This window comes from Limnothrix sp. FACHB-881 (genome assembly GCF_014698135.1).
GTDB lineage: Bacteria > Cyanobacteriota > Cyanobacteriia > CACIAM-69d > CACIAM-69d > CACIAM-69d.
The window spans coordinates 57,672-115,342 of record NZ_JACJSN010000014.1; the positions used below are offsets into that span (position 1 = coordinate 57,672).

The 57,671-nt window shown below is 55.7% G+C and carries 46 protein-coding genes (1 of these 46 only partly in view); 27 read left to right on the plus strand and 19 right to left on the minus strand.

The features are described from left to right. Nucleotides 1–888, minus strand: partial view of a type I glyceraldehyde-3-phosphate dehydrogenase gene (locus H6G52_RS13180; protein WP_099534083.1) — the 5' portion only. The gene continues 126 nt to the left of window position 1, outside the view; only the first 888 of its 1,014 coding nucleotides appear in the window; the start codon lies at nucleotides 886–888; the stop codon falls past the left edge of the window. An 83-nt stretch (nucleotides 889–971) separates the two neighbouring features. Then, complete coding sequence (locus tag H6G52_RS13185) at nucleotides 972–1,127, minus strand: hypothetical protein (protein WP_190528908.1); 156 nt, start codon at nucleotides 1,125–1,127, stop codon at nucleotides 972–974. A gap of 572 nt (nucleotides 1,128–1,699) precedes the next feature. Between H6G52_RS13185 and murC the strand changes: the two genes are divergently transcribed. The 4 genes from murC (at nucleotide 1,700) to sir (ending at nucleotide 8,090) form a co-directional block, all read left to right on the plus strand. Then, nucleotides 1,700–3,241, plus strand: a complete 1,542-nt coding sequence (gene murC, locus H6G52_RS13190; RefSeq protein WP_099534085.1) for a UDP-N-acetylmuramate--L-alanine ligase — start codon at nucleotides 1,700–1,702, stop codon at nucleotides 3,239–3,241. A gap of 364 nt (nucleotides 3,242–3,605) precedes the next feature. Beyond that, nucleotides 3,606–4,529 (plus strand): UDP-N-acetylmuramate dehydrogenase, encoded by a 924-nt coding sequence (gene murB / locus H6G52_RS13195; protein ID WP_190528910.1) that lies wholly within the window; start codon nucleotides 3,606–3,608, stop codon nucleotides 4,527–4,529. A 259-nt stretch (nucleotides 4,530–4,788) separates the two neighbouring features. After that, entirely contained in the window at nucleotides 4,789–5,982 is a 1,194-nt protein-coding gene (locus H6G52_RS13200) for a glycosyltransferase (protein WP_190528912.1), read from the plus strand. Nucleotides 5,983–6,134: 152 nt separating this feature from the next. Next, nucleotides 6,135–8,090 carry a sulfite reductase, ferredoxin dependent gene (sir, locus tag H6G52_RS13205; protein ID WP_190528914.1) on the plus strand — a complete coding sequence of 652 codons (1,956 nt, stop codon included), beginning with the start codon at nucleotides 6,135–6,137 and terminating at the stop codon, nucleotides 8,088–8,090. Nucleotides 8,091–8,198: 108 nt separating this feature from the next. Here the strand turns inward: sir and H6G52_RS13210 are convergent, their stop codons facing one another. Beyond that, nucleotides 8,199–8,918: a YdcF family protein gene (locus H6G52_RS13210; protein WP_190528916.1), complete on the minus strand. Its 720-nt coding sequence runs from the start codon at nucleotides 8,916–8,918 to the stop codon at nucleotides 8,199–8,201. A 72-nt stretch (nucleotides 8,919–8,990) separates the two neighbouring features. Beyond that, complete coding sequence (locus tag H6G52_RS13215; RefSeq protein ID WP_190528918.1) at nucleotides 8,991–9,926, minus strand: hypothetical protein; 936 nt, start codon at nucleotides 9,924–9,926, stop codon at nucleotides 8,991–8,993. A 225-nt stretch (nucleotides 9,927–10,151) separates the two neighbouring features. Between H6G52_RS13215 and ctpB the strand changes: the two genes are divergently transcribed. Next, complete coding sequence (ctpB, locus tag H6G52_RS13220) at nucleotides 10,152–11,510, plus strand: carboxyl-terminal processing protease CtpB (RefSeq protein ID WP_099534147.1); 1,359 nt, start codon at nucleotides 10,152–10,154, stop codon at nucleotides 11,508–11,510. A 152-nt stretch (nucleotides 11,511–11,662) separates the two neighbouring features. On the opposite strand, the gene purH is transcribed toward ctpB, so the two are convergent. Continuing rightward, nucleotides 11,663–13,246 (minus strand): bifunctional phosphoribosylaminoimidazolecarboxamide formyltransferase/IMP cyclohydrolase, encoded by a 1,584-nt coding sequence (purH, locus tag H6G52_RS13225; RefSeq protein WP_190354782.1) that lies wholly within the window; start codon nucleotides 13,244–13,246, stop codon nucleotides 11,663–11,665. Nucleotides 13,247–13,302: 56 nt separating this feature from the next. Between purH and H6G52_RS13230 the strand changes: the two genes are divergently transcribed. Then, a complete protein-coding gene (locus H6G52_RS13230) occupies nucleotides 13,303–13,938 on the plus strand; it encodes an alpha/beta hydrolase (protein ID WP_234406991.1) in 636 nt (211 codons plus the stop codon). Between the two features lie 711 nt (nucleotides 13,939–14,649). Then, complete coding sequence (locus H6G52_RS13235; RefSeq protein WP_190528920.1) at nucleotides 14,650–15,291, plus strand: peroxiredoxin; 642 nt, start codon at nucleotides 14,650–14,652, stop codon at nucleotides 15,289–15,291. 208 nt (nucleotides 15,292–15,499) lie between these two features. Here H6G52_RS13235 and H6G52_RS13240 read toward each other — a convergent pair whose 3' ends face one another. Then, entirely contained in the window at nucleotides 15,500–16,465 is a 966-nt protein-coding gene (locus H6G52_RS13240; protein ID WP_190528922.1) for a LysR family transcriptional regulator, read from the minus strand. A gap of 336 nt (nucleotides 16,466–16,801) precedes the next feature. Between H6G52_RS13240 and H6G52_RS13245 the strand changes: the two genes are divergently transcribed. Next, complete coding sequence (locus tag H6G52_RS13245) at nucleotides 16,802–17,083, plus strand: hypothetical protein (protein WP_190354785.1); 282 nt, start codon at nucleotides 16,802–16,804, stop codon at nucleotides 17,081–17,083. Nucleotides 17,084–17,426: 343 nt separating this feature from the next. Next, on the plus strand, nucleotides 17,427–20,075 hold the full coding sequence (locus H6G52_RS13250) for a CHAT domain-containing protein (protein WP_190528924.1): 2,649 nt from the start codon (nucleotides 17,427–17,429) through the stop codon (nucleotides 20,073–20,075). Between the two features lie 294 nt (nucleotides 20,076–20,369). On the opposite strand, the gene H6G52_RS13255 is transcribed toward H6G52_RS13250, so the two are convergent. Both H6G52_RS13255 and gap read right to left on the minus strand, forming a co-directional pair. After that, nucleotides 20,370–20,978 (minus strand): hypothetical protein, encoded by a 609-nt coding sequence (locus H6G52_RS13255; RefSeq protein WP_099534148.1) that lies wholly within the window; start codon nucleotides 20,976–20,978, stop codon nucleotides 20,370–20,372. 170 nt (nucleotides 20,979–21,148) lie between these two features. Then, a complete protein-coding gene (gene gap, locus H6G52_RS13260) occupies nucleotides 21,149–22,168 on the minus strand; it encodes a type I glyceraldehyde-3-phosphate dehydrogenase (protein WP_190528926.1) in 1,020 nt (339 codons plus the stop codon). A 1,267-nt stretch (nucleotides 22,169–23,435) separates the two neighbouring features. Between gap and H6G52_RS13265 the strand changes: the two genes are divergently transcribed. The 5 genes from H6G52_RS13265 to H6G52_RS13285 all read left to right on the plus strand — a co-directional run bounded on the left by H6G52_RS13265 (nucleotide 23,436) and on the right by H6G52_RS13285 (nucleotide 30,438). Further along, complete coding sequence (locus H6G52_RS13265; protein WP_190528928.1) at nucleotides 23,436–24,737, plus strand: polysaccharide biosynthesis/export family protein; 1,302 nt, start codon at nucleotides 23,436–23,438, stop codon at nucleotides 24,735–24,737. A gap of 49 nt (nucleotides 24,738–24,786) precedes the next feature. Then, entirely contained in the window at nucleotides 24,787–26,196 is a 1,410-nt protein-coding gene (locus tag H6G52_RS13270) for a GNVR domain-containing protein (RefSeq protein WP_190528930.1), read from the plus strand. A 30-nt stretch (nucleotides 26,197–26,226) separates the two neighbouring features. Continuing rightward, nucleotides 26,227–28,002, plus strand: coding sequence for an ABC transporter ATP-binding protein (locus H6G52_RS13275; protein WP_190528932.1), 1,776 nt, complete (start codon nucleotides 26,227–26,229; stop codon nucleotides 28,000–28,002). A 225-nt stretch (nucleotides 28,003–28,227) separates the two neighbouring features. Then, nucleotides 28,228–29,055, plus strand: coding sequence for a M48 family metalloprotease (locus H6G52_RS13280; protein ID WP_099532704.1), 828 nt, complete (start codon nucleotides 28,228–28,230; stop codon nucleotides 29,053–29,055). 426 nt (nucleotides 29,056–29,481) lie between these two features. Then, nucleotides 29,482–30,438: an FTR1 family protein gene (locus H6G52_RS13285; RefSeq protein ID WP_190528934.1), complete on the plus strand. Its 957-nt coding sequence runs from the start codon at nucleotides 29,482–29,484 to the stop codon at nucleotides 30,436–30,438. Between the two features lie 168 nt (nucleotides 30,439–30,606). On the opposite strand, the gene H6G52_RS13290 is transcribed toward H6G52_RS13285, so the two are convergent. Next, entirely contained in the window at nucleotides 30,607–30,822 is a 216-nt protein-coding gene (locus H6G52_RS13290) for an RNA-binding protein hfq (protein ID WP_099532706.1), read from the minus strand. A gap of 12 nt (nucleotides 30,823–30,834) precedes the next feature. Here H6G52_RS13290 and dapF point away from each other — a divergent pair, with 12 nt between their 5' ends. From dapF to H6G52_RS13310, 4 genes are all read left to right on the plus strand, one after another. Then, nucleotides 30,835–31,683, plus strand: a complete 849-nt coding sequence (dapF, locus tag H6G52_RS13295; protein ID WP_190528936.1) for a diaminopimelate epimerase — start codon at nucleotides 30,835–30,837, stop codon at nucleotides 31,681–31,683. Nucleotides 31,684–31,806: 123 nt separating this feature from the next. Beyond that, the gene (locus H6G52_RS13300) at nucleotides 31,807–33,000 is read left to right on the plus strand and encodes a hypothetical protein (protein ID WP_099532708.1); all 1,194 of its coding nucleotides are present in this window, start codon (nucleotides 31,807–31,809) and stop codon (nucleotides 32,998–33,000) included. 211 nt (nucleotides 33,001–33,211) lie between these two features. After that, nucleotides 33,212–34,411, plus strand: a complete 1,200-nt coding sequence (locus H6G52_RS13305; protein ID WP_099532709.1) for an aminotransferase class V-fold PLP-dependent enzyme — start codon at nucleotides 33,212–33,214, stop codon at nucleotides 34,409–34,411. Between the two features lie 199 nt (nucleotides 34,412–34,610). Beyond that, nucleotides 34,611–36,260: a sodium:proton antiporter gene (locus H6G52_RS13310; protein ID WP_190528938.1), complete on the plus strand. Its 1,650-nt coding sequence runs from the start codon at nucleotides 34,611–34,613 to the stop codon at nucleotides 36,258–36,260. On the opposite strand, the gene H6G52_RS13315 is transcribed toward H6G52_RS13310, so the two are convergent. From H6G52_RS13315 to H6G52_RS13345, 7 genes are all read right to left on the minus strand, one after another. Continuing rightward, nucleotides 36,217–36,933, minus strand: a complete 717-nt coding sequence (locus tag H6G52_RS13315) for a TrkA family potassium uptake protein (RefSeq protein WP_190528940.1) — start codon at nucleotides 36,931–36,933, stop codon at nucleotides 36,217–36,219. The genes H6G52_RS13310 and H6G52_RS13315 overlap by 44 nt on opposite strands. A 292-nt stretch (nucleotides 36,934–37,225) precedes the next feature. After that, on the minus strand, nucleotides 37,226–38,410 hold the full coding sequence (locus tag H6G52_RS13320; RefSeq protein WP_242026376.1) for a metal ABC transporter substrate-binding protein: 1,185 nt from the start codon (nucleotides 38,408–38,410) through the stop codon (nucleotides 37,226–37,228). Nucleotides 38,411–38,670: 260 nt separating this feature from the next. Further along, nucleotides 38,671–39,405 (minus strand): SDR family oxidoreductase, encoded by a 735-nt coding sequence (locus H6G52_RS13325; RefSeq protein WP_099532713.1) that lies wholly within the window; start codon nucleotides 39,403–39,405, stop codon nucleotides 38,671–38,673. A gap of 111 nt (nucleotides 39,406–39,516) precedes the next feature. Continuing rightward, on the minus strand, nucleotides 39,517–40,101 hold the full coding sequence (locus H6G52_RS13330) for a TIGR04376 family protein (RefSeq protein ID WP_190528943.1): 585 nt from the start codon (nucleotides 40,099–40,101) through the stop codon (nucleotides 39,517–39,519). A 337-nt stretch (nucleotides 40,102–40,438) separates the two neighbouring features. Next, nucleotides 40,439–40,735 (minus strand): hypothetical protein, encoded by a 297-nt coding sequence (locus tag H6G52_RS13335; RefSeq protein ID WP_190354752.1) that lies wholly within the window; start codon nucleotides 40,733–40,735, stop codon nucleotides 40,439–40,441. A 205-nt stretch (nucleotides 40,736–40,940) separates the two neighbouring features. Beyond that, a complete protein-coding gene (gene hemC / locus H6G52_RS13340; protein WP_190528945.1) occupies nucleotides 40,941–41,903 on the minus strand; it encodes a hydroxymethylbilane synthase in 963 nt (320 codons plus the stop codon). Nucleotides 41,904–42,408: 505 nt separating this feature from the next. Next, nucleotides 42,409–43,329 (minus strand): response regulator, encoded by a 921-nt coding sequence (locus H6G52_RS13345; RefSeq protein ID WP_190528947.1) that lies wholly within the window; start codon nucleotides 43,327–43,329, stop codon nucleotides 42,409–42,411. Nucleotides 43,330–44,123: 794 nt separating this feature from the next. Between H6G52_RS13345 and H6G52_RS13350 the strand changes: the two genes are divergently transcribed. Together H6G52_RS13350 and H6G52_RS13355 are read left to right on the plus strand one after the other, a co-directional pair. Continuing rightward, complete coding sequence (locus H6G52_RS13350; protein ID WP_099532101.1) at nucleotides 44,124–45,194, plus strand: sodium-dependent bicarbonate transport family permease; 1,071 nt, start codon at nucleotides 44,124–44,126, stop codon at nucleotides 45,192–45,194. An 83-nt stretch (nucleotides 45,195–45,277) separates the two neighbouring features. Then, nucleotides 45,278–45,610, plus strand: coding sequence for a hypothetical protein (locus H6G52_RS13355; protein WP_099532102.1), 333 nt, complete (start codon nucleotides 45,278–45,280; stop codon nucleotides 45,608–45,610). A gap of 81 nt (nucleotides 45,611–45,691) precedes the next feature. Here H6G52_RS13355 and H6G52_RS13360 read toward each other — a convergent pair whose 3' ends face one another. After that, complete coding sequence (locus H6G52_RS13360) at nucleotides 45,692–46,084, minus strand: hypothetical protein (RefSeq protein WP_190528949.1); 393 nt, start codon at nucleotides 46,082–46,084, stop codon at nucleotides 45,692–45,694. Between the two features lie 241 nt (nucleotides 46,085–46,325). Here H6G52_RS13360 and H6G52_RS13365 point away from each other — a divergent pair, with 241 nt between their 5' ends. Further along, nucleotides 46,326–46,574: a hypothetical protein gene (locus tag H6G52_RS13365; protein WP_190528951.1), complete on the plus strand. Its 249-nt coding sequence runs from the start codon at nucleotides 46,326–46,328 to the stop codon at nucleotides 46,572–46,574. Then, complete coding sequence (locus H6G52_RS13370) at nucleotides 46,571–46,981, plus strand: PIN domain-containing protein (protein WP_190528953.1); 411 nt, start codon at nucleotides 46,571–46,573, stop codon at nucleotides 46,979–46,981. The genes H6G52_RS13365 and H6G52_RS13370 overlap by 4 nt, the downstream gene beginning before the upstream one ends. Before the next feature lie 193 nt (nucleotides 46,982–47,174). Here H6G52_RS13370 and H6G52_RS13375 read toward each other — a convergent pair whose 3' ends face one another. Beyond that, nucleotides 47,175–47,993 carry a hypothetical protein gene (locus tag H6G52_RS13375; protein WP_190528955.1) on the minus strand — a complete coding sequence of 273 codons (819 nt, stop codon included), beginning with the start codon at nucleotides 47,991–47,993 and terminating at the stop codon, nucleotides 47,175–47,177. A 266-nt stretch (nucleotides 47,994–48,259) separates the two neighbouring features. Between H6G52_RS13375 and smc the strand changes: the two genes are divergently transcribed. From smc to H6G52_RS13390, 3 genes are all read left to right on the plus strand, one after another. Further along, nucleotides 48,260–51,895, plus strand: coding sequence for a chromosome segregation protein SMC (gene smc, locus H6G52_RS13380; protein WP_190528957.1), 3,636 nt, complete (start codon nucleotides 48,260–48,262; stop codon nucleotides 51,893–51,895). Nucleotides 51,896–52,172: 277 nt separating this feature from the next. Further along, on the plus strand, nucleotides 52,173–52,751 hold the full coding sequence (locus tag H6G52_RS13385; RefSeq protein WP_190528959.1) for a Uma2 family endonuclease: 579 nt from the start codon (nucleotides 52,173–52,175) through the stop codon (nucleotides 52,749–52,751). Between the two features lie 3 nt (nucleotides 52,752–52,754). Next, on the plus strand, nucleotides 52,755–53,348 hold the full coding sequence (locus H6G52_RS13390) for a Uma2 family endonuclease (protein ID WP_242026377.1): 594 nt from the start codon (nucleotides 52,755–52,757) through the stop codon (nucleotides 53,346–53,348). Nucleotide 53,349: 1 nt separating this feature from the next. Here the strand turns inward: H6G52_RS13390 and H6G52_RS13395 are convergent, their stop codons facing one another. Beyond that, nucleotides 53,350–53,823 (minus strand): ATP-binding protein, encoded by a 474-nt coding sequence (locus H6G52_RS13395; RefSeq protein ID WP_190528962.1) that lies wholly within the window; start codon nucleotides 53,821–53,823, stop codon nucleotides 53,350–53,352. 718 nt (nucleotides 53,824–54,541) lie between these two features. Between H6G52_RS13395 and H6G52_RS13400 the strand changes: the two genes are divergently transcribed. After that, a complete protein-coding gene (locus H6G52_RS13400; protein WP_099532109.1) occupies nucleotides 54,542–55,684 on the plus strand; it encodes a PP2C family protein-serine/threonine phosphatase in 1,143 nt (380 codons plus the stop codon). A 363-nt stretch (nucleotides 55,685–56,047) separates the two neighbouring features. Next, the gene (locus H6G52_RS13405) at nucleotides 56,048–57,631 is read left to right on the plus strand and encodes an NAD(P)H-quinone oxidoreductase subunit N (protein WP_099532111.1); all 1,584 of its coding nucleotides are present in this window, start codon (nucleotides 56,048–56,050) and stop codon (nucleotides 57,629–57,631) included. Nucleotides 57,632–57,671 lie beyond the last annotated feature (40 nt).

The following is a 57,671-nucleotide window of genomic DNA, read 5'->3' on the forward strand; positions in this document are numbered from 1 at the left end:
CACGATCGAGGAAGCATCGGTTCCCTTGTAGTCCGAGGAAACCAACGGCAGATCGCTGTATTCCAAAATGCCCTTCAGGCCGTTTTCAGCAGCGGCCTTCAGCACTTCGTTCACCTGCTCGGCGATCGTGCTCTTTTCCACTTGGGCCACGAAGTCCACCACCGAAACGTTCGGGGTCGGCACGCGCATGGCGATCCCGTTCAGTTTGCCCTTCATTTCCGGCAACACCAGGGCCACAGCCTTGGCAGCACCCGTGGAGGTGGGCACAATGTTCATGGCCGCAGCACGGGCCCGACGCACATCCCGGTGGCTGGCATCCAGCAACCGTTGGTCGCCAGTGTAGCTGTGGGTAGTGGTCATGGTGCCTTTGATGATGCCAAAGTTCTCATGCAACACCTTCACCACGGGAGCCAAGCAGTTGGTGGTGCAGCTCGCGTTACTAACGATGTTGAATTTGTCGTGGTCGTAGTCGCTGTCGTTCACGCCCATCACGAACGTGCCAACACCGTCACCCTTGCCCGGAGCGGTGATCAGGACTTTCTTAGCACCGGCCTGGATGTGCTTAGAAGCGCCTTCTTCGCTAACAAATACGCCTGTCGATTCAATGATCAGGTCAATGCCCCACTCGGCCCAGGGCAACTTGAGCGGATCCCGATCGGACACGCATTTGATCGTTTTGCCGTTGACGGTAATGGAATTTTCGTCAGCCTGAATGTCGGCATTTAGCTTGCCGAGCATCGTGTCGTACTTGAGCAGATGAGCATTCGTCTTGGGGTCGGACGTATCGTTAATGCCCACCAGTTCGAGCTGGCTATCTTGGCGGGTCAACCAGCATCTTAAGAAGTTACGACCGATTCGGCCAAAACCGTTAATGGCGACTCTAATCACTATGCTATGCCCTCGCGTGCTTTAGGGTGTATTAAGGAAATAGTTGACGTTTTTCCCACATTTTCGGAGCGGGATTGCCAGCCCTAATTCAGCAACCACTGAAGTTGCTCAACTAGACCACGGGTTGACGCTTCGTCGGCGGCACGCTGGCGAACCAGGCTGGCGCTGACCTCTGCGTCTGTTTCGAGTCTCGGACTGCCCGCCCGCGACTTGAAGGCGTTGATTGTACCCAAAATCATATGTTACAGGCTAACTGCACGATCTGATTCTGGGAACTGAGGCGGGGTTGATCGGGTCGATCGATCCCCCCAAAACAGAGGGCGAGCACACGAAAAGCTGCCCCAAGCGATCGCCTGACAAGTGCCAAGCCATCATGCCAGCAATGTGCCCACATTTAACCATCGATCCCGGCCCAATCCCAAACTAATCGCAACGGATTTTGCAGAATTTTTGCGGGGATCATGATCGCTGGTTGCTGTTTGGCCTCGAAGTGAGTGATGGCCGCTGGGAATGAGACCCGGTGGGGCGATCGCCAAAAGCTGGGTTTGGGCTTGGTTAAGGTCTGATGGAGGTCTGCTGGAGGCTTGGCTAAGACCCTTCAAACACCCTTCTGGGTGGATCGGGCCAATTGGGCTGTTCCCCATCAAAATGGGTTAAATTCGCAAGAAATTCGTCAGATTTCAGGCCGCAATCGTTCGCCGAAACCCACAGCCCAGGCTGGTTTCAGGAGGATCAACGCTTCTCTGCGGCAATTTGACCGTTGCTGATATGATATGGCGTGATTGTTGGTGTGGTGTTTTGAGGAGCGGCAATGCCGAATCTTGTGGATTTTAGCGGAAGGCCTTTCCACTTTATTGGCATCGGTGGCATCGGCATGTCGGCTCTCGCGTATATTCTGGTCAAGCAGAAGATCCCCGTTTCTGGATCGGACGCGCGATCGAGCCATATTACCCAACGCCTGGAACAACTAGGTGCTCAGATTTTTTGGCAACAATCCGCAACGAACTTTGATGCCTTTCGTTCCGGTGTGCCTTTTGCAACTCCTCCCGCGCTAGCCTCTGATGTTCCCTTGGCGGCAACGGCTCTAGCCACGGTTCCCGAGACCGAAGCGCACTCCACCGCACCGCAAGCCCTGCCGCAGGTTGTCTGTTCAACGGCGATTCAGGCAGAAAACCCGGAATATCAAGCGGCTGTGGAGCTGGGTTGTCCAATTCTGCATCGTTCAGACCTGCTGGCGGCGTTGATCAGCCGATCGCGGGGGATCGCCGTTGCCGGAACCCACGGCAAAACCACCACCAGCAGCCTGATTGGTTACATGCTGCTCCAGGCAGGCATTGATCCCACCATCATTGTGGGCGGCGAGGTGGGCGCTTGGGAGGGCAATGCGCGCTTAGGTCAGGGTCCTTACCTGGTGGCGGAGGCGGATGAGTCCGATGGCTCACTGATTAAGCTTTCTGCGGAACTCGGCGTTATCACCAACATTGAACTCGACCACCCCGATCACTACCAGTCGCTTGATGGGGTGGTCGAAATCTTTGAGCAGTTTACCCACAATTGCCAACGCTGGGTGGGGTGTTTGGACTGTCCCACGCTGCGCGATCGCCTCAAACCCGATATTTCCTACAGCCTTGATCCCGATCGCGTGGCCGATTACACCGTGCTGAACCCCCAATATACGGCCCAGGGTGTGACAGCCACAGTGCTAGAACGTGGGGAGGTGCTCGGGGAAATCCAACTGCAACTGATGGGCCAACACAATCTCAGCAATGCCCTGGCTGCCGTGGCCGTGGGTCGGGACTTGGGGTTGGACTTTGCCCAAATTGCCGAAGGATTGGCGGGCTTTCAGGGGGCCCAGCGTCGCTTCGAGCATCGGGGCACCGAGGGGGGAATCGCCCTGTATGACGACTACGCACACCATCCGAGCGAAATTCGCGCCACCTTGGCCGCGGCTCGCCAACGGTTGAGCGCCCAAGCAGGGCAATCGCGAGTAGTGGCAATTTTTCAGCCCCACCGCTACAGTCGCACCCAAACCTTTCTTGAGGAGTTTGCCCAATCATTTCAGGATGCAGATTTAGTGGCCATTGCGGATATTTATGCCGCTGGTGAGAAACAGGTTCCAGGACTCAGCGGCCAAACCTTGGCCGATCGGGTGGCGGCCTACCATCCCGAAGTGTCCTATTGCGGCTCGCTCGACAACACACACCAATTTCTGTCTGCGGCTCTTCAACCGGGTGACCTGGCCCTCTTTTTGGGTGCGGGGAATCTCAATCAAATCGTGCCTTCGGTGCTGAAGGATTTGGCAGCCCGGGCCGATCGGGCCACAGATGATTGCAAAACCAGCAGCGCTCTCTAATCTGCGGGTGCATTGCCCGATCGGGTGCTGTTGCTACTTCGCTGACTGAACCGTTTTGAATCGACCTTTAGAGTTTGGATGCGCTCCATCGCATTCCAGTTCTCTATATCTAGGCTCATCTAGGCTCTGGAGCTTGATTTTGAATTTCGATTCTGGATCTTGATTTTGGATCTTGATTCTGGATTTCGATTTTGGATCTGGGTTGCGGGTCTTGGTTGCAGCTCCTAGTGCTCTGGTTCGGTTCCGCCTCTCGGCTTCCTTGCACCAGTTCACTGCATCCTCCCTAGTTGCAGTTTCTAATCGCAATTCGCAATTCGTTTGTTGCAATCCCTTGTCGCAATCTGTTTGTTGCAATTTTGAACCTATGGTGACTCAACTGCACTCACCCGCCACAAAGACGGGTAGCCTGATTCAGTCCAATGTCTCCCTAGCGCGGTTTACCTCTTTTCGGGTTGGGGGGCCAGCCGAATGGTATGCCGCTCCCAAAACCCTTGATGATTTATACGAGTGCTTTGAGTGGGCCGATCGCAATAGTGTTCCCGTGACCCTTTTGGGGGCGGGATCCAACCTTTTGATCAGCGATCGGGGCATTTCGGGTTTAACCATTGGCACACGCTATCTACGGCGGATTCAGATCGATCGAGAAAACGCCAGGATCACGGCCGGCGCTGGCGTATCCATGGCCGCCTTGGCCTGGAAAGCGGCCTATCTGGGCTGGGGCGGTCTGGAATGGTCAGTGGGCATTCCCGGCAGCATCGGCGGCAGCATCGTCATGAACGCTGGGGCCCATGGCAGCGAAATTCGTGACGTGTTGTTGCAAGCCACCGTTTTGGCTCCCCAAACGGGTCAAATCCAACACCGATCGGCAGCGGATTTGGGCTACAGCTATCGCACTTCCAGCCTGCAAGGAGACAGCCAACTGGTCACGGAAGCCACCTTCCAACTCCAGCCCGGCCAAGACTCCCTAGCCCTGCAAGCCCAAACTCGCGAGCACCTGGAGCGCCGCCACGCTACCCAGCCCTACCATCTGCCCAGTTGCGGCAGCGTGTTCCGCAATCCGGAACCCCGCAAGGCCGGCTGGCTGATTGAGCAGTCGGGCTTGAAGGGGCATCGCATTGGGGGCGCGGAAGTGGCCCAAATGCACGCGAACTTCATCTTGAACCGCGATAACGCCACAGCTGCGGACATTTTTAATCTGATTGATTGTGTCCGAAATGAGGTGTACAGCCGTTGGGATGTGCTTCTGGAGCCGGAGGTGCGGATGTTGGGGCCATTTTGCGCCGTTTAACGCTGTCTGGTACTGCTTTTCACTGGCCAGCACCGCCCCAGCGCCCTTGAGTGGGTGTTGACGCGATCGCCTGTTGCGGGGCTTCGCGTCACGGGGCCAAGGCTCGATCGATCAGTGTTGAATCGGCATTTGATCGGCTCTTGATCGGAACTCGATCGGTGTGATCAATTCAACCAAAGCCAGCGCCCCTAGGCAGCAACGGGCATGATTCCCGCCCCGTCAACCCATCAACTCAGATCCTGTCAGGATGCATCACCCCATGATTCCATGCGATCGCCGCTATGCCCTGGTGCATGAATGGTTAACTCCGCTGGCCACGGGGGGGTCTGAGTTGGTGGTGCGGGAAATGGTGACCCAGCTCGATCGCTGGTTGCCGGAACCGGTGGCTTTGCACGCGCTGATCGATTTCGAGTCTAGCAATTCTGAAAGTTACTTGTATGGCCGAGCGATCGGCCATACCTTTTTGCAGCGCTTTCCGGGAGCCATTCGTGGAGTGCAGCGCTATTTGCCCCTTTGGCCCTTGGCGATCGAGCAATTAGACCTGCGAGCCTATGACATCATTCTGTCCTCGTCCCATGCGGTGGCGAAGGGGGCGCTGGTGGCGGCCCATCAGTTGCATGTTTGCTATTGCCATGCGCCCATGCGCTATGCCTGGGACTTAACCCATGATTATTTGGCGGGCAGTCGATCGGGTCGTGGCCCGATCGGCTGGCTCACCCGCTATTTGCTGCATCGGTTGCGGTTGTGGGATGTGCTGGCGGCGAATCGGGTCGATTTCTTTGCGGCCAACTCCCGCACCACGGCCAATCGAATTTGGCGCTGCTATCGACGGCGGGCGGAGGTGATTTACCCGCCGGTACAGGTCGATCGATTCCCCCTGCAAACCACCAAGGATGACTATTACCTCTGCGTTACCAGGCTAGTGCCCTACAAGCGGGTGGACTTGATTGTGGAGGCGTTCAATCAACTGGGATTGCCCCTGATGGTGATTGGGGGCGGGCCAATGCTGGAATCCTTGCGCGAACAGGCTGGGGCCAACGTGCAACTGTTGGGCGAGCAGCCGGACGCAGTGGTGGCCCAAGCCATGGCCCAAGCGCGGGCCTTTGTCTATGCGGCGTTTGAAGATTTTGGGATTGCGCCCGTGGAAGCCCAGGCCTGCGGTACGCCCGTAATTGCCTTTGCCCAAGGGGGAACCGGCGAAACGGTGCGCGACTGTCGCCAGGATCCCAAAACGGGCACGGGGCTGCTGTTTGAGCAACAAACCAGCGAGGCGATCGCGGCGGCGGTGACGGTCTTTGAAGACTATCGATCGCGCCTGAGTGCTGAGGCGATTCACCGCCATGCCCAGTCCTTCAGTCCCAATGTGTTTCGCGATCGTTACTTTGGGTTTGTGAACTGGTGTTGGCAGGAGTTTCAGCGCGATCGACAGACCCCAACTGAGTTTTTCCGTTAACATCCGCGCAACTCAACCCGCCTAAGCCCTACAGTGAATAGTGATGGATCGTGGATCCTACCGAGCCAATGGTAGGATGGAGTATCAATTCTCCGATATCTCGATCGACTTACGGGGCATTCAATCCCCCCTTATTTGCCACTGCTGGACTCATGGCCAAATCTGCTAGCTCGCCGGTTGCTGCACCCACCGAAACTCGTCTCTCGAAAGTTGAAGGACTCAAAGAACGAAGCAACTTTCTCCGGGAACCCGTTGCGTCGGAACTGTTGCTGGACACCAATTATTTTTCCAATGATGCGATTCAAATCCTGAAATTCCACGGCTCCTATCAACAGGTCGATCGAGACCTGCAAAAGCCGGGCCAGGAAAAGCCCTATCAGATGATGTTGCGCACCCGCAGTCCGGGAGGGTTCATCCCGCCGCAACTATACCTGACGCTCGATCGCCTGGCCAGTGAATATGGCAACGAAACCCTGCGCGCCACAACCCGTCAGGGCTTTCAGTTGCACGGGATTCTGAAAAAGAACCTGAAAGCCACGATCGCCGCGATCGTCAACAGCATGGGGTCAACCCTCGGCGCTTGCGGCGACCTGAACCGCAACGTGATGGCCCCACCAGCGCCCTACAAAAACCGCCCCGAGTATCAACTGGCGCTGGCCTATGCCAACAACATTGCGGACTTGCTCACGCCGCAAACGGGGGCCTACTACGAAATTTGGCTGGATGGGGAAAAGGCCATTTCCGCCGAAGAAGACCCGGCCGTGAAGGCGGCCCGCCAAAGCAACGGCTCCACGCCCATGCGCCTGGACACGGAAGAGCCGGTCTATGGCGCAACCTACATGCCCCGCAAGTTCAAATGCGCGGTGACGGTTCCGGGAGACAACTCCGTGGATCTGTTTTCCCAGGACTTGAGCTTGGTGGTGATCACCGATGAGCAAGGGGAGTTGGAAGGGTTCAATGTCTATGCCGGTGGCGGTTTGGGCCGTACCCACAACAAGGAAGAAACCTTCGCCCGCATTGCCGACGAAATTGGCTTTGTGGCGGCGGCGGATGTCTATGGCCTGGTGAAGGCGATCGTGGCGGTGCAACGGGACTATGGCGATCGCTTCGATCGTCGTCACTCCCGGATGAAGTACCTGCTGCACGATTGGGGGGTGGCCAAGTTCCGCGACCATGTGGAAGATTACTTGGGCAAAAAGCTGGAACCGGCGCGCCCCCTACCCGCTTGGCGCTATGAGGACTTCTTGGGCTGGCACGAACAGGGCGATGGCCATTTGTTCTTGGGCCTGTCGATCCAAAATGGGCGGGTGCATGACCAGGGTGATTTCAAGCTGCGATCGGCCCTGCGGCAAATTGTGGAACGGTTCCAGTTGCCGATGCTGCTGACTCCCCATCAGAATGTGCTGTTCTATGACATCAAGCCGGGCGATCGAGCCGCCATTGAAAAAATCCTGACCGACTGCGGGGTTTGGGCGATCGAGCAAATTGATCCCCTAGAGCGGCTGGCGATGGCTTGCCCGGCCATGCCCACTTGCGGCTTGGCGATCACCGAATCGGAGCGGGCCCTGCCGGGCTTTGTGGAGCGCATTCGATCGTTGATGGAGCGCTTAGGCTTGGGTGATGAATCTTTCGTGATTCGGATGACCGGTTGCCCCAACGGTTGTGCTCGGCCTTACATGGCTGAGTTGGGTTTTGTGGGCAGCGCGCCCAATGCCTACCAAGTTTGGCTCGGGGGTTCTCCTAGCCAAACCCGCTTGGCCCAAACGTTTACGGAACGGATGAAGGATACGGATCTGGAATCGTTCCTGGAACCGATTTTGGTTTACTTCAAGCGATCGCGCGAACCGGGCGAAAGCTTTGGCGATTTCTGCCATCGGGTCGGGTTTGATACGCTGCGGCACTTTATGCAGGCCTATCGCCCGATCGATGCCAAGGCGGAGAAGGACGGCCAGCGAGCCAGCAACGGCAGCGCCGCTCCCCGCCATCGCATTGGCATTCGCGATGAGTTGTACAAGTCGGTGCAGGCCCTGGCTGCCGATCGGGGACAGTCGGCCACCGCGCTGATCAATGAGGCGATCGCCGCTTACCTGAATCAGCAGTCCAACTAGCTGTCGATTTCAAGCCAATCTCCAGCCGATCGAGATCGGATCGAGATCGGTTGGATTCAGCAAGCCTCAACAAGCCTCAATCGATCGGTTGTTGAGCCGTGCGGATCCCTAGCGGGTTAATGGTGATTGAGGAATCGCTGAAGGTGCGCGATCGGGCTGGGGAAATCCCTGGCTCGATCGCGCACAAATTTTAGATAGCCCCGCTTGATATTCACAGCGAAACGCTCGCTGACACCAAGCGGCCATATTCACCTGCTCTAAACGCCCCACCTGTTGGCATTGGGGACTATTCCACTGGCTGCCGATCGCCCAAGCGCCCGCACGCCCCACATCCAAAACGGTTTTCAGCGGGTTTTCTTGATTAGCAGGCACGCCCGTTTCCGGCACGGTTACTACATCGACCCAAATACCGTGACTGCCCAGAATGAGCCGAGCCATGGCCCCGGCTCGCCATTGGTGGGAACCGGAAGTCATCAAAATCACCCGTTTTGCACCCCAACGCTGCAAGATCGGCAGACTCCAATAGCAGTTCCCAAACGTGGACTGGGCGCATTGCTCCAGCCACACGCGATCGCCCTTCACACCAGCGCGATCGAACAACGCCTTGACACAGGGAGGCTTGGAACCCCCGGAAATCAGCACCCTCTGTTGGGGATGGGCCGCCGCCCACTGAACCGCCGCCATTTCGCGCCGAATGCTGCCCCCCAAGACCCACAGCACTTCCGGCGGGCCCGAAGCCGCCACCATCAACCGTCCGCCCCACCACAGGCCCCCCAAGGCCAACAGACCAGCGGTCATCAGCCCAATTTTTCGACGAAATGGCTGCATAGGGCGATTGAGGGGAATCTAATGACTGAGGCGACTGAGGCGACTGAAACGATGAACTGATTAACACTCGATTCAACGCGCAGCAACACCGGGCGGCGGCAAAAACTGCGATCGACCATTGGGCAGCCGTGGGCCCCGCTTGGCTCCCATGGCTAACAATTCCTGTTCAGCCCGCTGAATCACTAGGCGATCGACTGCCGCTTGATAAACCTCATTCCAGGAGTAAAACCGCACCGCTAACGTGTTGGGATCCCGGCGCAAAAAGTCCGCTGTTTCTTGGAAAAACGGAGCCACCCGCCGATATTTTGAAGTCATGGCTGCCCAGCGACCCGCCATTTCCAGGGAAGCCACGGTGGCCGGAATGTCATTCAGCAACAGGTATTGATCAAACGCCTTGAAGCGCCAAACCCAAAAGGCATCGGTTTGGTGCTTGGGATCCAGCACATCGGTCATGCGGGTCATGAGGGCCACGGATTTTTCCGGCTTGCCCGCATAGTACGCCACACCCGCCGAAATGAAAGGAGCCAGCGTGGTGAATCGGGGATCCCGCAGGGTCATCAGCTCAAAGTAATCTTCATTGGCCGTGTAGCCCGTGGCCTGGCGAACTTCCGTGTCTCCGAAATATTGCAAATAGCTTAAAAATGCCCAATTGGCCAGCAAATTATCAAACCCAAGGCTGGGCATTCGGGCCGCCAATTGCAATTGTGTACGGGTGCGATCCTGAGCCAAAACGGGATCTTCCAATCCCTGGGGAGCGCGTTTGATGGTGGCTTGTTGCAGGAGGACGATTCCCCCGATCGCGATCAGGGCGATCGCCCCATTGGTGAAGTGGCCTAACCATTGCAGCCGCCGTAGCGATCGGCTCAGGGCTGCGGTTGATGTTTCGGTTGATGTTGTTGATGTTGTGGTTGATGCGGGCGAACTGGATAGGGTCGATGAAGGGGATGGGGTCGATCGAGCAACCTGGGGGGATGGCGATTCAGGGGGCTGAGTACGTTTCCAAATCATGGTCAACTGCCCGTTAGAGATCCATTCGGGATTGAATGTGGCGATTCGATCGGTGTCTGGAGTCACCCACGGTTCCCGATCGGCGCTCTATGATGAATAGCAATCATCTATCAGCCATCCTGCCATAACTCCCAAAATTGCTGGGTGCTGGTTGGGCGCTAGTTTTGTATTCCCTTGATTTCATTCAAAAACGTTGGCCGTATGCCCCAGGTTGATCCCAAATCTATGCCCGCTGTCTCGTCGGTTTCGCGTCATTGGTTTGATTGGCGGCGATCGCCCAAGAGCCTGGGCGTAAAGGTGGCGATCGCGGCGGCCAGCGTTGCCCTGCTTCATCCAGCCCTGAGTTTGCCGGCCTTCAGCCAAGACCGAGAACCGCCCGCCCCGGAACCCGGCCAATTCCAAGACAGCCCCAAGCAAATCGTGGATGAAGCTTGGCAAATCATCAACCGTGAATATGTGGATGGGCAGTTTAACCAAAATGATTGGCAAGCCATCCGCCAAGACCTCCTGAGCCGCCAATATACGTCGCGGGATGAAGCCTACGAAGCCCTGCGCAAGGCGATTAAGCTGCTGAACGATCCCTACACACGCTTCATGACTCCTGAGCAGTTTGAGGAGCTGACCAACCAAACGGCCGGCGAGCTGTCTGGGATTGGGATTCGGATGGGGGTAGATGACAAGACGAAGCATTTGCAAGTGGTGGAGCCAATGCCCAACTCACCGGCCGCTCGGGCCGGTTTGAAGACGGGAGATCTGATCCTGTCGATCGATGGGCAAGCCACCAAGGACATGTCTCCCGACAAGGCTTCCAGCTTGATTCGGGGCCAGGCGGGCACGGCGGTGAAGCTGGAAATTCAGCGGGCGGGCGGTGCGCCGTTTTCGGTGTCTTTAACCCGCGCCCGAATTGAAGTGCCGATCGTTCGATCAAGCCTGCAAACGGAATCGGGCATTCGGGTAGGCTATATCCGCCTTAATGAGTTCAGCGCCCATGCGGCCGAACAGATGGAGCGGGCGATCGAGGATTTGAAAGGCAAGCAGGCCGAAGCGTTTGTCTTGGATCTGCGCGGCAATCCGGGCGGTCTCTTGAACGCCAGCATTGAGATTGCACGCATGTGGCTCGATGCCGGCAGCATTGTCAGCACGACCGATCGCGCAGGAAACAGCCAAGCCGCCCGGGCTAACCGCACATCCCTCACGAACTTGCCGCTGGCGGTGTTGGTGGACGGCAATTCCGCCAGTGCCAGCGAAATTTTGACCGGGGCGCTGAAGGATAACCGCCGGGCGCTCGTGGTGGGAAGCCAAACCTTTGGCAAGGCCCTGGTTCAATCGGTGCATAGCTTGGGTGATGGTTCGGGTTTAGCCGTCACGATCGCCCATTACTACACCCCCGCTGGCACGGACATTAACAAAACCGGCATCAGCCCCGATGTGGAAATCAAGCTATCGGATGAGCAGGAATATTATCTGTTCTCTAATGGCGGGCGGCTGTTGGCCACCGAGAGCGATCCCCAATACACACGGGCTGTGACCATGCTTCGGAATCGGATCGCGGCCAATAACAATGTGGCCCCGCTGCCCCAGTAGAGACAAACTCAGTAGGGACAAAATATCCCCAACTTGAACCCATCAATCAACGCTAACCATGGCTAGACAAGGGGCTTAAGCCCCTTGCCTCCGATGATGCAGTTAGCGATCGGCCGGACTGGGGAATGGCTTCAGAGCAAACTGCACAACCGTTAGTGCAGGAAGTGGCGGCGATCGGTCATCAGCATCACCAAACCCAGTTCATTGGCCGCTTTGATCGAGTCTTCATCGCGCACGCTGCCACCGGGCTGGACGATCGCCCCGATGCCCGCCGCCGCCGCCGTCCGCACCGAGTCATCAAAGGGAAAGAACCCATCGCTGGCCAAAACAGCGCCCGGGGCTTGGTCGCCCGCTTGGTTGAGGGCGATTGCCACGGAACCCACGCGATTCATTTGGCCCGCACCGATCCCCAGGGTCGATCGGTTGCTGGTCACCACGATCGCATTGGACTTCACATGCTTCACCACCCGCCAGGCAAAGGCCAACTCCGCGAGCTGATCCGCCGTTGGTTGCTTTTCCGTCACCACGCGCCAGGTGTTCGGGTCGCTGGGTTCGTCGTCGGCCGCCTGGAGCAAAAAGCCGCCCGCGATCGTCTTCACCGTGGCCGCCGGCCCCGCCAACAGATCCGGCAGCACCAAGACTCGCAGGTTTTGTTTTTTCTGCAACAAGGCGCGAGCTGCTTCATCACAGCCAGGAGCCACAATGCATTCCAGGAAGGTTTCCGTGAGCGCGGCGGCCGTTTCTGCGTCGATCGGGCGGTTCAGGGCCACGATGCCGCCAAATGCTGAGACCGAATCCGCTTCCAGGGCCTTGCGATAGGCCTCCAACAGGGGCGCATCAGCCGACGATCCCAGGGCCACACCACAGGGATTGTTGTGCTTCAGAATAGCCGCCGCCGGAGGAGCATCGGCGGCCACAAATTCCGCAATCAGGCTCCGGGCCGACTCCAGATCCACCAAGTTGTTGTAACTCAGTTCTTTGCCTTGGAGTTGTTCCGCAGCCGCCCAACCGCTGGGGGTGGAGCCGCTGCGATACCAAGCGGCGCTTTGGTGGGGATTTTCGCCATAGCGCAGGCTTTGCACCCGCTTACCCGCGATCGCCCATTCCACTGGCGTTGCCAAGGCCGGTCGATCCAAATCGGCGGGATTGTCGGCCTGTTGGCTCAGGTAAGTGGCGATCGCGCTGTCATAGGTGGAGGTGTGCCAAAAGGCTTCGCGGGCGCACTGCAACCGGAATTCCAAGGATGGTGTGCCATTGCTGCTCAGCTCATGTAAGTAGCGATCGTATTGAGCTGGGTTGCACAGCACCGTTACGCGGCTGTGGTTTTTGGCAGCGGCGCGGATCATGGCGGGGCCACCGATATCAATTTGTTCGATCGCCTCCGGCAGCGTCACCCCTTCCCGGGCGATCGTCTGCTCAAAGGGATAAAGATTCACCACCACCAAATCGATCGCGGGGATCTCATTAGCAGCCAAATCAGCGCGATCGCCCTCCAAATCGGTGCGGGCCAAAATTCCCCCATGCACACGCGGGTGGAGTGTCTTGACCCGGCCGCCCAAAATTTCCGGGAAGCCTGTATAGTCCGAAACCTTGGTCACGGGGAGTCCTGCGGCTTTGATGGCATTAGCCGTGCCACCGCTGCTGACCAGGGTAAAGCCGAACCGTTCCACCAGTTGGCGAGCCAGTTCGATTAGACCAGTTTTGTCAGAAACACTAAGCAGGGCTGTCCGCGTCATGGAAGAGTCCGTTAGGATTGAGGCTTAACGGGTTCATTCTACCGAGGAGTTGTCGCGTGGCTTTATTAGAGGCGATCGCGATTTCCCCCGAGGCGAACCGCACACCAGCGGCAATGCTGGTCGCGCTTCATGGTTGGGGGGCAAATGCAAATGATGTGGCCGCGTTGGCTCCGTTGCTGAACTTGCCAGATTGGCACATGGAATTTCCCCAAGCCCCCATGGCCTATCCCTACTCCAATGAAGGGCGCATGTGGTACGACTTGGAATCGTCCGATTATCCAGGCTTGCAGGCCAGCCGAGACCAGCTCCAAAACTGGCTGTTGGCCACCACGGAGCGATCGGGCATCCCGCTCGATCGAACCATTCTTTGTGGATTTTCCCAAGGCGGAGCCATGGCCCTAGACGTGGGGTTAGCGCTACCCCTGGCCGGCGTTGCTTCCCTCAGCGGCTATTTTCACACCCTGCCGCAAGTCAGCTCCCTCAAACAGGGGCCCCAAGTGCTGGTGACCCACGGCCGTCAAGATCTCGTCGTTCCAATCCAAGCCGCCTGGCAAGTGCGCGACGATCTCCAAGCCCGCGATGCCACCGTCACCTATTTGGAACTCGATGGGGGCCATGAAATCCAAATGAGCCAAATTTCCGCCCTGCGCACCTTCTCCCTCGCCTGCATTTCAGCATCCTGTCCGAAATGATGGTTTAAGCAAGCACGGCGGATTGTTCAATCCAGCATTGCTGACAATCCAGCATTGCTGACAATCCAAGACCGCATGACGAACCTTTCAGGATCATTGCGGAACTTTACGGTTTGTCCCCAGAAGGATTGCAGATTCACGAAGACTGATAATTTCGCTACAGAGTCCTGCTATTCTGAACATCCAGATCGCAAGATTCGCATCCCGGGCCGTGATTAGGATGACCTGAACGCCTGATCGTTACTCCGGGCCGTGATTAGGATGACCCGAACGCCTAATCGTTAAAGCGCTTCATTAATTTTTCCAGCAGTACAAGCCCCAGCTACAGCGGAACTGCCAAGCCGAATCAACCGCATTTGTCGCCTGGAATTCCGCTGGCGGGCCTGTTGGGTGAAAAAGATCGAAAATCCGGTCGGAAAACTGGGGTTTCGTGGCATCATGATCTGCGGGCGCTCTCCCCTCTAGCCCCCCAGACCCATCAGCCCGCAAATTCACTCCTGACTGGTTTGATGCATCGTCGCGGGCGGGCAGTCCGAGACTTTAAACGGACGTGGAGGCCAGCGTCAGACTGGTTCGCCAGTGGTGGCCTGTGAAGCGTCAACCCCATTCAGCGACCTCGGCCCGATTCGCTGGGTTCAGGCGCGGTGAGGAATCCTCACCCTTTGGGGCGAGGAGGATGTCAATCAATTAATCATTGACCAACGAAGAATCATGACTCTCAGACTTGGCGATACCGTCCCCGATTTCACGCAGGCTTCCACCCACGGATCGATCGACTTCTACACTTGGGCTGGTGATAGCTGGGTGGTGCTGTTTTCGCACCCGGCGGACTATACCCCCGTGTGCACCACCGAGCTGGGCCGCGTTGCCCAACTGAAGGATGAATTTGACAAGCGCAATGTGAAGGCGCTGGCCCTGAGCGTTGACAGCGTGGATTCGCACCATGGCTGGACGGCCGACATTGAAGAAACCCAAAGCACGACGCTGAATTACCCGATTCTGGCCGACGAAGATAAGAAAGTGTCGGAACTGTACGGGATGATTCACCCCAATTCCAGCACCGGTAACACCCTGACGGTGCGATCGGTCTTCATCATCGATCCCAACAAAAAGCTGCGTTTGACGATCACCTATCCCGCCAGCACCGGCCGCAACTTTGATGAGCTGTTGCGCGTGATTGACTCGCTGCAACTGACCGATAACTACAGTGTGGCTACGCCCGCTGACTGGACAGATGGCGGCGATTGCGTGGTGGTTCCCTCGATCCCCACCGAGGAAGCTCGCCAGAAATTCCCCAAGGGCGTGACGGAAATCAAGCCTTACCTGCGCCTGACTCCCCAGCCCAACAAGTAATTTCAATCAGTTTCTAATCTCCGGTGGTTTTTAATTTCAAGCTGAATCCTTGAGCTTGGGGTTAGGGCCACCTGGTGGTTAGCAACATCAACACATCAACAAATAGCCCCCCGATCGCCCTGGTGTGATCGGGGGGCTATTTTATTAGTCTGGTGTATTGGTTTGGTGTATTGGGCTGGTGTGTCGGGCCGTATCAATGGAACACCGATTAGGCAGGCCGTCCCGATCGCTTGAGATTGGGCCAGGGCTGTTCTGGTCGGGGTTGGCCCGGCAGCGTTAAATGGGCGATCGTTTCCTTCAGCGCATCACGCACCGCAAACACGGGCGGCAAATGCAGCGCATTGGCCAAGATGGCCAGACCGATGTGTCGGTGAAAGGGCACGGGCAGCCGATAGGCCCTCACCTGGGCTGGGATCGGTTCTGCGGCCAGCCGGGCCATGACCGTTGCGCCCAATCCTTGGGCCACCATGCTCAGGATGGTGGAATCTTCCCGGACTTCGTAGCTGGGTTCCACGTTCAAGCCCAGCTTGGCGAAGCGATCGAGCACAATTTGCGCACACAAAAATCGCCGGGGCGGCAAAATCAGCGGGCGAGAAAATAAATCTTCCCAGGCAATCACCTCCGTGGCGTACCGATCGCTGCTGGGGACGATCGCCCAATATTCATCCATCATCACGTTCCAGGTTTCAAACTCACTGCCTGCGGGCAACAGGACAAAACCAACATCTGCTCGGCCGGCGCGGAGTTCTTCCTCAATGTCCTGGCTGGTGTCGTATTCATCAATGGCGATCGCGATGCCGGGGTAGCGGTGGCGTAAATGCTCGATCGCCTTAGGCAACAAGTGGGTGGCCACGCTGCGAAAACAGGCCACGCGCACATGGCCCGAATCGAGGCCGCGGGTGCTTTTGGCCTGGCGCTCAATGTCGTTGAGCAGTTCCAAAATTTTGCGGGCACTGTCGGCAATTTCGCGCCCGGTGTCGGTGAGGGTTGCGCCGTGGCGGCCGCGATTCAGCAAAATGGCCCCCAGTTCGTCTTCGAGGGTGGCGATCGCGTGGCTAACGGCGGATTGGGAAATGTCGAGATCCAGGGCGGCTTGGCTGAAATTTCCCCGATCGGCGATCGCCACCAGGGTTCGTAGTTGAGACAACTTGAGTTTTGCAGCAATTTCGCCCATAGCTGAGTCGATGTTGAATCGACTGGAAAGCGATCTAAAGATTCAGCAAATGATTCGGCAAATTCAGCAGATTAAATTTGACAGGCCAAATCCGGCAAATTGAGAAAAGTGCCGTCAGAACCCGGAGCCGAATTGCGCTCGCCGAATTGCTCTCCATGCTATACCGGCACTTTGGAGGATCAACCAAGACATCCATCGATTTCATTCATACCTCCCATGCAAGCCATCGGTCGATCGAACCGCCGACCCTTGATAGGGTGAAGGCACAGCAAATCTCCTGGCTACCGCCTTCCACAACGATGGCCAGGAGATTTGTTTCTTCAGGAGAACCGAGTCATGCACTTTACCTCTGCAACCCGATCGCCCCTGCGGTGGTTGGCGGACTGCTGTGCTGAAAACACCATCCTAGGCAATTTTGGGCAACGGCTGGCCCATTGGGGTCATCAAGCAGTGATGCGGCTCAGCACGCCCGATCAAATCCGAATTTGGTCGCGGACGCTGCCAACCGGTGAGGAAATTTTTTACGGTTGGGATCCACGCACGGGCGATCGATTCTCTAGCCCGGCTGAGCGGGAACTCCGGAGCTGGCTAGAGGAGCGCCATCGCTATCGGTTTTGAATAGACCTCTTACGCGAATCGACCAGAAGCCCTCATCCCCCAACCCCTTCTCCCAAGGGGGGCGAAGGGGGGCCAGAACCATTGCGTTACAGCGATCTCGTAGCTGGTGATCAAGTCCCTCTCCCGACTTGGGAGAGGGATTTAGGGTGAGGGTCTTGATTGACGCAAGGGGTCTAATGACTGGCCATCAAACCAGTTAAAGACCAGTCAAAAACCGGTCAAAACAATCAAAATCACGCTCAAAGCACCGTTAAAAGACCCGGGAAGAGACCGGGAATTCTGGATTGGTCGGTGATAGTGGAGAAAGGAAATTGATCCACAACAGCGAGCGTGATTGATGGGCATGGGGCAAGGTAACGAGCGGGCGTGGGGGCAATGGGGCCGATTGCTCCGATGGTTGGGTTGGGTGGGTTGTGGGTTGGTGTTGGGAACGGTTTCCTTCGCTGCGTTCCCCGCGATCGCCCAAGGGCCAGCCCCAGCCCCCCTGGCCGCCCCGGCCGGCGCTCCGGAGTTTGAACAAGCACGCCAGGCCTACGAAGCGGGCCGGTTTACGGAGGCGATCGACCATTGGCAGCGGGCGGCCCAACAGGCGGCCCAACGGGATGATCGCGCGGCCCAAGGAGCCGCCTGGCATGGCATCAGCTTGGCTTGGGGGCAATTGGGCGATCGAGCAGCGGCCTTGAAGGCAGTGCAGCAGAGTTTGGGCCTGTTGGCGGCGTTGCGCGGCGAGGGAGTCGTGCGGTTGCGGGCGGCGGCCTTGAATCAGCAAGCCCGATTGGAGCTGACCGCAGGGCAGGCGGCCCGAGCGATTCAACTTTTGGAGCAGGCGGAATCCCTGTATCGATCGGCGGGCGATCGGGATGGGCAATTGGGAGCCAGCCTGAATCGGGCCCAGGCCCTGCAAGCCCTGGGACTCTACGGGCGTGCTCTGATGGTGATTGAAGGGCAAATTGGCACTGTCCCGGAGGCCCCCCGCGAACCCACGCGCCTGCAAGGGTTGGGCCTGCTGTCGGCTGGGGAGGCCTTGCGATCGCTGGGGCAATTGGCCCGAGCAGAAACTTGGTTGAGTCAAGCGGCAACGGTGTTGGAACAGTCGGGAACCCCGGCCGATCGCAGCACCGCCGCCCTGGCCCTGGCCCGCACCCGGGCCCTGTTGGCTCGCCAAGGGTTAGATCGCAATGATCCCCAATGGACGACTCTTCGACAACAGGCCATGGCATCGTTCGATCGAGCAAGGGTGGCGGCAGCGGCAGCCGGGAGCGATCGCGATCGGCTGTGGGGTCAGTTGGAGCGCTGGGAGATGGTGTTTCTGGGTTTGGAAATGGGCAGCTCACCCGGAGAAACCGTCAGCAAGGCTCAACTGCAAGCGTTGGCCACCCAGGTGGCACAGCTCCCGATCGGGCGCGATCGGATTGCGGCCCAAATGCGCCTGGCTCGCTGGTGGTCAACCGTGAATGAACCGGCCTTGGCCCTGGCAGGGTTGCAACAGGCGGCCCAAGCGGCCCAAGCCCTGGGCGATCACCGTTTGACGGCGGCGGTTTGGGGTCAGTTGGGCGAAACCTATCGGCAACGGGGGGAAACTGCCCTGGCGGCGCGTTGGCTGGAGCAATCCCTGGCGCTGGTGGAAGGGTTGGCGGCTCCGGAGGTGACCTATCGCACGGCCCGTTCTCTCGGGCAGTTGCGGGCCCAAGGGGGCGATCGCACCGGTTCCCTGGCGGCCTATCGCCTGGCCACCCAAGCGATCGGGCAATTGCGCAATGATCTGGCCGGGATGGATTCCGTGGTGCAGTTTTCCTTCCGCGATCGGGTGGAGCCGGTTTATCGGGAGTTCGTGGATCAGTTGTTGCGGGGCAACCCCAGCCAGGAAGACTTGCAAGCGGCCCGATCGGCGATCGAGGCTTTGCAGTTGGTGGAATTGGAAAACTTCTTTCGCCAAGCTTGTTTGGATGCCAAACCGGAACCGCTCGATCGGGCCATTGACGGGCGATCGGACACGGCCGCCGTGGAGGCCATTGTTTTAAGCGATCGCGTGGCCACCCTCACCAAATTGCCGGGCCAACCGTTGCGCTATGCCGTGGTTCCTGTGCCCCGAGCCACCGTTCTCCAAACCCTGCAACGGGTGCAACAGGCCGTCCAAGACCCAACCATTCCCAACCGGGAGCGCTTGCGCCTGTCCAAGCAGGTTTATGACTGGCTAGTGGCTCCAATTGCCCCAGAATTAGCCCAATCGGGAGTCAAAACCCTGGTGTTTGTGCTGGATGGGCCCTTGGCGAATATCCCGATCGCCGCCCTCCATGACGGAGAGCAATATCTCCTAGAGCGCTACAACACCACCAGAGCCTTGGGTTTGCAGCTTTTTGCCCCCAAAGCCCTGAACCCGCGATCGCTCAACGTCTTGGCGGCGGGTGTTTCGGAAGTGGCCCCCAGTTTCCAGGCGGAAAAATTGGGAGCCTTGCCCTTTGTGGCCGATGAGCTAGATATTTTGGCCCAGGAGTTACCGGCGGCCGTCTTGCGCGATCAGGCCCTGACGGAGCAGGCCCTGCGCCAAGCCTTGCAGCAAAACAACGCCCCGATCGTCCATGTGGCAACCCATGCCCAGTTCAGTTCCCGAGCCGATCGCACCTTTCTGTTGGCTTGGGATCGCCGCATTGAGTTGGCAGATTTTGACCAACTGTTGCGCCGACCGGCCAGCCGCCCCCCGATCGAACTCTTGGTGTTGAGTGCCTGCGAAACAGCCCGAGGGGACGATCGCGCCACCCTGGGTCTCACGGGCATTGCCATCCAGGCCGGCACTCGCAGCGTGTTGGGAACCCTGTGGCAGGTTAGCGACGAATCCACCGCTTTGCTGATGGGAGATTTTTACCAAAGCCTGCGCACCGGAGCCACCAAGGCCGAATCCCTGCGCCAGGCTCAGCTTGCCTTGCTCAAAAACCCCAACTTTCGCCATCCCTTCTTTTGGGCCCCCTATATCCTGGTGGGCAATTGGCTGTGAAACCTGAAGTCAAAGCTGATCTTCCGGGACGGGATCAAAAAGAGCCGCTACGATCGGGAGCAGGCCACGGTTTGGCCCCAAAAACTTCCAAAGCCCCAAAAACTTGCAAGCCATTCTGGAATGGTTCGGTTTTTGAAGGGTTGTTTTGAAGGGTTGTGTTGAAGGATCGTCGCGATCGAGGACTGAAACGAGGATTAAGACTATGAATTGGCATGATCTAGGCACGTTGGTATTGCTGCTGAGTCCCGGGCTGTTGCTGTCGGCCATTGTGATGGGCATTTTTGCGGCCGGCGGCTAGGGCATGGGGCAACCCCCGGGCGGCACAGCATGAACCAACTCGCTGCCCGATTGGGGCCAGTCGCGCCGGTAGCGTGCGCCAGCCGGATCGCCCCAACCCAACTGCAACACCACCTCGCAGGGCAATGCTTGGCCGCGCGGATCTAAACTGACCCACTCAGCGCGATCGATCAAGCGCTGCTCATCACTGGGGGTGAGGGTGCAAAAGTCTCGCCCCCCGGCCACGCTCAAGTGGCGATCGAACCCCACCGTGACCGATCGCCAAAATTCGATCGCATCATCCTTAAATCGCTGAAGGGTATGGATATCCTCCGGCAGCGCAACTAATTGATCATGTAATTCGGGATAGTTCAGCCGGTGGGGGCCCAGGGCGATCGATCGCCACACCAAGCCCGACACCCCCTGTTCACGCTGGTAGGCATGAATTTGGGCCCGGAAGTTTTGATAAGCCGTAAATTTTTGAATCCCTTTGGGGTCAATCAGGCGATCGAGCGGCGCAATTCCTGATACTTTCGCCGTCAAATGTAAGCGTTGACCTTGCATACAGGCCCGCTGTTCTTCCGCCAAAATTTGTAATAACTCATCGGTGCTGTAGGGTTTCTCCATTTTTTCCTCCACAGTGCCTTCAGAGTGTTTTGGGATGCCATTTCATAGCAGTATCACAGGCTAAAAGTGATGGGTCGAATCAAGCCTTCCACCATTACGAAAGTGCGAGAGCAAGGGGCTTAAGCCCCTTGTCTACTGCGTTAATCAATTAGCCAGTGACTAGCGAATGATTAGCCAATTTTGGCGGCCATCGCCACGATCGAATCAACCATCCGCATCGAGTAGCCCCACTCGTTGTCATACCAAGACACAATCTTGAAGAAATTCGAGTTCAGCTCAATGCCCGCCGTTGCGTCAAAGATGCTCGAATGGGCATCGCTCGTGAAGTCCGTGGAAACCACCGGATCTTCCGTGTAGCCCAAAACCCCCTTCAGCTCTCCTTCAGCGGCGGCCTTCATGGCGGCGCAAATGGCTTGGTAGCTGGTGGCTTGCTCAGTGCGGAAGGTCAAATCCACCACCGACACATCGGCCGTGGGCACGCGGAACGCCATGCCAGTCAAGCGCCCCTTCAGGGCCGGCAGAGCCAGGGTCACAGCCTTGGCGGCTCCGGTAGAGGCGGGGATGATGTTTTGCATGGCGCTGCGGCCGCCGCGCAAATCCTTGCGGCTGGGGCCGTCCACGGTGGGCTGGGTGGCGGTGGCGGCATGGACGGTGGTCATCAACCCTTCAGCAAGACCGAAGTTGTCATGAATCACCTTGGCGATCGGGGCCAAACAGTTGGTGGTGCAACTGGCGTTGGACACGATGAAATCTTTGGCCGGGTCAAAGCTGCTGTGGTTCACGCCCACCACCAGGGTCGGCACGCGATCGGGATCCTTCGTAGGTGCGGAGATGATCACCCGCTTTGCCCCAGCGGCCAGGTGCTTGCTGGCTCCCGCATGGTCAATGAAAATTCCGGTGGCTTCCACCACAAAGTCCACATTGTGGTCACCCCAGGGCAACTCCTCCGGGTTGCGACAAGCAAAACAGGGAATCAGTTTGCCGTTCACCACCAGGCCGCCTTCGGCCGCTTCCACCGTGCCCTTGAACCGGCCGTGGGTGGAGTCATATTTCAGCAAGTACGCGAGGCTCTCGGGGGGGAACAGGTCGTTAATTGCGCAAACTTCAATGTCGGGATTGGCGATCGCACCGCGAAACACCAATCGGCCAATGCGTCCGAAACCGTTAATGGCAACCTTAATCGGGGCCATGATCAAAACTCTCCTGCTTGCGAAGTCATGAATCAAACGGGCTTGAACCCACAGGGTCAGCCCCGGCAGTTATTTTGACCCAAGGGGTGAGGGAATCAATCCCAACGCGGATCAATCTCTCACGACCCTAAACCGGATTCAGGCAAGGGGTGACGGTTCTTGGCTTTTTTTCAAGACTCTTTTTCCGGTTTGCTCAACCCGATAGGGGGGTTGAAAGGCCAAAACGGATGCCTAATTCAGCGCACCAATCGACGAAAACAGGAAGCTGAAGCCGCTTGACCCGCAAATTGGGTGGTGATTGGTGAGTGTCTCAAGAGATCACCGAGCCATCTTCTAAAGCTGTGGTGGGGCTGTGGCGGATTGGGTTTGGTTGCGATCGGGGTGATCGGTTCTGGGATCGGTGTTAATCGATTTCCTCGATCGCCGTTCGGTCAGGGAAGCACCATGGGTACATTTTCCAGGAGGGTGTTCGGAAGGGGTTGACCGGTGATGTTTGCCCTATGGTGTTCGCCAGGTATTTGCCAAGTATTTGCCAAAGTATTTCTCGAAATCTTGGTCAAACATTCACCAAGTCACAACAAACCTGGCAACATTAAGAATTGATGGAAAAATAGGAAAAGGCCGAAAATTTAGCCAATTTCGGGCGAGAAGTTTTATGCAAGATGAATTTTGAGTCAACCCTGCAAGATTACGGGGAATCTCGTGAAAATTGCTACCAAATCTTGATCATCACTAGTGCAATCTAAAGGGGCATCTGACCCGCCATCGATCGAGCCGTTGCCGAGGGATCCCGATCGCACCCCCCCTCGGTTTCCCTTGCAGCAACCCTGAAACCCTTGAATTTTTGGGGATGGATTGCGATTGATCCCGATCGCCCCGTGAAGAATAATCGGATTCTGCGATGGGCAAGTTTCCTTGCAGCCGATCCCCAGGGGGAGTAATGGATGAGTTAACCTGAGCACCATCCTCGCTATCGGTCAGATTATGATGGTCGCGATGGTAGTTGATTCCCTGGAAACGATCACTTCTTGGGCAAATCTTGGGCAAATCTTGGGCAAATCTTGGGCAAATCTTGGGAAATTCCTCAAAATGCCCCAATTCCCGATCGTGACTGGGATTGGGGCGCAGGCCGCCCACCAAGACCCCTCAACCAGTGCGATCGCTCCATTGACGCAACTCATTCAAGAATCGGGTGCATTGCAGCGCAGTTACCGTTCTATGGTCACTTAAACCCTTGCCCGCGCATTTGCTCAATCCTCTGCTGTCTATGTCAGCCCTGCTTCAAAGCCCTCGGCCGTCGAGTCGAATAACTGCACTGCTTGTTAGCATTTTGGGTGGTTGCTGTTGGGGATCGATCGCCCAGCCCGTGGCGGCCCAGCCCCTTGGCCCTTTTGATGAACCGGCCCTCAGTGCGCCCGACGGCCCCTCCAGCGTTGCAGCACCCGATTCCACCCTTAATCCATCGGCTAACTCCACCTCCGGCAATTCCACGCCAAACTCCGCGCCAAACTCCACGCCGAATTCTGCAACCCTTCAGCCTTTGCCCCGGCTGCTGCTGGCTCCCACGTCCACCTCGGCGGGTTCCGTGCTTGATCCAACGCTTCAGCCCCCGATCGATGGGTATCAACTGGATACGGGCGATCGGCTACAGGTGGAAATTTTTGATGTGCCCGAATTCAGCAACCGTATCTACCTGGTGCTGGTTGATGGCACGATTTCCGTGCCCTGGATTGGTTCTGTGCGGGCCCGAGGCTTAACTCCTCAGCAATTGGCCAGTGCCCTCAGCCAGGCCTATCGCCCCTTCGTCAAGACCCCGATCATCACCGTCAATGTTTTAACGCCCCGCCCGGTTCGGATTGGCGTTTCTGGGGAAGTGAATCGGCCCGGCTCCTACGCGATCGAGGTCAGCAATCGGGACGTAGCGCCCAATCAGTTACCCCTTCAATGGCCAGACGTGACTCGGGCGATCGTGGCGGCCGGCGGCATCACCCCCCTCGCCGATATTCGTAACATCCGCCTCCGGCGCTCAGATCCCAGCGGCACTCCCCAAGACCAAACCCTCAACCTTTGGCAACTGCTGGAAAGTGGCGACCTCAGCCAAAATATCCTGCTGCGGGATGGAGACATGCTGATGATTCCAAAGGCCAGCACCTTTTCTTCCGAGGAAGTTTCGCGCGTGGCCCGGGCCAGCTTTGCCCCCGAAACGATCGGGGTGAACGTGGTTGGCGAAGTGAAAGCCCCCGGCCTCATCAAGCTGCCACCCAACGCCACCCTTAATCAGGCCGTCTTGGCGGCCGGCGGATTCCTGCGCCCCCGCGCCGTCTCCAGCCAAGTTGACCTGATTCGGATTAATCCTGATGGGTCAGCCACCGCCCGCCGCATCCCCATTGACCTGCAAGCCGGCCTGAATGAGGAAACCAATCCCCTGTTGCTGAACAACGACATCGTGGTGATTAACACCAATGGCGTGACCCGGATTACAGACTTCCTGCGGGTGTTGCTGTCGCCTGTGGATAATCTCTCGAACCTGCGTCGCCTGTTGGCCCCCAGCGTTCCCGATTTTCAGTAATTCAATAAACTGCCTAGCCCTCGGCCTTCGATTTCATTACCTGAACCCTATGCAGTCCCAGACATCCCGCGAGGCGATCGACTTCAATCCCCTAGGGCTTATCCTTAAGGCTTGTCAACGGGCCTGGCTACCGGCTGCTTGTGTTTTTATTTTGGGCATGGGTGGTTCTGTGTTGGCGGCTCGGCGCGTGAAGCCTGTGTATGAGGCTGGAGCCAAGATTCTCTTCAGAATTGACTCCACTCAAGAGCTGACGGGTCTTGCACGGGATGAGTCGGATAATCCGTTGCGATCGCTGTTGGTTGACCAGAGTCCCATCAGTAATCAGATGGAAATTTTGCTCTCGGAACCATTACTAGAGCGCACCATCAAAAAGCTGGACTTGCGAGATAAAAAAGGCGAACCCTTAGGGCCAGGGGAGCTGAAGACAGCGCTGGAAGTCAAGATCATTGGCGCAACGGATGTGGTCAGCATTACCTATGTCAATGAGTCTCCAGAGTTGGCGGCGGCGGTTGTGAATTCCGTGATTGAGGTCTATCGCAATAACAACGTGGCGATCGCCCGAGAAGACACCGTTCAGGCTCGCATTTTTCTGTCCCGCGAGTTGCCACAGGTGGAAAAGCAACTGCGAAATTTGGAACTGAGACTTCAGCGATTCAAAGAACAAAATCAGGTGATTAATTTAGAAGAGGAAGCGCGAACTTCGGTGCTGGCTCTGCGGCTGCTCGATGAGCAAATTACCAACACAGAAGCCGCAGCGATGGAAGCGGCGGCCAAAGCCACAGTCTTGCGCCGTCAACTCAATCTTTCTCCTCAGGAAGCTGTGGTGGTGGCAGCCGTCAGCCAGTCCCCCAGTGTTCAGAAAGTTTTGGTGGATTTGCAAGACACCCAAAAAGAACTCGCAGAGCAACGATCGCGCTTTACGGACAGCAGCCCCACGGTTTCCCGGTTGATGGAACGGGAGCGGCAGTTGCAAGACATTTTGCAAAAGCGAATTCAAGAAACCCTGGGCGATCGGCAAGTGGTTCCGCCCAGCTTCTTACAGGCTGGGGAATTGCGGGTGACTTTAATTCAGCAATACCTCAACTCCGAAACGGAGCGAGTGAGCGCAGTCAATAAACTCAAGTCCTTTGAAGACAGCCGATCGACATATCTCCGACGGAGCCGTAGCTTGCCCAAAATTGAACAAGAGCAGCGTTATTTGGAACGCAAGCTAAAGGCCGCCCAAGGAACCTATGAGACCCTACTTTCCAATTTGCAAACACTCCTGGTCAAGGAAGAACAGCGCAACAACAGCACCAGAATTTTAGAGCCAGCGACTGTGCCTCGTAAACCATCTTCTGGTGGCAAGGTCAAGGTTTTAGCCCTAGGGTTATTTGGCAGCACCTTAATGGCTTCTGCAATTATCATCATTGCGGAAGTTTGGAGTTCTCGATCGCGTTCTGAAAAAAAGATGAGTTAATTAATTACTGTTTTTACGTTGCCCCTTCCCATGACTCAGGCTTTGCATCCCCTTCGTCGTTTATTTCTTTACCTGCCGCAATATCGCCGTCAGCTTTGGCAAGCGACAGCCTATTCGGTTTTGAATAAAGTTTTTGACCTGGCTCCACCAGCTTTGCTGGGTTTAGCCGTTGATACATTGGTGCAGCGGCAGGATTCCTGGTTGGCTTCCTGGGGGCTTCAGGGAATCACCGAGCAATTTCTGGTGCTGGCGGTTTTAACCTGGCTGATTTGGATTTTGGAGTCTGTTTTTGAATATGCCTACAAGCGCGTTTGGCGCAATTTAGCCCAATCTATTCAGCATGATTTGCGATTGGAGGTCTATGACCATTTGCAATCCTTGGAGCTGGCTTATTTTGAAGAGCGCAGCACTGGAGAGTTGCTCTCAATTTTGAATGATGATGTCAATCAGTTGGAGCGTTTTTTAGACACGGGTGCAAATGATGTTTTGCAGGTGACCACGACCGTTTTGATCATTGGGGGTAGCTTTTTTGCGGTTGCGCCTCAGGTGGCCTGGCTATCCATGTTGCCCATGCCATTTATTTTGTGGGGATCGATCGCCTTTCAGAAAAATTTGGCCCCTCGCTATTCCGAAATGCGAGAAACCGTGGGCTTGCTCAGTGCCCGGTTGGCGAATAATTTGGGTGGCATTTTAACCATCAAAAGTTTCACGGCGGAGCGCTATGAACACGATCGGGTAATGATCGATAGCAATGCCTACCGTCGTTCCAACCGAAGGGCGATCGCCTATAGCGCTGCCTTTGTGCCATTGATTCGGATGGTGATCCTTTGTGGGTTCACGGCCACTTTGGTGGTGGGCGGTTTGGAAGCGGCCGCGGGGCGCATGTCGATCGGGGTTTATAGCACCTCAATTTTCATTATTCAGCGGCTTTTGTGGCCCCTCACTACTTTGGGTCAAACCCTGGATAACTATCAGCGAGCCATGGCTTCTATTCGGCGAATTTTTAATTTGTTGGATACGCCCATTGATGCCCATTCAGGGACCAAAACCTTTGCCCCTTCGGAGATTCGCGGCGAAATTGTGCTCGATCGCGTGGCCTTTGCCTATCGGGGTCGATCGCCCGTGGTGCAAAATCTCTCCCTCACGATCCCCGCTGGTCAAACGATTGCAATTGTGGGGGCCACTGGCTCCGGCAAAAGCACCTTGGTGAAGCTGCTGCTGCGTCTTTATGAAATTAACGATGGCGCTATTTTGCTTGATGGGATTGATACCCGTGAAATCGACCTGGAAAGCTTGCGTGGAGCCATTGGTTTGGTGAGTCAAGATGTTTTTCTGTTCCATGGAACGGTGGCTGAAAACATCGCCTATGGCACATTTCACGCCACCCCGGATGAAATTCTAGCGGCGGCCAAAATTGCGGAAGCTGATGATTTCATTCAGCAACTTCCCCAGGGCTACGAAACCATTGTCGGTGAGCGGGGTCAAAAGCTGTCGGGTGGGCAGCGACAACGGATCGCGATCGCCCGGGCGGTTCTGAAAAATCCCCCCATCCTCATTTTGGACGAGGCCACATCGGCGGTGGACAACGAAACCGAAGCGGCGATTCAACGATCGCTCGATAAAATCACCCAAAATCGCACCACGATCGCGATCGCCCATCGCCTCTCCACCATCCGCAATGCGGACTGTATCTATGTGATGGATCAGGGGCAATTGGTGGAATCGGGCCGCCATGAAAACCTGCTCGATCGCAACGGAATCTATGCCGAATTGTGGCGATTGCAAACCGGCGATCAGGCGGCTTAGGGGCTGTCGTCATTGCCATCTGGCGATAGGCAGTGGGATCAGAGTTCCTGGAATCTGATGTCAACCATTAAGGGCGATCGGGGAAATGGCGGAAAACCACCCTCCGGCGGGGCAATTCCCACCGCGTGCGCATCCCCGAATCCTTCCTAGAATTGAAGCAACGGCCGGTCTTCGGATTTCCAAACTCCAAACACCGATGCCGATTTCTTCTTTCGGTTTGGTGCTATGAATCAACTAAAAACCACGGTTTTGCTCGCCAGCATGAGCGGCCTGCTGATTTTTGCCAGCGGTCTTTTGTTTGGAGGTGCTCGTGGGGCCTTCCTGGGGCTGGTTTTGGCAGCGGTGATGAACCTGGGATCCTGGTTCTATTCGGACAAAATCGCTCTGGCGGCCTATGGGGCCCAGCCCGTGAATCGATCGCAAGCGCCCCACCTTTACGCCATGCTGGAGCAACTGTGCGATCGCGCGGGAATGCCCGTGCCCACCCTGCACATTATCCCCAGCCCGATGGCTAATGCCTTTGCCACCGGTCGTGACCCCAACCATGCGGCGGTGGCTGTGACGGAAGGGATTCTGGAAATTCTGCCGGAAGATGAGTTGGCGGCGGTGATTGCCCACGAACTCAGCCACATCCGCAACCGCGACACCCTGACTCAGGCGGTGGCGGCCACCATTGCGGGCGCGATTTCTTACCTGGCGCAGGCGGCCATGTGGTTTGGGGGCGATCGCGATCGGGGCAATCCGCTTGCAGGGTTGTTGGCCATGCTCTTGGCCCCGATCGCTGCCACGGTGATTCAACTGGGCATTTCCCGAACGCGGGAGTTTTCGGCCGATGCGGGAGCCGCAGAGTTAACGGGCGATCCGATGGCCTTGGCTCGGGCCCTGAAGCGCTTGGAAACGATGGCTGATGCCACCCGTTTGGAGGGTAATCCCGCCTTTTCGCCCTTGCTGATCATTAACCCCAGCGCCAAAGACTGGCTGCGCAACTTGTTTTCCACCCATCCTTCCACGGAGTCTCGAATTGCTGCGTTGGCCCGTTTGGCAGGACGCTAGGGAGTTGGTTTAGTCCATTGCGTTAGGGATTTTGCTCGTTGTCTTTGAGGGGCGATCGGGTCGTGAAAGCGGTTTGATCGCCCATTTTTTGTGCAATTCTGATGATGAAGACTTTTGAGCAAGTTGCTTGAGTATCTTTCTGGGAATGTTGCGGGAATATTTTTGGGGAATATTTTGCGAGAATATTTTTAAGAATGCTTTTCGAGATTATTGCTCAGTCAATCAAGCAAGCAATTAGCTAAGTAATCAACCCAGCAATCAACCCAGCAATTAACCCAGCAATCAACCAATTCATATCCGATTAATTAGCCGGCCGATCTTGTTCTTGTCTTGCCCAATTGCGCCATTCCTCGCTAGCTTGGAGAAGAGCGCCGAACGATTGCTGAACGATTGCTGAACGATTAATGCTATTGGGGTTTCCCCGCCATGAACCTTGTGGATGCGTTGCCAACCTTTTCGATCGCCCTGCGCGAGGGGTTTGAAGCGGTTTTGATCATTGGCTTGGTGTTGGCCTGTTTGCAACAAGCGGGCCAAACCCACCTCAACCGATCGGTGGCTTGGGGGATTGTGGCGGGGTTGTGCCTGAGTGCTTTGGTGGGCGTTGGGTTGGCTGGGGTCTTCGGGGCCTTGGATCGATCGGTTGCCCCTTGGGCCCCCTTTTGGACTCAAGGCTTAAAAGTAATTCTGGGGGCGATCGCCATTGGTCTGTTGAGTTGGATGTTGGTTTGGATGACTCAGCAGGCCAAACAACTGAAAGGAGAGGTGCAATCCTCTGTGCAGCGGGCGATCGGGGAGCAAGCGGGGGCCTCCTGGAAAATTTTTGGCTTGGTCACGGCCGCCGTGCTGCAAGAGGGACTGGAAACGGTCATTTTCATTGCCGCCCAGTTTCAGGAAAGCCTCGGGGCCGCCGTGGGGGCGATCGCGGGTGTAATCGGAGCCGCCATCATGGGGCTGCTGCTATTCCGCTTTGGCATCAAGATTGACGTGCGCCGATTTTTCCAAGTGGTGGGCACAATTCTGCTGCTGGTGGTGGGCGCGTTGGTGATTTCCGTGCTCAAGCACCTGGACGCGGCGACGGTGCTTTGGGGGCAACTGCATCCTGCCTGGGCTGGCCTTTGTGCTGTGGGGGGCGATTCCTGCTTGCTGGGGCCCCTGGTTTGGGATTGGTCAGCGACCTTGAGCGATCGGGTGTTGCCGGGTGTATTGCTCAAAACCCTCTTTGGCTACCGTGACCATCTCTACCTGGCTCAGGCGATCGGGTATGGCCTCTTTTTAGGCGGCGTGGGAACCCTTTACTTCCGCAGTTTGCGGGGCCAGCGCTCTCCTGCGGCCCCGGCCGGAGCTTCGCCGGCCCAGTCTTCTGCCCAATCGGGTCAAGGCTAGGGCCTGTCGCCAAATCGCCTGAACCAAATCGCCTGAAACCCTGATTCCACCTTTGGCAGATCGTGGGGGACAAGGGGCTTAAGCCCCTTGTTATGACGACTGGGACATGGAAAATCAATCGTTCGCTGATCAGCCAGTTCAGTCGCTGAATGAGCCGTTGAGTTGCCCCTAGGCCTTGGGCTTGAGATAGGCGATCGCGTGTCGCCAAACGATTGTAGGCTGGTCGTAATGGTCAACAATGCAGATGCAATCACTGTCCTGCCACCTCACCTTGCCTGCAATCAGGTCATTGGTTAGCAGCTTTAGTTCCACTTCTTGCTTATTCTTAATGGCTGTCTGCACTTGACGGGTGCTGGGCAGCCCAGTATTAAATTCTTCAGCCATAGGGAGTGCTCAATGGGACTTGCGTTTGCAAAGTATCACGGATTAGGGAATGACTTTATTCTGCTGGATAACCGCGATCGAGCAGAGCCAATTCTCTCGCCTGAGCAGGCCGTGCAACTGTGCGATCGCCATTTTGGCATTGGGGCCGACGGTGTGATCTTCGTGCTGCCCGGCGAGCAGGGAGCCGATTACACCATGCGAATTTTTAACTCCGATGGTTCCGAACCGGAAATGTGCGGCAATGGCATTCGCTGTTTTGCCAAATATTTAGCGGCCCTGGAAGGCCTGGACAATACCGAAAAAACCTACAAAGTTCACACGCTGGCGGGTTCCATTATTCCCACCATTCAGGCCGATGGCCAGGTGACCGTGGACATGGGCCAGCCGATTTTGGCGGCCGAGCGGATTCCCACCACCTTGGGCACAGCGGGCGAAACGGCCCTGGCCCGATCGCTCACGGCCGCTGGCCAGGATTGGACAGTAACCACCGTCAGCATGGGAAATCCCCACTGTGTCACCTTTGTGGAGGATGTGAGCGCGATCGACCTGCCCGCCATTGGCCCGCAAATCGAATGCCATCCGGCCTTCCCCCAAAAAACCAATGTGGAATTTGTGGAAGTGGTGCGGCGCGACTATCTACGAATGCGGGTTTGGGAGCGCGGCGCGGGCATTACGTTGGCCTGTGGAACGGGGGCCTGTGCAACACTGGTAGCAGCCGTGTTAAATGGCCACAGTGATCGAGTGGCTACGGTGGAGCTTCCCGGCGGCCCATTGCAGATCACCTGGGATGCTGTGAGCGATCGGATCCTCATGACGGGGCCGGCAGAAGCGGTTTTTAACGGGGTGTGGAGGGGCTGGTGATCCGGCCCCGGGTCAAGTTAATCCGTCGCCAATGAGTCCGTCGCCCAAGCGGTGCTAAGGATTGGGGGCCGCCATGGCCCCCGGCGATCACCAGTTCACGGCAGCAACTGAAGAGCAATAGGCATGAGCAGCGGAATTTACTTCGTACGCAATGATGGGCGACTCGTGGAGATGATGGAGCAGCCCTATGGGTCGGTGACGCTTCTTCAGGAACTCTTGGAAACTTACCCCAACCTATTGGCTGGCGATCGCAGCCTCATTAACCGTGATCAGGACTGGTTGGCCATCACTCGCCAGAACACGGTGATTTTTGATGACGAACGGGCCGATCGCTGGTCTCTGGATCGGATTTTTCTCGATCGCAGCGGTGTGCCTACGGTGGTGGAGGTGTTTTGCAGCCACGGACGCGGCGGCGGTCAACAGGCCCAAGAGCTGATTGGCCAGGCGATCGAATATGCTGCGAACCTGTCGCAATATTGGCCGATCGAAACCATGCTGGCCCAATTTGAAGCCAACTGCCGCGCCAACGATCGGGATCCCGATCAAGTGGTGGAAGACTTCCTGGGCCATGACGAGGAAGAAGAGCGCTTTTGGCAACAGGTGAAAACTAACCTGCAAGCGGGCCGGATCCGAATTGTGGTGGTTTCCGATGCCCTCTCGCCGGAACTGGTGCGGACGGTGGAGTTTTTGAACGCCCAGATGGATCCGGCAGAAGTTCAGGCGATCGAGCTGCGCCAATACGTGAGCGATGAAGGATTTCGCACCCTCGTGCCCCGATTAATTGGGCGCATGACCGACTCCAAGAGCGCTTCCCCCGCCCTCGATCGGCGGCGTTGGGACGAAGACAGCTTCTTCCAAGAATTCAGCACCCGCCAGGGGGAAGACGAAGCCGCCATTGCACACCACATTTACGAGTGGTGTAGCGATCATCCCAATGTGGAGGTTTACTGGCGCACGGGCGACACCTACGGCGGGTTTGTGGCCATGTGTGATTTTGGGCGGGGCGAGTCCCATGAGCTGTTCAAAGTGGGGATTGATGGGGGCTTGGAAATCAATTCCAGCACCTACGCTTCTTGGTATCCCTTCACGCGCCATGACGAATGGATGGAATTGCGCAGCCACTTCAGCTCGATCGGCCTGGCCCTCCCGCCGGACTCACGAGAACGCCGGGCCCCCAACTTCAGCCTTTCAACCCTGCGGGATGAACAATCGCTCCGGCAGGTTTTTGAAACCTTCAGTTGGGTTTTGGAGCGGGTCAAACAGTCTTTGAATGACACCAAACGACGGGCAACCGATCGCGACTGGGCTGCTGGTTAAGATTCACGCAACCTGGCTCATACCCGCCACCTCGAAACATCAGGATAGCGGCTGCGAGACAGACACTGCGGAATAGAAACTGCGGAATAGAAACCGCAAAAAACAGCAAAGTAAAAACCTTGGGACTGACTGCATAAGGGTTTAGTTGAAACCCACTAGCAGCCTATTGGCAGGAGCGTTTGGAAACATGGTGGTTGCGGGCAACAGGAATATGGCACAAACGAACCAAGAACCTAGGAACGGAGAACCCTGGAGCATTGATCAGGTGCGTTCCCAATTCCCCGCCCTAGACAACAAAACCTATTTCAACTACGGCGGCCAAGGGCCACTACCCCAAGGATCCCTGGAAGCCATGGTGCAAGCCTGGCAAACGATGCAGCAATTGGGCCCCTTCAGCAGCGCCGTGGGCGATTGGGTTGATGCGCAACTGGCCGCCACCCGCCAAACCATTGCTCAGGAATTGCAGGTGAGTCCGGAGACGATCGCCCTGACTGAGAATGTGACGGCTGGTTGCAACATTGCCCTTTGGGGATTGCCTTGGCGATCGGGCGATCGGCTATTGATTAGCGATTCCGAGCATCCGGGGGTGGTGGCCGCCGCCCAAGCGATCGCCAAGCGTTGGGGAGTGACGATCGATCAGTTTCCCCTGCGCGATCGAGTCCCTGAGCAACCGATCGTGGAAGCCATTTTGGCCCATCTGCATCCCCAAACCCGCTTGGTGCTGGTGAGCCATGCCCTTTGGAATACGGGCGAAATTCTCGATGTGCAAGCCATTGCCCGCGCTTGCCGCCACCAACAGCCCTCTGTGCAAATCCTGGTTGATGCGGCCCAATCGGTGGGCCTGTTGCCCTTGAATCTGTCGGAATTAGAGATTGATTTCTATGCCTTCACAGGCCACAAGTGGTGCTGTGGGCCCGATGGGTTGGGGGGATTGTATGTTAATCCCCGATCGAGCCTGGAGCCGACCTTCGTGGGCTGGCGTGGCATCACGGCCGATCGCCAGGGTAACCCCACGGGCCACAAAACTACCGGCCAACGCTTTGAAGTGGCCACCTCCGCCTATGCGCTTGGGCTAGGTCTCCAATCGGCTCTGGACTTGCACCGCCGTTGGGGCACACCCCAGCAACGGTACGATCGAATCGTGCAGCTTGCCGGCCGCCTTTGGCAACATCTGCAAACCATTCCCCAGGTGGAATGTTGGCTGCCATACCCGCCGCCAACCGGCCTCATTTCCTTCAAGGTCAGCGGCTCCCACAACGCTCGATCGCTCGTGGCCACCCTGGAAAAACAAAAATATTTGCTCCGAACCCTGCCCAATCCCGATTGTGCGCGGGCCTGTGTTCATTACTTCACCCAAGAAGCGGAAGTCGATCAACTGGCGGAACTGATTCGATCGCTCGTAGCAGCCTAACTTTGACTTAACTTTGACCTATTTAACCTAACTGTTCGGCCTGGGATTGTAATCGGGCGATCGGCTTAATTATGCGATCGACCGGGCGATCGACCGTAACAGCTCGCCAGAAATCTGGCCATACCTACCCCCCTCCAAACCAGATCAGAGCGGGGTAAATTTGCCATTAACCTTCCTCATTTATCTAGGAGAAAACCGCATGAAGCATGATTGGTTGCTGACTCTTTCCTCCTGGCCACAATTCCTAGCAAACAGCAATTCAGTTCACAATTCCAACGCAGCGGTCAGCAGTCTAGCGATCGGCAGCATTCCCGAACTGATTAATATCCTCACTATCCTGCTCTTGCTGGCAACCACCGTTGCCCTGGTGACGCAGCGGCTGAGAATTCCCTATGTCACCGGCTTGGTGCTGGCGGGGCTACCCATCACCGACTTGCTATCCCAGCGCCTTGGCCTGGATCCATCGCTGGTGCTCAATCTTTTCCTGCCAATTCTGATCTTTGAAGCGGCAATCAACACGGATATTAGTCGTCTTCGCAGCACCTTCAAACCGATCGCCCTGCTCGCAATTCCTGGCTCCTTGCTCTCCTCAGGGATCATTGCTGTTTTGGTGAAACTGAGCCTAGGGCTGGATTGGATTAATGCGCTGTTGGTCGGTGTAATTTTGGCTAACACCGACACCGTTTCCATGATCGCGGTTTTTAAGGAATTGCGAGTGCCTTCACGGCTTTCAACGATCGTTGAAGGCGAAACATTATTTAACGATGCCGCTGCCTTAGTTTCCTTCAATCTGCTGTTGGTCATTTACTCCACCGGTAGCATTACCGTCAGTCAAGGCATCAAAGAGATGCTGTTGGTTTCCCTGGGCGGTGCATTCCTAGGCGCAGTTTTAGGCTATCTTTGCTTGCCGATTTTTAATCGCCTGCAAGATCCCTTAAGCAGTTTGTTGCTAACTGTGGCATTGGCTTTAGGCACGTTTCAACTGGGCCAGTTTTTGGGTGTTTCCGGTGCGGTAGCCGTCGTGATTGCTGGTTTGGTTTTTGGTAATTTGGGTTTGCCCCAAGCCACATCAGCCTCCTATCGGATCACGCTGCTCAGCTTTTGGGAATATGCAGGTTTTAGTGTTAATACATTCATTTTTCTGTTGATTGGCATTGAAATTAATCCCCTCACCCTTTGGAAAATTCTCCCGGCCGTTATTTTGGTGATCATTGCCTATCAATTGGGACGCATCATCTCTGTTTATTCATTGCTGGCCGGCTTGCGCTGGTTCGATCGCCCGATTCCCCTCCGTTGGCAACATGTCCTAGTGCTCGGCAATATTAAGGGATCGCTGTCCATGGCATTGGCGATCGCTATTCCTGTGGGTTTTGTTGGCCGGGAATTCATTATTGAACTGGTTTTTGGGGCAGTCCTGTTTTCGTTGGTGATTCAGGGACTGGCATTGCCTTGGCTGATCAAGCAGCTCAACATCGGCCAAGGCAATGGCATATCCGAGGAAATTGGCCAATTACAGATTCAACTGATTGGGGCCAAGGCGGCGCAGGATGAACTTGCCCAGCTACTCAAGGCTGGCGTTTTACCAAAAGCAACTTATGAGGAGCTTTGGGCTGCTTATCAAGCCAAAGTCGCTGGATCAGAACGGGTTTTGAGGGAGGTCTATAACCAACACCAAGCCCATTTGGGTCTGCATTATCCCAACCAATTGGATGTGGTGCGAAGACAGTTAATTATTGCGGAAAAGGGTGCAATTAACGATGCCCTGCGCAAGCGAATTGTTCCGGAAGATGTGGTGCAACGCTACATCAAAGCTTTGGATCAGAAGCTTCAGTCTCTGAGCGATGACTAGCAGTGAGTCCAAGATATTTGATCATCGGCCGGACGAGTTCCGGCCGGGTCACAACCAAAATGGTGGAGCCAGCTTTCAAGACTGTTTGACCATTGGGAATTTCTAAGTTGCTACAGGCATGACTTTGATAACCAATGATCAGAGATCCCGTTGGAAAATCGGGATCTTGGGCAATCTGGGCCACCGTGCGATCGACCACATAACAATCATTGGGAACGGGTAATTTGAGCACTTCAACCTGACCCTGTTCAAAGTGCATCATGGATTCCACTTCTGGGTATTCGATCGCGTTGGCCATCGTGGCCACTGCCAAATCAATGGTGCTGATGATGTGGCTAGCGCCGGCCAAACGATAAGCATCCAGAAACTCGCGATCGAGCATCCGAACAACAGTGTGGGCAATGCCGTAGCTTTTGGATAAGGTGATGAGCGCCAAATTCAAAGCATCATCCCTTAGGGCTGCTACCACCGCATTGGCCTGCCGGATCCCAGCTTCTAGGAGCACTGCGGTGCTGACTGCGCTACCCTCGAAGGCCATCACCCCGATTTGTTCGCGAGCAAATCGACAGGCTAAGGGATCTTTGTCAATCACAGCAACAGTATGCCCCAGCTCTAGGAGTTGTTGGGCTAACCGCAATCCCATCATTCCTGCGCCGCCGATGAGAACGTACATGGTTGTTGTACTCGCCTCGCAAATCTTGGATATCTCAGGTTAGCGCAGAGATGAAATTGCTTCCTTAAGCTGATGAATTGAATGTATTCATCAATGTATTCATCAAGGAAGTGTAATCCAAGATTAGAGCAAAGTTAAATCTCAAAAAGTGGTGAAAAATATGGCTCCAAAATTTCAATTTTGATTGCCAAAAATCGAGAACTTAACTTCAAGAACTAAATTCTAGAAACTCAACTTCAAGACCCAAACCTTGAGACCCAGATTTTGAGATTTGAATTTTAAGAACGGGGTTTCAAGAACGAGATTTTCCCAGGGGAGCCGTCTGGGGTTCACATTGGCCTCCCAAGGCATTCACCACCGTGCAAGTATTGCTAATCAGCATGGTTTGATAGGTGGATCCGGCCGTGCCGGGTGCGCCGGGCCCGTCAATATAAAGCGGGTTGGGGGCCACCTGCACGCCGGCCTCGCGAGCGACGGTGGCGATCGTCTTGGGGTTGGTGGAAGCTTCTGCAAAAATGGCTGGCACATTGGCCGCCTTAACCAGTTTCACCAGTTCCGCCAACTTGCTGGGGGTGGGTCGCTCTTCGGTGCTCAGACCGCTGAGGGCCCCTTTCACCTCAAATCCATAGGTTTGGGCATAGTAGCGCAGGGCATCGTGGGTGGTGATGAGTCGCCGTCGATCGGGCGGGACGGTGGCCACTTGGGTTTGAATCCAGCGATCGAGCGCTTGCAGTTCGCCGGTCAGGGCCTGGGCAGCCTGTTGATAGCGATCGGCTTGGGCGGGAATCAGTTGGCTCAGTTGGGCCGCCACGATCGCCGTTAGTTTTTGCCCATTTTGGGGGCTGTGCCACACGTGGGGATCCGCCACCAGTTCCGCCGCTGCCCCAGTGGCAGTTTTTGGATCTGCATCATGGTCGTGATCATGTTCCTCGGGCTTGGCGGCCGCTTCGGTTTTGTGGTCGTGTTTGTGGTCGTGGTCATCTTCATGGCCGTGGTCGTGGCCATGGTCATGATCATGGGCGGCCATCTTCAGCGGACTGGGAACAGCTTTTTCAAAAATTGCCACTTTGGGGCCCTGGGTGGGGGCGCTGGTGAGGGTTTTGGTTAATCCCCCTTCAAAGTCATAGCCGCCATAGAGCACGAGACTGGCAGACTCGATCGCGGCGCGATCGCTGGGGGTGGGTTCGTAGGTGTGGGGGTCGCGGCCGGGTTGCACCAAACAGGTGAGGTCGATCGTCTCGCCCGCAATTTGCTGGGCCAAGTCGCAAACCACGCCGCCACTGGCCACCACCTTGGGGCGATCGGGGTTGGTGGTGCTGGTTGCTGGGGTGCTGCTGCCGTTGGGGGTTGTTGCCCCGGAGTTGGCTCCAGTGCCGCAACCCGTTCCCAGCAGGGCCAGGCCAAGGGCGATCGCTGGCCATTGCATCCGCCCGATTCTCCGGTTGCGCGATCGCCGTTCCGCCATGGTTCGAGTCATCCCACCCATCAATCACACCTAAGCTTGCGGTTATGCCTCTGGTTGGCCCACGCCCAGATTCAGAGGATTATCCAGAATGAGAATCATTCTCAATCGCAAGCATAGAGCAATCGGCCAAAGCGAGTCAATGGCGGAGCGGGGCGATCGATCAGCAGGTTTTTTCCCTGAGCAACTGCCTTGAATGGGGGCGCTAAATTGCTATTCTCAATGGCTGATGAATATTCATTCGTGAATATTCATTCGTGAATATTCACAGATGCCTAGAAAAAGAGATGGCTTTCCGGCTGAATATTGATTTCCATGGGAATGGCCTGCGGTTCTGCACTGAGAGCAAATAAAATGGCATCGGCCGCCGTTTCCGTGGACAACATTTTGGTGCGATCGACCTTGAGGCTCACGTTGTCCCAAAAGGGTGAATCAATGCCACCAAAATAGAACAGTGTGACTTTGATCCCGTAGCGCCGGGCTTCATCGGCCATGCATTTGCTGAGGCCCGTGAGCGCAAACTTGGAAGCACAATAGGCCGCACCCATGGCCATAGAGTGCTTGCCCAAAATGCCGATCACGTTGCAAATATGCCCCATCTTGCGATCTTTCATCACCTCAATGGCGGCTTGGCAAGTATGAAAACTGCCCTTTAAATTCACCGCCAACATTTGATCCAGATCGGCTTCCGTGAGCTTATTAAACTGTTTGAGAATTCCCGCGCCCGCCGCATTGACCAGCGCATCAATCTGACCAAATTGGGCGATCGCCTGGGTGAATAGATTCGCCACCTGAGCCGCATCGGTAATATCCGTGGGAACCGCCAACACCGTAGCTCCCGTTCCCCGCAGTTCCGCTGCGAGGGCCGCCAATTGTTCCGTTCCCCGAGCCGCCAACACCAACGAGGTTCCAGCCGCTGCTAGTTTGCGAGCCAGGGTTGCGCCAATGCCCCCTGTGCCGCCAACAATGACGATTACTTTGCCTTTGAGCTTGCTTTGCCAGTCTTGCACGATCGGGTTGTTACTTTTCTTTACAAACCGTTACATCCTTAAGCTAGCACGGCCGTTGGAGGCCGAAGCAGTTGAATCGGCTAAAAAAGCCGCTATCCCTTGCTCAAACCCTTAAGGGCGGCCCATTTGGCGCTTCAGTTGCTCTAGTTCTTCGTCCATTTCCCAGCGTTGGAACTGCTCCTCTAGGGGATCGGCTCCCATTCCTCTGCTGTAGCTGGCCCGATCGCTGCTGTCCCAGGGCGATCGGCTGGTGCGGGTCTTGGCTTGGGTCTGGGTTTGCGCATCGGCCTGGGCAGCCCGCGCGGCCACCTCTTGCCGTTTGCTGGCCAGTTGCGAGACCAGGGTTTCTAACTGTTCAATGCGGGTTTTAATGCCCTGCATTTGTCCCCAAAGTTGATTGCCTTTGCGCAAGAGGGCGGCTTCTCGTTCGCGGGCGGCTGCGGCGAGTTGGTGTTCTCCGGCGGCTTCCACTTTTTCGATGCGAATGTGCCAGCGCTGCACGTCCTGGGCTGTTTCCCAAATGTCGGCTTTCAGTTGCTGTTCTTGGGTGTGTAATTCCCCGATCGATCGCTTGGCATCGGCTTCCTGTTCCCGCAGTTGCTCTTCTAGGGCCCGCAACTCTAGCTCGGGATGTTCGCGCAGAAAGGCTTCTAGCCGAGCTTCTAAAAACTGACTGAGATCATCGAGCAAACTCACGCGATCGCTCCTTTTGTTTCAATCCTCGCCCAGCCTGGGGGCCGGGCGCTGCACTTCAATAACATTCATTTAGATGGGGTAGATGGGGAAAACTGGATAGTTTCAATCCTCGCCCAGCCCGGGGGCTGCTTTGAGGCGATCGTCCGGGTTAACGTGAATTCGGGATAAAGGGAGCGAAGGAAAGACGGGGCTGGTTGGGGAGACCCGCCCCTACGACTAATTGGTTTGAAGAGCGAGGTTATCAGGGGTTTAGGCAATTTGACGACACCCCCTAAGCCCCTTGCCCCGACGGTGATGCTGGCTTGATCTGTGCCCAAAAATCTTGCTCAGACCTCCCCTAAGCCAGGGGAGTGGTTTTGGGCTGGAAATCTGGACAGTTGATCGCCGCTTCTGACAGGGCTTCACTGGGACGGACGGGACATTTGAGGTGGTAGTCGCCCGTGAAAAAGGCACAGTCTGCACAGGGAATTTGGTGCAAAGTGCGCACCCGCGAAACGCCCTCTTGGGTGAAGCTGGCGATCGATCGCACCAGAACGGCCACCAAATACCAAGCCAACCCAAAGCACAGGGGAATCATCACCGTTTGGGGAATGTGAGCAACGGCCGCACGCAGCAAAAGACTGGCAATATCCATGAGCCAAAGGGGCGATCGAGCAAGACAGTTCCATCTTGCCCGATCGCCCCCAGGATCCTCAAGCGAAATTCAATATGAACCGGGTTAACCCAGCGAACCGAATTAACCGACATCCAAAACCCACAGACTCAGGTGATGGACTCAGGTTGTGGGCCCAAGATCGCCTCATCAGGATCCACATCAGGAGCCGTCCGCAGGCAACCCCTTAGCCCCGATTGACCTGAGCCAGGATCTCATTCAAAATTTCCTGGGCCCCTTGGGCGCGCAGTTTTTGGGCTAACTCCGTGCCCAGATCTTCAGCACTGGTGTGGGGGCCGCTCACGGTGTCTTGGATCAGTTGCTTGCCATCCACACTGGCCACCAGGCCCGCCAGGGTCAGGGTATCACCCTCCAAGCTGGTATTCACCCCGATCGGGACTTGGCAACCCCCTTCCAAATCGCGCAGGAAAGCCCGTTCCGCCAAGCAGCGCCACTTGCTGGGTTCATGCTCCAGCACCTTCAGCACGCGCAAAATGTCCTCATCGCCCTCGCGGCACTCAATGCCCAAGGCCCCCTGGCCCACCGCATGGAGCGACACATCCGACGGCAACAACTGATCGATGCGATCGGCTAAATCCATCCGCTGCAAACCGGCCGCCGCCAAAATCGTCGCATCATACTCGCCGCTGTCGAGCTTCTTCAGCCGAGTATTCACATTGCCGCGAATGTCCTTGAAGCTCAGATGGGGGTAGTGATAGCGCAACTGAGCCAACCGCCGCAGGGACGACGTACCAATCACAGCGCCTGCGGGCAATTGGTCGAGCGTTTTGCCCTTGTGTTGGGCATGGAGCACCACCGCATCAGCCGGGTTCACCCGTTCTGTCACACAACCCAAGGTCAGCCCTTCCGGCAGGCGGGTTGGCAAATCCTTCAGGGAATGCACCGCCAGATCATAGATCCCGTCGCGCATTCCATCTTCCAACTCGCGGGTAAATAAACCCTTGTCCCCAATTTTGGACAGGGCCACGTTCAGCACCTTATCCCCTTGGGTTTCGATCGCACAGACCTCAAACGTAATGTCCGGAAAATGCCGCTGCAATTCTCCTTGTACCCAGTGCGTTTGCACAAGAGCCAATTGGCTTTTACGAGAGCCGATGCGGATGGTACGGGTGGGACTAGCGACGGACATACGGTTGGAGGTCGGTTAACGAACGTTAGTTGCAATCCTCAGATTGTCTAGATCGGCAGTTGGCGGACGATCGAGCCAATCTGGCCACCCCTCAGCGCCATCGGGCGCATCCGGTTGGAATTTTTGTGGGACTTTGCTCGCTAACTGGGAGAAGCAAACCCGAGCATCCGGTGGGATCAGGCGCGGTCTAGCGTACCGTTCGGGCGCGATCGCGATCGAGCGATCGACATGTTCGTTAACAATCACCCCAAAGGGGATCAAGCCTCCAAAAATCTATCTCCCCAAAAATTCACAACCCAACCGAGTAGCGCGGCTACCTTAATTCATGGGGTCAACGTTGCGGAGTCAGTCGTTATAACAAGATGCGCCAGCCCCTTGTTGCCGAGCGATCTGGTGAGCGATCTGGCAACAGCAGTAGTTATTTGAATTGACCTGAGTTGATCTGAGTTGGTCTGAGTTGATCTGAGTTGACCGATCGAAATCAGCTCAAAATCCGCTTGCCGTGCTAGGGCAGCGTGGTCAGCACAAAGGCCGCCTGTTGCACTGCCAAATACATTTGGGTTGCTTCACTTTCTTCCAGGGTGATGGGATTGGCAAACTGCAACGACACCAAAGCCCCAACCGAATCGCGATAGATGGCTGGAATCACCACATGGGTTGCTACCCCGCCTTCTTGATAGAATGCTGTTCCGGCCAAATCCGCATTCGCCGTCGCATTCAAACACACTTGCAGCTTTTTCTCCACCATGGCCTGCTGGCTGAGCGGATCGCCCACCAGAGAAGCAGCTCCCGCTTGGCCGCCGTGGTTGCCCAGTTGCCCTTCTTGCACGAGCTGAATGGTGCAGCGATCGGCCTCGAACCGTTCCACAAACGCCGTCGCCAGCCGCTCCGCACAAATCTCAAACGTGCCGCTGTCGGCCGCGGCCAAAATTGCCGCCAACAGTTGCATCTGCGCCTGGGCCCGTTCCAGCTCGATCGAACGATTCTTCAAAGAATCGTAACTATCGGCTGCCCGTTGCACCACGGTTTTCAACTCATCAGGATCCCAAGGCTTGGTGATGTACTTATACACCTGTCCTGAGTTAATCGCCTCCACCAGATCTTCCACATCCGTGAAGCCCGTCAAAATAATCCGCACGGTGTCTGGAAACTGGGGCACGGTTTTACTCAAAAACTCCGTTCCCTTCATCTCTGGCATCCGTTGATCGGAAATGATGACAGCCACTTCCCCTTCCTCGGCCAACAGTTCCAAGGCTCGGGCCCCGCTTTCGGCCTTGAGCACGTTGAAATCTCGGCGGAAGGTGCGATAGAGCAAGTCGAGATTATCTGGCTCGTCATCGACGACGAGCATCTTGGGTTTGGGGGGACGGCGAGCGCTTTTCAACTGTTCGCGGAGGCCTTCGAGGTCAACGATGAGTTTGTTCATAGCAAGTGGGGTGCATCAGGGGCAATAGGGTGCGATCGCGATCGAAACAGGATGCATCACACCTCCCCTAGGGGCCTGATTAATGGCGGGCAACCAACCATCAACCGGCTTGCAAAATACGGCGCAAAACGGGTTGCGGCAATCCAGAGAGCATTTTGACATACTCCTCAACCGCCGCGGCCGTTCCGGGAAACACCGGGCAGCCATTGCCCCAAAATCATACCCCCTCAGTCCTAGCATGAATTCCGGGGAACCACACCCGTGAGGCATTGCCCCCAACCCGCCCCAATGCCACAGTTTCGCCCTCCATAGGCGGAAAATCGTCGCCGGAAACTAGCCGGTTCAGCAAAATCCGGTATCAAAGTCAAGAACCTACAGGCCAAATGAGACAAAAAATTACCTGACAATTACCTGATGCATCCCGAGCTAACGAAAAATATATTTGCCTTGATTGATCCAACAATTAGCTGCTCTAATTATCCCAATCATCAATTATTCAAAGCCATTAAAAGTCAAGCATCACGATATTTGTTCTGATTTACCCCATAATCAGTTTTTCAAGATAATCCAGCGCCCATAAGGATTTACATCACGTACCCATCTATAGAAAACTGATGGACGAGTCTATAGAAATTAGTTCAACACAACTATTTCGAGACCCGCCTGGAGATCGGCCCCTTCTCAACACCCTAGATACAGGTTTTTTGGGCAACACCTGCACTATGGGCATGAAGTGCCTCCCTCTGACTTTCTTTAACGCTTTTAAAGTTCATGCAGTGGACTAGGAGGTATCCGTGGATTTCTTGTCCCTTTTCGTCAAGGACTTCATTATTCAGTTGCAGTCCCCCACACTGGGTTTTTTGATTGGGGGGATGGTGATTGCAGCACTCGGAAGCCAATTGGTAATTCCAGAGTCGATTTGTACAATCATCGTCTTCATGTTGCTCACCAAAATCGGTTTAACCGGTGGAATTGCAATCCGGAATTCCAACCTGACCGAAATGGTTTTACCGGTTATATTTGCAGCAACTGTAGGGATTCTAGTTGTCTTCATCGCCCGCTACACCTTGGCCAAACTACCAAAGGTCAAGACCGTTGATGCGATCGCGACGGGTGGCTTGTTTGGGGCGGTCAGTGGTTCCACCATGGCGGCAGCCCTGACCCTGCTCGAAGAACAAAAGATTGGGTATGAAGCATGGGCGGGCGCACTTTATCCCTTCATGGATATTCCGGCGCTGGTCACGGCAATTGTTGTAGCCAACATTTATCTCAACCAGAAAAAGCGCAGCAAAGCCGCCGCTGCGGATTTTCAGGAGCAGCCCAGCACCCGTCAGGAATATCGCGACCAGCAGCAGGGTGATAGTAAGGTCAAAATCTGGCCGATTATCGAAGAAAGCCTGCAAGGGCCCGCTTTGTCTGCCATGTTGCTCGGTTTGGCCTTGGGGATTCTCACCAAGCCGGAAAGCGTTTACGAAAGCTTCTACGATCCGGCTTTCCGGGGTTTGCTTTCAATCCTGATGCTGGTGATGGGGATGGAAGCTTGGTCGCGGATTGGCGAACTGCGCAAAGTGGCTCAGTGGTACGTTGTTTACAGTGTGGTGGCTCCCTTTCTCCATGGGCTGATTGCCTTTGGTTTGGGCATGATTGCTCACTACACGATGAACTTCAGCCTGGGTGGTGTGGTTGTGCTGGCGGTCATTGCATCCTCTAGCTCAGACATTTCGGGCCCGCCCACCTTGCGCGCCGGGATCCCGTCGGCGAACCCTTCCGCCTACATTGGTGCTTCCACGGCCGTTGGTACGCCGATCGCGATCGGTCTGTGCATTCCATTCTTTATCGGGCTGGCTCAAGCACTCGGGGGTTAGTCGCCCCAAGCATGTGGGGTCTGTCGGTGCTTTCTCACGGCCCGACAGACTCGTTAGAGTAGTAGACAAAAGAGGTAACCAACATGGCTAAACCAGCCAAAAAGCTTGTCATCATCACCGAAAAGGTGCTGCTGAAGAAGGTGGCCAAGATCATTGAAGAGTGCGGGGCCAAAGGGTATACGGTGTTGGAAACGGGCGGCAAGGGCAGCCGCAACGTGCGATCGTCCGGGCAGCCCAATGTTTCCGACACCCAAGCGAATATCAAGTTTGAGGTGTTGACCGACACTCGCACCCTGGCTGAGGCGATCGCCGATCGCGTGGCGGTGGAGTTCTTCCTGAATTACGCAGGCATCATCTATATCTGTGATGCGGAGGTGCTGTATGCGCACAGCTTCTGCGGGCCCGAGGGCTGCTAGTCCATCAGTTTTGAAACGCAACCAGTTTTGAAACACAACTTTGATCACGAGAGCCGGGGGATGACCCCGGTTTTTTAATATTTAATCTTGCCTGGGCGAATGTCGAGAACGGGGAGGGTGCTTCACCCAAAACACCACGATCGGACTCAGGACACTCACGCTGGGCCCGAGGGAATTAATCAGGCTCATGCTGACAAACAAGACTGGGGGTGGGGTGATTAATGGTCGTTGCTCGCCATCGCGGACGAGGTTATCGCGACCAAGCCCGATTAACCAGCTATAGACGAAGACGTTGATGATGAAGATCAATAAGGCGGCGATCGCCCATGCCTTGATCACGCCGGGAGATTTGTCGCGGCGCACAAAAATTGAGATTAACAGGAAGCTAATGGCCAGCAACCCACCAACGGTCAACCCTGCGATCTCCAGACCCAATAGCGTTAGGGCTTCAAGTTCTCCAGGATAGCTATCCATCATGGCAATGATCAAAGCTTGACTTGGAAGAGGATGCCTGCAAGATACCTTGCGCCACTTCCTCAGCGCCAACCCATGTGGAGGAACAGAAAGCGATCGCTCCGTCCACTATTTTTTGATTGGGCGATCACGTTGCCTGAGCGTTTGCAATCAGAGTTTTGATTCAACGGGGCGATCGAGTCTTGAAAAACAAATTGATTCATCCTCATAAAATGGTCATAGTCTCACCAGTAATCGCCCCATGACTCCCAGCCCGATCGAGCAAACCCTCCTAAACCAGTTTCGCCAGCTTCCCCAGGCGCTCCAACAACTGGTGATTCAATTCATCAACTTGCTATTGGCCGAGCGATCGCAAGTCACCCCGCTCCTCAGCCGTTCAGAGCCTTCTCCTTCAGTGTTTGATCTCGCGGGTTCTCTAATTGGCAGTGCTGAAGGGCCAAGTGATCTCTCGACAAATCCCGACTATCTAGAAGGCATGGGGCGCGAGTGAAAGAGGTTTTAATTGACACCGGCCCCTTGGTTGCCGTCATTAACCGGCGTGACCATCACCATGACTGGGCGACAAAACAGCTTAGGCAACTGCCATCTCCCCTGATTACCTGTGAACCCGTTCTTACGGAATCTTGGTTTCTGCTCGGGCGTACCAATTGTGGTCGAGAGATGATGCTTCAGTGGATTGAGCGGGGATTACTAAGGGTTGATTTCTCGCTTCAAAACAGTCAGGCTAGGGTTATCGAGTTGATGCGTCAATACCATTCTGTGCCTATGTCTCTAGCGGATGCTTGCTTAGTTTGTTTATCAGAGCAACGTCCGAACAGTACAGTTATGACCCTGGATAGTGATTTTCAAATCTATCGACGCTTCAACCGTCTAGAAATTCCAGTTATTTTGCCTTAGTTTGTAGTAGTAGCTGTAGGGTGGGCAATGCCCACCAACGACCACTAAAGCAACGCGATCGCACCCAAGGTAATAAGCCCTGATCCTGAAGTTGATTCCGTTTGTGGGAGAGTGGTGGGCACTGCCCACCCTACAGTCTTTTTATTACTTTCAATTCTCGTTTTGCATGTTTGAATGCCGCAATATTTTCCGATCATCTAAATTGATCGAATAGATAAAAATTTTCATTGTCTTTGATTTTTATAAATAGTGGAAGCATGTCTATAGTAAAGCCTACAAAGCCAATAAATTCATTCTCCACTGGAATAATGCGAATATCTGTGCTGTCCTTGTAGAAGCCTAAAATATCCTCTCTTTCTAAGACATAAAAAATATGATCACATTGCCTGACATCATCAACTCTCAAATAGAAAGTTTCTTTGGCACTTATTTTAATTGCTTCAATTAAACTTATTTTCTCAAAAACAGACGAGCAAATCGTCTTGTTATTAGTTTTTTGGACAAAAGATGACAATATTCTGATGTCAAGAAGTCTGTCTTCCAAGTCTTTGAACAAGGAATTTATTTTTGCTATTTCAGAGGTTCCCAAGTTTCTCAAATTTTGCCCATCCTTAATAGACAAAAAATCATCAATTAGATCTCGAATTGAATTTTGACAAGACTCAATTTCTTCTTCTGTTATGCCCCCTGACATTGTTAAATTCAATTCTCGACCATTACTTGTGTTGATCTTGATTCTTCGTTGAGAATCAAGATCAACATCAGGTAATTTCTTTTTTTTCTCTTGGATAGTGATGAAGAGATTTACAACCATAACAATTGTTGATACGCTACTGCAAAAGACTTGAAGCGTCGCCGGAGACAGTCCCCAATTAGTAGCTTCTTGAGAATCTTGAACAACATGATAAATCTTGATTCTTGCCTGGTTTTTGGCATCTCTAAAAGCTTGTTCACTTAACAAGCGCAACTCTTCTAAATCTTCCTTTGGAGCAGTGATTTCAATACAAGTCATATTTGTGTTTTTCCGCTTTACGGGCTATGCAGTATTGTTTTTGAGGAATCCAGCAGACTCTAAGAAAATTGCTGTTGAGCCATGGGCATGGCCTAACTCTACTTTACCTCAGGGTTATTCAGTATCCCTATACGATGGTAGTAGCTAAGGCTCTTGATCGTGAGCCGATCGCCGTTTCGCGAGAGTTTTGGGTAAGATAGCGCGGTGGAACGCTGTTTCCGTCTTCCTCGTCCCTGTAACCCGCCCCGTGAGCGGTCGCCGGCCCGTTGTATATCAAGCAAGTTGAAATCACGAACTTCAAATCCTTTGGCGGCACGACGCGAGTTCCCTTGCTGCCCGGATTCACCGTGGTTTCGGGCCCCAACGGTTCCGGTAAATCCAACATTCTCGATGCGCTGCTGTTTGCCCTCGGCCTCTCCTCCTCCAAAGGAATGCGCGCCGATCGCCTGCCCGACTTGGTGAACCAGGGACAAATGGGCAAGGGCCAAGGCAAAGGCAAGCGATCGACCGTGGAAGCTGCCGTTACTGTCACCTTTGATCTGAGCGAAGAAGCCGCCCTGCTGGCCACCGTTTCCGCCGAAGCCGCCGAAGACTTGCCCGGTTTGCGCGATGCCGACGGCCAGCCCCTCAGTGAATGGACTGTCACCCGCAAACTGCGCGTCACCCAACAGGGAACCTACACCTCCAACTACTACATTGGCGGCGAACCCTGTACCCTCAGCGAGTTGCACCAATCCCTCTCGAAGCTGCGGATCTATCCCGAAGGCTACAACGTGGTGCTGCAAGGGGACGTGACCAGCATCATTTCCATGAACCCCCGGGAGCGGCGGCAGATTGTTGATGAGCTGGCGGGGGTGGCCAACTTCGATCGCAAAATTATCCAAACCAAGCAAACCCTCGAAGAGGTGAAGGAGCGCGAAGATCGCTGCCGCATTTTGGAGCAGGAGTTGCAAATTCAGTGCGATCGCCTGGCCAAAGACCGCACCAAGGCTCTGAAATATCAACAAATTCGCCAGGAAATGCAGGGCCAGCAAGGGCGCTTGGCGGTGGTGGATTGGCTGCTGGAACAGTCGAAGGTGGAGCAACTGCGCCAATCGATCGCCCAGCGGGAACAGGATTTGGCGCAGTTAGCCGATCGCCTGGTGGTGGAACGGGCGACAGTCGAAACCCAGGCGGCGGAACTGGAGCGGCTGAACCAAATGGTGAAATCCCTGGGGGAGTCGGAACAAATTGCCCTGCAAACGGAGCTAGCCACCCACCGGGCCCAACGGGATCAGGTGCAACGCCAACAAACGGAGCTGACCCACCAGCAGCAAACCCAACAACAGACGATCGCCCGGTTAACGGCGGAGGTGGCGGAGGTCGATTGCACCGAGGCCGCCTTGGCCGCCACCGGGCCGGAATTGCAAGAGCGCCTGGAGGAATTGCAACAGGCCCACGATCGGGCGGCGGCCAACCTGAACCGGGCCCGGGCTGAGGCGGCGGAGTTGGCGGAAGCGTCCCAGGCTTGGGTGCAACAGCAAACGGACTTGCGCCACCAGTTGGAGACGATCCAAGCGTCGATCGATCCCCAGCGCACGGAGCGGGCCACCTTGCAGGAGCGGCTGAAGCAAATCGAAACCCAGTTGGCGGAAATCGCCACGGAATGGGAGCGGGCGGGCGATCGCCTCAATGAGCACGATCGAGAATTCCAAACGGTCGATCGGCAAACCCGCAGCTTGGAACCCCAAATCCAAACGGCTGCCGAACAGTTGGCCGCCGCCGAGCAGGAATTGCAGCTCCAACAGAAAACCCGCAGCCGCTTGCAGGACGAGCAGCGACAAGTGCAACGGCAACTGGACAAACTGGAAGCCCAAACCCAGGCCCAACGGGAAGCCCAAGGCACGTTTGGGGTGCAATTGCTGCTGCAAAGTGACTTACCGGGCATTTGCGGCCTGGTGGCCAATTTGGGGCAGGTGGAACCGCCCTATCAGGTGGCCTTGGAGATTGCGGCCGGGGCGCGGCTGGGCCATTTGGTGGTGGAAGATGATGCGGTGGCGGCGGCGGCGATCGAAATCCTGAAACGGGAGCGGGCCGGGCGTGTCACCTTCTTGCCCCTGAACAAAATTCGCGGCGGTGGCGGCGGCGAGTCGGCAGCCATGGCTCGGGGTCGGGCGGCGGTGGCGGGTTGGCTGGATTATGCGGTCAACCTGGTGGATTTTGACGATCGCTACCGGAACATTTTTGAGTATGTGTTTGGCGGGACGGTGGTGTTTGAGCGGTTGGATCAGGCTCGATCGCTCCTGGGTCGCCATCGGATCGTGACGCTGGATGGGGAGTTGCTGGAGACCAGCGGGGCGATGACCGGCGGCAGTATGCAAAAGTCCCGGGGCGGCCTTCGGTTTGGCGGCGGCGAACTGACGGAGGAGGCGAAGGCGGCGGCGGAACTGCGCGATCGGCTGCGGGATATTGATCGGGTGTTGGGCCGTTGTGATGGGGCGATCGCCCAGGCTCAACTGGACAGCCAGCGCCACACCCAAACCCTGAACGATTTGCGCCAGGCCCGCCGCGATGCCCAACGGCAACTGGAGCAACTGCAAGCGGCCCTGACGGCCACCACGGGCCAGCGAGATCGCCTGGCCCAACAGCGCGATCGCCTAACCCAGGAACTGACCACCAGCCGGGAACGCTTGGCCCAGCTCGATCGGGCCTTGCCGGCCGCCGAGCGCCAGTTGGCCAACCTGCGCCAGGCGATCGCCCAACTGGAGGACTCGCCCGCCCACAGCCAATGGAGCGAGGCCCAAACGGAAATTCGCGATCGGGAATCGGTGCTCTCACAATTGGCGGACAATTTGCGATCGGCCCAAGCCCAGCATGCCGACCAAGCCCGCGAAGTCGATCGCCTCAGCCAACAGCGCCAACAACTGGCGCAACAAATCGCCCAAGCCACAGATCAGCTCACCACAGCGGGCGATCGGCTCCAACAGCTTCAGCAAACCCAAACGGAATTGGATCAAGCGATCGCCAATCTACAAGGGCAAATTGCGGCTTTGGAAACCACCCTTGGCGAAACCAAACAACAGCGCGATCGCCAAGAAACAGTGCTGAATCGTCAACGCCAAGCGCTCCAAACCCTGGAATTTCAGCGCGATCGGCTCCAAGAAACCCAACAACAACAGCAAGCGGAATTGCAAGAGTTGGAAAACCGAGCTGAGGGCGATCGGCCCGATCTACCGCCCGACTCGGAACCCCTGCCCAGTGATCCCGCTGAATTGGCCGCCCACCGCGAGCAACTGGATCAAACGATTCGCACTTTGCAGCGCCGATTGGAAAGTCTGGAGCCGGTGAATATGCTGGCCCTGGAAGAATACGATCAAGTGCAAGGCCGGCTGAATCAACTGAGTGAAAAGCTGGCGACGATCGAGCAGGAGCGCACGGAATTGTTGTTGCGGGTGGAAAATTTCACCACTCTGCGCCAACAGGCATTTTATGAGGCCTTTGATGCGGTCGATCGCAACTTTCAAATCATCTTTGCCGAGCTATCCCAAGGCGACGGCCGCTTGCAACTGGATGATCCCGAAAACCCCCTAGAAAGCGGCCTCAACCTGGTGGCCCACCCCAAAGGCAAACCGGTGCAGCGGCTGGCTTCGATGTCCGGCGGCGAAAAATCCTTGACGGCCCTCAGTTTCATTTTTGCCCTTCAGCGCTACCGCCCCTCGCCGTTCTATGCCTTTGACGAGGTGGATATGTTCCTGGATGGGTCGAACGTGGAGCGCCTGGCCAAAATGGTAAAACAACAGGCCGCCGAAGCGCAGTTCATTGTGGTTAGTTTGCGCCGTCCCACCATTGAAGCGTCCGATCGGGTGATTGGTGTGACCCAAGCCCGAGGCGCGCAAACCCAAGTCCTGGGCGTGGTGTTGTAACAAAACTCTCATCCTGACGGGCGATCACCTAAAAATCGCACAAATTACGTAACGATAGGCAATAAGTCACTTAAATGATCGAAATGTGATCGCGCCGGTTGCAGTCGCCAGAATCATGCGCGATCGACTCCTGAAGACTCAGCGCGATCGCTTGCCCAAATTTGCACCATAAAATAAATGAAGAGGGGGATCTGCTCTCCCTCTTTTGGGTTTGGAGCAAACAACTCGATTGAGGTCATTGGGTCAATACCCCCAGCAATCTTCTAGGAGGTTTGCCATGTCGATCGCCCTATTACCGGAACCTGCAATCATTACCGCTGATGATTATTTAGCCCAAGAAGTTTTGGCTGAAACTCGCAATGAATATCGCAATGGGGTAGTTGTTCCAATGACAGGGGGTACACCGGAGCATAACGAAATTGCGAGTGTCTTGAATGCTCTGCTCAGAATCGCTTTAAAAGGCCAGGGATACAGCATTTTTGTGGCGGATCAGCGGCTGTGGATTCCGGAGCCAAATTTATATACCTATCCTGATGTGATGGTGGCAAAGCGACCCATCGAGCGGAAGCCCGATCGCACCGATACGGTAATGAATCCGATCCTGATTGCTGAGGTACTTTCCAAATCAACAGCGGCTTACGATCGCACTGAAAAATTCGCCGCCTACCGCACGATCGCGAGTCTGCAAAACTATCTGTTAATTGATCAATATCAGCCCCATGTGGAACTCTATGCCCGAACGGGGGATCAGCAGTGGCTGTTCAGTGAATATGGGCAATTGAGCGATCGGGTGTTGCTCGATCCACTTACGGTAACAGTAAATCTCTCTGACCTCTATGAAGCGCTGGAGTTTTAGTGAATGATGCCAATCGCCCTATTACCGGAACCTGCAATCATTACCGCTGATGATTATTTAGCCCAAGAAGTTTTGGCTGAAACTCGCAATGAATATCGCAATGGGGTAGTTGTTCCAATGACAGGGGGTACACCGGAGCATAACGAAATTGCGAGTGTCTTGAATGCTCTGCTCAGAATCGCTTTAAAAGGCCAGGGATACAGCATTTTTGTGGCGGATCAGCGGCTGTGGATTCCGGAGCCAAATTTATATACCTATCCTGATGTGATGGTGGCAAAGCGACCCATCGAGCGGAAGCCCGATCGCACCGATACGGTAATGAATCCGATCCTGATTGCTGAGGTACTTTCCAAATCAACAGCGGCTTACGATCGCACTGAAAAATTTGCCGCCTATCGGACGATTGCGAGCTTGCAAAACTATTTGTTAATTGATCAATATCAGCCCCATGTGGAACTCTATGCCCGAACGGGGGATCAGCAGTGGCTGTTCAGTGAATATGGGCAATTGAGCAATCGGGTGCTGTTGGATGCGGTGTCGGTGGAATTGCCGCTTGCGGATTTGTACGAAGCAATTGAGTTTGGCGGCGAGGCTTGATTCAATCCGCGATCGGGAGCACCGGTTCAAAATATTTCACAAATTCCAACAAGTTGCGACCATCCGGCTGGGGATCATAGCTCAGGCGATCGGCCACCCGATTCAGAATGGTCAAGCCCCGTCCGCCACCGCTGAGCTTCTCAATATCAAGAGTTTCTGGGGGTTCGGGAGTTTGCCCCCGTTCCAACACCGCCTGCCGCAAGTCAAACGGTTCCCCATGATCCCAAAGGCGCAACGTCAAGGCTGTGGCCGTGAGTTCTGCCTCCAGGTCGATCGGCGTGTCGCAAGGGTGTTGGCGATGGGCATGGCGCACCGCATTCGTGAAAACCTCCGCCAGCACCGAGAGGCATTGGAGCCACACAGTACGAGGCACGTGGGGGCGATCGAGCGTGTCAAACCAGTTCAAAACGCGATCGAGCACCGCCAAATCGCTAGCAATGCGAAGTCGAATCGTTTGGTTTACGCTGGGAGTCAAAGCATCCAACCTCTGCGGCGCGTTCAAGCAAAGCGTTCGGAATTCTCAGGCCTTCAGTCTCAACCCTGAATTTTAGCCACGCCATCCAAGGCATTGTGCCAAAATCAGCCGTAGTCCGTACCATTCCAGGTACTCCACTGATAGCTCACGATTCCTACTCCAGCCAGGGCGGAATTCCCGTGACCGAGACTCGTCCGTTTCGGGGCGCGATCGCAACCCGTTGCACGTTGTGGCCCAGGCCCAGCCGACTCAACCCTCAGCCGCCAATCCCAGGGACAATTCGTGAAGGATCACGCATTACTCCCCAGGCTAACTTGCTTCGGAGGATGGCTCAACCCTTCCGGACTATTCGGCTGGAATGGCGGCAATCCCCATCGAAGCTCATCCCTGGTGCCCACGCTCGGTGCTCATCTACATCAAGGGCCGATCGGACTCGGCGCGATCCCGTTGTCATCGGCTCAATTTGGTTCGCCTGATGTCATTTGATTGACCCCATTCGATTGACCTCATTTGCCCCATTTGATTTGTTTACGCGATACGGCGTATTTCATCCGGTGCATTTCATCTGGCTTCTTTCATTCACTCGGTTCATTTCAGTGCAACGGCTGCATCTTACGCCGACATTACGCTTAAGACATCATGCCTCAGACATCACGCCTGAATTGACCAACACTTGGGTTGCTCCTCTTGTTCCATCTTGCCACCACTGCCTTGACCTATGTTCCGTCTGCTGATTATCGATGACGATCCCACCATCCGCCGCCTGCTAGAGCGCACCCTGACCAAACAGGGCTATGAGGTGTTGGTTGCAGAAGATGGTGTTGCTGGTTTGGAGTTGGCCTGTAGTCAGCAGCCCGCTCTGATCATTTGCGATTGGATGATGCCGAAGATGGACGGCATTGAGGTTTGTCGGCGGGTCAAGCTGGAGGCCAATTTATCCTCCACGTTCTTCATTTTGTTGACCTCCCTTGGCTCCGTGGACGATCGGGTCAGGGGGTTGGATGCCGGAGCCGATGACTTCCTGTCCAAGCCGATCGAGATGAACGAACTGAAGGCCCGGGTGCGGGCGGGCCTGCGGCTACATCAACTGAATCAGGACTTGAAGGAACAAAAGCGGCTGTTGGAAGAGGAAATGGCCGAAGCGGCCGATTACGTCAAAACCCTGCTACCCGCACCCATGGACGGCGCGGTGGGTATTTCGGCCAAATTTGAACCATCCAGCCGCTTGGGGGGTGACTGTTTCGATTTTTATTGGCTCGATGACGATCGACTCGTGGTTTATCTGGTGGATGCGGCGGGCCATGGCCTGAAGGCGGCGCTGCCCTCGTTGTCAGTGTTGAATTTGCTGCGCTCCCGATCGCTCCCGATCCAAGACTATGGCAGCCCCAGCGAGGTGTTGCGGGCCCTGAATGGCGCGTTTCAAATGAACGATCGCAACGACAAATACTTCACCGCTTGGTATGGGGTCTACAGCCGCCGCACCCGGAGCTTGGCCTATGCCAGCGCTGGCCATCCGCCCGGAATTTTGCTCTCGCCCAGCAAAGAATCGTTACCAACGGCTCAACGCCTCCGAACGGTGGGGCTGCCCGTTGGCATGTTTGCGGAAGCGAAATATAGCGAGGCCTTTTGCGAAGTCCCACCCGGCAGCACGCTCTACATCTTCAGCGATGGCATTTACGAACTGGGAATGCCCGATGGTACTGTTTGGGGGCTGGATCCCTTCGTGGAAGTGCTGCGGGAATGTTGGGCGGTTCCTGAGCGGGGAGCCGTGGAGCAAATCGTGAATCGGGTACAGGACTTTAATAGTGGCCGCAGCTATTTTGAGGATGACCTCTCCTTATTACGGCTGCAATTTGCTTAAAGACTGGGAAGATGCTGAAGGTAGGGAGCAGTTTTGGGGATTTTTGTGGAGATATGGCGGGGAGATTGCGGAGCGGCTTTGGCCACTTGAGGCAATTTCAGCAGCCCTTGAAGCCATTTGAGGCTACCCAAGGCCGTTTTTCAGATGCACTAACCGAGCGATCGGGTGGCGATCGGGTGATGCTCCAAGGGCGATCGATTACTGGCTAGTTATCGGGGCATTTGGGGATTGTTATCGCCTATCCAGCGCGATCGCGTAGCGATCCACACGCCAACCCCTAAAATGGTTAACCGAACGCAGGCCGCATTTCCCTGCAACCTAGAAATGGCAATTGTTTCAAGCGCTCAACGGATTTAATTCCCTATGGACTTCTCAACCGTTGCCTCACAGCTCAACGCTTGGGCAATCCTGCCAGAAGGTATTGTCATTTTGACCCTCCTGGCAGTCTTGTTAATCGATCTCGTGTCCGGGCGGGCCGCATCGCGCTGGACTCCTTATGTGGCCGTGGCCGGTCTGTTGGGATCCGTGGTGGCCCTGTGGCTCCAGTGGAACCCGGAAGACCCGGTTTCCTTCCTGGGCGGCTTCAGCAACGACACCCTGGGCAGTGTTTTCCGGGGAATCGTCGCCCTGTCGTCGGCAATCACAATCTTGATGTCGATCGCCTATGTGGAATCCACCGGCACGGCCCTGGGCGAATTCATCGTCATTTTGCTCACGGCAACGGTTGGCGGGATGTTCCTGTCGGGCGCTGACGAGTTGGTGATGATTTTTGTGGCGTTGGAAACCCTCAGTATCGCGTCCTACTTGTTGACGGGATACATGAAGCGGGATCCGCGCTCCAACGAAGCGGCTCTCAAATATTTGCTGATTGGGGCTTCTAGCTCTGCCATCTTCCTCTACGGCGCTTCGTTGCTCTATGGCCTCTCGGGCGGCCACACCCGCTTGGGCGAAATCGCTGCCGGAATTGCCAGCAACCCCACCACGCCCCAAATTGGGATTGTGGTGGCGCTGGTCTTCGCGATCGCGGGGATTGCCTTCAAGATTTCGGCTGTGCCCTTCCACCAATGGACTCCCGACGTGTATGAAGGCTCGCCCACTCCGGTGGTGGCCTTTTTGTCCGTGGGTTCCAAGGCGGCTGGGTTTGCCCTGGCCATTCGCCTGTTGGTGACGGCGTTCCCGCTGGTGTCGGAACAATGGCACTTTGTGTTCACGGCCCTGGCTATTCTGAGTATGGTGCTGGGGAACGTGGTGGCCCTGGCCCAAACCAGCATGAAGCGGATGCTGGCTTATTCCTCGATCGGGCAGGCCGGCTTCGTGACGATCGGGCTGTTGGCCAACACGGCCGACGGCTACGCCAGCATGGTGTTTTACCTGTTGGTTTATTTGTTCATGAACCTGGGCGGTTTCGCCTGCGTGATTCTGTTCTCCCTGCGCACGGGCACGGATGAGATCAGCGAATACTCGGGGCTTTACCAAAAAGATCCCCTGTTGACCTTGGGGCTGAGTGTGTCGCTGCTGTCCCTGGGTGGCATTCCGCCCCTGGCTGGCTTCTTCGGCAAGATCTACCTGTTCTGGGTGGGCTGGCAAGCGGGCCTGTATACCCTGGTGCTGTTGGGCTTGGTCACCAGCGTGGTTTCCATCTACTACTACATTCGTGTGGTGAAGATGATGGTGGTGAAGGAACCGCACGAAATGTCCGATTCGGTGAAGAACTACCCGGCCATTAGCTGGAAACTCCCGGGGATGCGTCCTTTGCAAGTGGGCTTGGTGTTGTCGGTAATTGCCACATCGTTGGCGGGGATTTTGTCGAATCCGCTGTTTGCAATCGCCAATGATGCCGTGACCCAATCGCCGATGCTGCAAGCTTCGCTGAAGTTACCGGCGGCAACGGCTAAGGCTCCGGTGGTCGATCGGGCGGTGTCCTTGGCTCCGACCCTTGAACCCTAGGTCAGCCTGGGTAACATTCTGGACAATACTCTGGACAACA

What these genes read in the sequence shown, in the direction of transcription:
- H6G52_RS13185 (WP_190528908.1), bottom strand. Translation starts at nt 1,127, where the DNA reads ATGATTTTGGGTACAATCAACGCCTTCAAGTCGCGGGCGGGCAGTCCG.
- murC (WP_099534085.1), top strand. Translation starts at nt 1,700, where the DNA reads ATGCCGAATCTTGTGGATTTTAGCGGAAGGCCTTTCCACTTTATTGGC.
- murB (WP_190528910.1), top strand. Translation starts at nt 3,606, where the DNA reads ATGGTGACTCAACTGCACTCACCCGCCACAAAGACGGGTAGCCTGATT.
- H6G52_RS13200 (WP_190528912.1), top strand. Translation starts at nt 4,789, where the DNA reads ATGATTCCATGCGATCGCCGCTATGCCCTGGTGCATGAATGGTTAACT.
- sir (WP_190528914.1), top strand. Translation starts at nt 6,135, where the DNA reads ATGGCCAAATCTGCTAGCTCGCCGGTTGCTGCACCCACCGAAACTCGT.
- H6G52_RS13210 (WP_190528916.1), bottom strand. Translation starts at nt 8,918, where the DNA reads ATGCAGCCATTTCGTCGAAAAATTGGGCTGATGACCGCTGGTCTGTTG.
- H6G52_RS13215 (WP_190528918.1), bottom strand. Translation starts at nt 9,926, where the DNA reads ATGATTTGGAAACGTACTCAGCCCCCTGAATCGCCATCCCCCCAGGTT.
- ctpB (WP_099534147.1), top strand. Translation starts at nt 10,152, where the DNA reads ATGCCCGCTGTCTCGTCGGTTTCGCGTCATTGGTTTGATTGGCGGCGA.
- purH (WP_190354782.1), bottom strand. Translation starts at nt 13,246, where the DNA reads ATGACGCGGACAGCCCTGCTTAGTGTTTCTGACAAAACTGGTCTAATC.
- H6G52_RS13235 (WP_190528920.1), top strand. Translation starts at nt 14,650, where the DNA reads ATGACTCTCAGACTTGGCGATACCGTCCCCGATTTCACGCAGGCTTCC.
- H6G52_RS13240 (WP_190528922.1), bottom strand. Translation starts at nt 16,465, where the DNA reads ATGGGCGAAATTGCTGCAAAACTCAAGTTGTCTCAACTACGAACCCTG.
- H6G52_RS13245 (WP_190354785.1), top strand. Translation starts at nt 16,802, where the DNA reads ATGCACTTTACCTCTGCAACCCGATCGCCCCTGCGGTGGTTGGCGGAC.
- H6G52_RS13250 (WP_190528924.1), top strand. Translation starts at nt 17,427, where the DNA reads ATGGGGCAAGGTAACGAGCGGGCGTGGGGGCAATGGGGCCGATTGCTC.
- H6G52_RS13255 (WP_099534148.1), bottom strand. Translation starts at nt 20,978, where the DNA reads ATGGAGAAACCCTACAGCACCGATGAGTTATTACAAATTTTGGCGGAA.
- gap (WP_190528926.1), bottom strand. Translation starts at nt 22,168, where the DNA reads ATGGCCCCGATTAAGGTTGCCATTAACGGTTTCGGACGCATTGGCCGA.
- H6G52_RS13265 (WP_190528928.1), top strand. Translation starts at nt 23,436, where the DNA reads ATGTCAGCCCTGCTTCAAAGCCCTCGGCCGTCGAGTCGAATAACTGCA.
- H6G52_RS13270 (WP_190528930.1), top strand. Translation starts at nt 24,787, where the DNA reads ATGCAGTCCCAGACATCCCGCGAGGCGATCGACTTCAATCCCCTAGGG.
- H6G52_RS13275 (WP_190528932.1), top strand. Translation starts at nt 26,227, where the DNA reads ATGACTCAGGCTTTGCATCCCCTTCGTCGTTTATTTCTTTACCTGCCG.
- H6G52_RS13280 (WP_099532704.1), top strand. Translation starts at nt 28,228, where the DNA reads ATGAATCAACTAAAAACCACGGTTTTGCTCGCCAGCATGAGCGGCCTG.
- H6G52_RS13285 (WP_190528934.1), top strand. Translation starts at nt 29,482, where the DNA reads ATGAACCTTGTGGATGCGTTGCCAACCTTTTCGATCGCCCTGCGCGAG.
- H6G52_RS13290 (WP_099532706.1), bottom strand. Translation starts at nt 30,822, where the DNA reads ATGGCTGAAGAATTTAATACTGGGCTGCCCAGCACCCGTCAAGTGCAG.
- dapF (WP_190528936.1), top strand. Translation starts at nt 30,835, where the DNA reads ATGGGACTTGCGTTTGCAAAGTATCACGGATTAGGGAATGACTTTATT.
- H6G52_RS13300 (WP_099532708.1), top strand. Translation starts at nt 31,807, where the DNA reads ATGAGCAGCGGAATTTACTTCGTACGCAATGATGGGCGACTCGTGGAG.
- H6G52_RS13305 (WP_099532709.1), top strand. Translation starts at nt 33,212, where the DNA reads ATGGCACAAACGAACCAAGAACCTAGGAACGGAGAACCCTGGAGCATT.
- H6G52_RS13310 (WP_190528938.1), top strand. Translation starts at nt 34,611, where the DNA reads ATGAAGCATGATTGGTTGCTGACTCTTTCCTCCTGGCCACAATTCCTA.
- H6G52_RS13315 (WP_190528940.1), bottom strand. Translation starts at nt 36,933, where the DNA reads ATGTACGTTCTCATCGGCGGCGCAGGAATGATGGGATTGCGGTTAGCC.
- H6G52_RS13320 (WP_242026376.1), bottom strand. Translation starts at nt 38,410, where the DNA reads ATGACTCGAACCATGGCGGAACGGCGATCGCGCAACCGGAGAATCGGG.
- H6G52_RS13335 (WP_190354752.1), bottom strand. Translation starts at nt 40,735, where the DNA reads ATGGATATTGCCAGTCTTTTGCTGCGTGCGGCCGTTGCTCACATTCCC.
- hemC (WP_190528945.1), bottom strand. Translation starts at nt 41,903, where the DNA reads ATGTCCGTCGCTAGTCCCACCCGTACCATCCGCATCGGCTCTCGTAAA.
- H6G52_RS13345 (WP_190528947.1), bottom strand. Translation starts at nt 43,329, where the DNA reads ATGAACAAACTCATCGTTGACCTCGAAGGCCTCCGCGAACAGTTGAAA.
- H6G52_RS13355 (WP_099532102.1), top strand. Translation starts at nt 45,278, where the DNA reads ATGGCTAAACCAGCCAAAAAGCTTGTCATCATCACCGAAAAGGTGCTG.
- H6G52_RS13360 (WP_190528949.1), bottom strand. Translation starts at nt 46,084, where the DNA reads ATGGATAGCTATCCTGGAGAACTTGAAGCCCTAACGCTATTGGGTCTG.
- H6G52_RS13365 (WP_190528951.1), top strand. Translation starts at nt 46,326, where the DNA reads ATGACTCCCAGCCCGATCGAGCAAACCCTCCTAAACCAGTTTCGCCAG.
- H6G52_RS13375 (WP_190528955.1), bottom strand. Translation starts at nt 47,993, where the DNA reads ATGACTTGTATTGAAATCACTGCTCCAAAGGAAGATTTAGAAGAGTTG.
- H6G52_RS13385 (WP_190528959.1), top strand. Translation starts at nt 52,173, where the DNA reads ATGTCGATCGCCCTATTACCGGAACCTGCAATCATTACCGCTGATGAT.
- H6G52_RS13390 (WP_242026377.1), top strand. Translation starts at nt 52,755, where the DNA reads ATGATGCCAATCGCCCTATTACCGGAACCTGCAATCATTACCGCTGAT.
- H6G52_RS13400 (WP_099532109.1), top strand. Translation starts at nt 54,542, where the DNA reads ATGTTCCGTCTGCTGATTATCGATGACGATCCCACCATCCGCCGCCTG.
- H6G52_RS13405 (WP_099532111.1), top strand. Translation starts at nt 56,048, where the DNA reads ATGGACTTCTCAACCGTTGCCTCACAGCTCAACGCTTGGGCAATCCTG.